This is a genomic window from Flavobacterium frigoris PS1 (genome assembly GCF_000252125.1).
GTDB lineage: Bacteria > Bacteroidota > Bacteroidia > Flavobacteriales > Flavobacteriaceae > Flavobacterium > Flavobacterium frigoris_A.
Genome location: NZ_AHKF01000023.1, coordinates 1 through 50213, shown reverse-complemented (window position 1 = coordinate 50213; position 50213 = coordinate 1). Strand labels below are relative to the sequence as shown.

Genomic DNA, 50213 nt, shown 5'->3' with positions numbered 1-50213 from the left:
TGTTTTTTATCATAGAATGCGGGTACTGAAGGAGCTAAGAAAGATTTAGGTTTCGAAGTCGCCTTAAATGGCAAAGAGTTTCTGAACTCGGATATTGATTATTCCAGTTTTTCTGCTGTGCAGTTCAAGGAGTTTCAAGATGATTACAGAAATTCACAACGTGATAATGCCGATTTGTCTAAGCTGGTAGCCGCTTTTAAAACACAAATTGGATATCATGAAAATATAATCTCGAAAATGGATTCACAAATGCAAAATGAACTAAATCTTAAAAAAAACATCCACAGTAAAAAGACCGTTCAAGATACTAAATCCATTACGAACTATATGGCAAGTTTGCGTGAGAAAAAAACCAAGGAGGAAATGGTGTTGCTGACCAAGGCGATTCGTATCTCGGCTATGGGACAACGTGAAATCATGAAAGCGATGCACCCCGGAATGTCAGAAACCGAAATTCAAGGTGTACATGAATTCGTTTATAAGAAATATGGAAGTGAGTTTGAAGGTTATCCTTCTATTGTGGGTGCTGGGAATAACGGTTGTGTATTGCATTATATTGAAAACAGTAAGACAAAAGTAGACAACGATTTAGTGTTAATGGATTTGGGTGCGGAATACCACGGTTATACTGCTGATGTGACCCGTACCATTCCAGCAAACGGAAAATTTTCTCCAGAACAAAAGTTGATTTATGATTTGGTTTATGAGGCCCAGGAGGCTGGAATAGCAGCAGCAAAAATCGGAAGTACTTTTAGATCCACTGATGTAATTGCTCGTAAAGTAATCTATGAAGGTTTAATAAAATTAGGAATAGCTGATTCTGACGAGAAAGCTGCAAAATTTTTTCCACATGGACTGGGACATCACATAGGATTAGACGTTCATGATCCAGGTTTATACAATTTGATAGAAAATAATATGGTCATAACTATAGAACCAGGAATTTACATTCCTAATGGCTCAGATTGCGATAAAAAATGGTGGGGAATTGCGGTGCGAATTGAAGATGATATTTTAATAACTCCTAACGGACCTATAAATCTGTCTGCAGAAGCACCGAGAAAGTCTCAAGATATAGAAGCGTTGATGGCAGAGAAAAGTGTTTTTGACGATTTTCATTTGCCAAAATTGGACTAAACTTTTATAGAATCTAAGGTTTATTACGGTTGTAAAATAAAAAGCTCCAAATCCAGCAGAATTCGGAGCTTTTTGCTGTGATCTACTTTTCAATTAGATCACAATACCAGAACCCATAATCAAAGGCATCTGAAGCGCTGGTATCGCAAGCAGTATCTAACGAATCTTCTTTCTCAGGTCTTTCATACTTTCGGTAAACCACTTCGCCAATTTCAAAAGCAATGGGTTTCGAGAAAATAGGACCATCAAAAGTAAAGGTGTGGAATTCTCCGTTTTCGCCACATACATCTACATTGGCAGGTAAATCATTGATAAAATCTTGGTCAATTACTCTGCCTACAAAGCTTTTGTCGAGAAAGCGCTCATTGACACAAACAACAATCGTTTTAAAGCCTAGATCGATGAATTCTTGTAAAAGCTCCGTAGTTGGTACTTTCCATAGTGGAAAAACGGCTTTAAAACCTATTTCGGCAAGTTTGTCTTCGCGATACTTGCGCAAATCTTCTAGGAAAATATCTCCAAAAATAGAATGTGTTACACCTTGTTCTTTCAGTTTCCCCAATGTTTTATTCATTACCTCTTCATAGGCTTCCATTGTAGGCATTTCGGGAATTTGCATAATTTCTAATGGTAGTCCAATGCTTTGAGCTTGCTGATGCAACAATTCGACCCGAACGCCATGCATCGAGATGCGTTGAAAATGTTGGTTGACACTCGTCAGCAAACAGCTGATTTCAAACTCGGGTTCTTGTAAAATTTTATATAAGGCTAAAGCAGAATCTTTTCCGCTGCTCCAGTTAAATAGGGCTTTCTTTTTCAATGTATTTGTGTTGTGGTTTTGGAAGTAAACTTACAAAATATGTTCTGTTTGTTTATGAAACCTTTGTAACTTTGGTCCCATTGACCCCTTATTGAATCGAATAATGAAATACCTACTTCTTTTTATCACCTCATTTGCATTCGCACAACAGACAAAATCTGTCGATTTCAAATCAGTTCATGGCCAAATAACAATTAATCCTACCGAAAAATCAGTTTCAGGTTCCGTTAGCTATTCGGTTGAGGTGTTGAATGCCATTGATACTATTAAAATTGATGCGCAAAACATGGAGTTTTCTAGGGTTGCTTTAAATGATAAATCATTAAAATTCATTAATGATGGCAAACAGCTTTTATTGATCTATCCTTTCAAAAAGGGAAAAAGCAACATTAGTTTCAATTATGTGGCATACCCGAAGCAGACCATGTATTTTGTGGGCTCAGAGGAAAAAGACAATTTGCAAATCTGGACACAGGGGCAAGGGAAATACACTAGCAATTGGTTCCCGAGTTTTGATGATGTCAATGAAAAGTTGGTTTTTAATTTGACTGTTTCTTTTGGCAGTGGCTATCAAGTGGTTTCGAATGGCATATTAAAAGAAAAAATAATAGCTGATGAGGTTACTCGGTGGAAATATGAAATGGAAAAACCAATGAGTTCCTACCTCCTGATGGTTGGCATTGGAAAATACGACATACACCTCCAAAAATCAAAATGTGGAACGCCTTTAGAATTGTATTTAGAAGGCAAAGATGCTGGTAAATTTGAACCTACCTACCGCTATTCTGCGCAAATGTTTGATTTCTTAGAAGACGAAATAGGGGTGAAGTATCCTTGGCAAATCTATAAACAAATTCCTGTTCGAGATTTCCTGTATGCGGGAATGGAAAATACTTCGGCAACATTATTTGCGAGTCGGTATATTGTGGACTCGATAGGTTTTGAGGATCGAAATTATACCAATGTAAATGCACATGAATTAGCGCACCAATGGTTTGGAAATTTAATCACAGCAGAGAGTGGAAAACATCATTGGTTGCAGGAAGGTTTTGCAACTTATTATGCCTTGTTAGCGGAACGCGATATATACGGTGATGATTACTTTTATTCCAAATTATACCAATCAGCACAGCAGATAAAATACGCTTCAAGAACAGATTCGATTCCGGTTTTGAATGCTAAAGCCAGTTCATTGAGTTTTTATCAAAAAGGCGCTTGGGCACTATTTGTGCTGCATGATGCTATCGGCGATCCGGCGTTTAAAAAAGCGGTACGAACTTATTTGAAAAAATATGCCTTTCAAAACGTCACCACAGAAAATTTCTTTGATGAGCTGAGAAAAGTGTCAGATTATGACTTGGATAAATTCAGTAAAGAATGGCTTGAGTCTTCAGTATTTAATGCTGAGTTAGCTAATGAGTTAATGAGTGAAAATAAAATGATACAGTTGTTGTTTGAAGTGGAGAAATTGAAAGGAAAACCGCTGAATGAAAAAGAAGATTTCTTTGCAAAAATAATGCAGTCAGATGTTTATTTCACGGTTAAAGAAGCTATTATAAGCCAACTGAAAAACGAAAAATTTGCAGCTAAGAAGCAGCTATTGCATTTGGCTTTGGCAACTGATGAGGTTCAAGTGCGTCAGGTTGTAGCAATTGAATTGCGCACTATTCCGGAAAGTTTTAGAGAAGAATATGAGACGCTATTAAATGACAAATCATATCAAACGCAAGAAATTGCTTTATATAATTTATGGAATAACTTTCCTGAATTTCGTGCTAAATATTTAAATGCGTCGAAGAGTTGGATAGGTTACAATGATTATAATCTAAGAACTTTATGGTTGTCGTTGGCTTTGTCAACCCCAGACTATTCAAATGATCAAGCTGCTTTAATAGGGGAACTGATCAATTATTCGTCCGTTAATTATGAGGCTATCACAAGACAAAATGCTTTGACTAAACTGATCGCTTTTAAGTTAATAGATGATACAGTTTTACAAAACTTGGTCAATGCCACAACGCATCATATGTGGCAGTTTTCTAAATTTGGAAGAGATAATATTCGGGTTCTATTGAAAAATAGCGAAATGAGAACTTCATTGGAAAGGATTTTACCTGAGCTAAATGAAAAGGAGCAATTTCAACTGAATCGTTTATTGAAAGAATAAGCGATTTACCACAATTGACCCACTTCGTTTTTGATAAAGGCTAAGGCCGCACTACTAGGAGATGGTTTTTCTAATAAATCACTTAGGATCGTTTCGCGTAGACTATTTGCATCGGTTACTTTTTCGTTTTTTGCAGCCAGACGAACGATCTGAATTGTAGCATTTTTGGCAGTTACAATAATGGACCAGCATTCATCTGATATGTATATCTGCTGTGTCAAATTGTGCTCGAATTCTTGCTCTATTTGGGCAATTACAAAATTCCGATAATCGTTTTTGTCATCAGAAAGAGGTGTAATTCTGACTAATAATTGCGACGGATTGATTCGTTCCATGAATAAAGTCATACGTTCGTATGCTTGTAATCTTAAAGGCAAGCTCGCTGCTTGATTGTCTTTTTGTAGCAACCATCGTCTCGTATTTTGTTGGTCTTTGAAATGGGCATTAAATAATGAGTACGCGACAACTCCAGTGATTAAAGAAGGTAAAGTATAGGCGATTATTTCTGTTAAAATAGTTGAATCCATTGTAATGTAAATTTTGATAAGCAAAAATATACTTTTTGATGAGAATTCCTCTTCAATTGTATTGTATAAATACAGGGAATAGTATTTTTGCAAATTAAATGTGGGAATGGTGCTAATTTTAGGCGCATCAGTTTAATTTTTTATTTGAGACCGTCAATGGAGTCGTATATCATTATTTTTCTTTGTGTCGCCGCTTTCGCAGCTGGATTTATTGACGCCATAGTAGGCGGTGGTGGTTTGATTCAAACTCCGGCAGGTCTGATTTTACTTCCTAATTTACCGGTTTCCACCGTTATTGGAACCTTGAAAATACCTGCTTTCAGCGGTACTTCCTTTGCTGCTTACCAATACTTAAAGAAGGTAAATATGAATTGGAAGCTACTTTTAACTATGATGGCTGTGGCCTTGCCTTCCGCTTTCATGGGTTCCACATTGTTGACTTACATGAGCAATGATTTCATGAAGCCGTTATTGCTTTTTATACTTTCTCTTTTGGCGATTTATACCTACGCCAAGAAAAATTTTGGACAACACGTAGAAAAAAATATTTCAGAAAAAACGCTGATTTTGAATGCGATCATGATCAGTTTTATTGTTGGTTTTTATGACGGATTTATCGGCCCGGGAACCGGAAGTTTTTTTGTGGTGGCATTTATTGCTTTGATGGGTTTTGATTTTTTGCATGCTTCCGCAAATGCTAAAATGGTGAATCTAGCGACCAATTTTGGTTCGATTTGTCTCTTTGCTATCAAAGGAAAAATTATTTGGGCAATTGCTTTACCTATGGCTGCAAGTAACGCAATGGGAGGATGGCTCGGTGCTAAATTGGCTATTAGTAAAGGAAATAGTTTTATCAGAATTTTCTTCTTAGTTGTTGTAGTGGGAACCTTGATTCGATTTGCCTACGATGTCTTTTTTATATAAATTACGCTGTCGCTGAAAGTTTTAATCTTAAACTTTATGAAGTAATAGGAATAGTATTTTGCGTTTGTCAATTTGCTTGGATCGAAAGTGAAAATGTGAGCAAGCAGTATCTATAGTTTTTTCTAATGGCTTAAGTCTTTAAAACTTTAGGAGTTCCAACTTTATTAACTCTTAAATTCTTATTTTTGCATAAATAGAAATTCTCCATGCAAAAATACATTGCCCAACTTAACGAAGCACAACGCGAACCAGTATTACAGAAAGACGGACCAATGATTATTATAGCTGGTGCCGGTTCAGGAAAAACACGTGTGTTGACAATACGTATTGCCTATTTGATGCACCAGGGAATAGATGCATTTAGTATTTTGTCGCTTACTTTTACCAATAAGGCAGCGCGTGAAATGAAAAAGCGTATTTCGGATATTGTTGGTTCCAGTGAAGCTAAAAATCTTTGGATGGGAACTTTTCACTCTGTTTTTGCTAGAATTCTACGTTCCGAAGCCTCTCTTTTAGGCTATCCGTCTAATTTTACTATTTATGATTCTCAGGATTCGCTTCGTGCTATTTCTGGAATTATCAAAGAAATGCAGTTGGATAGAGACGTCTATAAACCAAAACAGGTTTTGAGTAGAATTTCAAATTTTAAAAATAGTTTAATTACCGTAAAAGCGTATTTCAATGATCCCGATTTGCAGGAAGCGGACGCTATGTCCAAAAAACCGCGAATGGGTGAGTTGTACCAAAAATATGTAGAAAAATGCTTCAAGTCGGGTGCCATGGATTTTGATGATTTATTGTTGAAAACCAATGAATTGTTGACTCGTTTCCCTGAAGTGTTGGCGAAATACCAAAACCGTTTTCGATATATATTGGTTGATGAGTACCAAGATACCAATCACTCTCAATATTTGATTGTTAGGGCCTTATCTGATAAGTTCCAGAACATATGTGTGGTAGGGGATGATGCGCAAAGTATATACGCCTTTCGTGGTGCAAATATTAACAACATTCTGAATTTTCAAAAGGATTACGAAGGTGTCAAAACCTTTAGATTGGAACAGAATTACCGTTCGACAAAAAATATTGTTGAAGCGGCTAATACAATTATTGATAAAAATAAAGTCAAATTAGATAAAATTGTGTGGACAGCTAATGATTTTGGTCCAAAGATAAAAGTGCACCGCAGCATGACTGATGCCGAAGAAGGGCGTTTTGTTGCTAGTACAATATTCGAACAAAAGATGCAAAACCAAATGACTAATGGTCAATTTGCCATTTTGTATCGCACCAATGCACAGTCTCGTTCTATGGAGGATGCGTTGAGAAAGCGTGATATTCCGTATCGAATTTACGGAGGTCTGTCTTTTTACCAAAGAAAAGAAATTAAAGATGTGCTGTGTTATTTGCGATTGGTAATCAATCCGAAAGATGAAGAAGCATTAATGAGGGTAATTAATTATCCTGCGAGAGGAATTGGTAATACAACCATCGAAAAATTATTAGTGGCCGCTAATCATTACAAGCGTTCTATTTTTGAGGTGATGCAAAATATAGATAAAATTGACTTGAAATTGAATTCAGGAACAAAGCAAAAACTGCTTGATTTTGTTACTATGATTCAGAGTTTTCAGGTGATAAATGAAAATCAAGATGCCTTTTTTATCACCGACCACGTTTCTAAGAAAACAGGATTGGTACAGGAATTAAAGAAAGATGCTACTCCGGAAGGGATGGCTAAGGTTCAAAATATAGAAGAGTTATTAAACGGAATCAAGGATTTTACTGAAGGTCAAAAAGAAATTGACGGTGCGCGAGGTGCATTATCAGAATTCATGGAAGACGTGGCCTTGGCAACTGATTTAGACAAGGACACAAGTGATGAAGATCGTGTGGCTTTGATGACCATTCACCTGGCCAAAGGACTAGAATTTCCTCATGTTTTCGTGGTAGGTATGGAGGAAGATTTGTTTCCTAGTGCTATGAGTATGAGTACCAGAAGCGAATTAGAAGAGGAAAGAAGATTATTTTACGTGGCATTAACTCGTGCGGAGCATCAGGCTTATTTGACTTATGCGCAATCGCGATACCGCTGGGGTAAATTGACTGATAGCGAACCTTCTCGTTTTATTGAGGAGATTGATGCTCAGTATTTAGAGTACCTGACGCCTGCAGAAAATAATTACCGTTATAAGCCTATGATTGATAGTGATATTTTTGGTGATGTTGACAAATCAAAATTGCGTTTAGCAAAACCGGCGAATGGAACACCTCCAAAACCTAGTGCAAACGGTGAATCAAGATCTGATGTTAGCGTTAGGAAATTAAAGCCTTTATTAGATAAAGGACCATTAGGAACTGCAAACTTGTTTGATAATAAATTAGTGGCGGGAAATGTAGTAATGCATGAACGCTTTGGTAGAGGACAAGTGTTAAACATTGAAGGAGGAGGAGCTGATAAAAAAGCGGAAATCAAATTTGAAGTTGGAGGTATCAAAAAGTTATTATTGCGTTTTGCAAAATTAGATATAATCGGATAAAAAAAGTTTAAAGTTCAAGGTTGTTGGAAAGCAGCAAAACCTGAAGCTTTAAACCTAAAACTTTAAACAAAAATATAATGGCAGAATTTATTAAGATTTACCCAGATAAACCCAGTGAGGCTGCTATTGCGAAGGTAGTAAAGGTGCTGAAAGATGGTGGTTTAATTATTTACCCGACCGATACTGTTTATGGATTGGGATGTGACATCACAAATACCAAAGCTTTAGAACGAATCGCCAGGATAAAAGGAATAAAGCTGGATAAGGCTAATTTTTCGTTTGTTTGTCACGATTTAAGTAATTTGTCGGATTATGTGAAGCAAATTGACACGGCTACTTTTAAAATATTAAAAAGAGCATTGCCTGGGCCGTACACTTTTATTTTGCCAGGGAACAATAGTTTGCCTAAAGAATTTAAGAAAAAGACAACCGTGGGGATACGTGTGCCGGATAATTCTATTGCATTGGAGATTGTACGTCAATTAGGAAACCCAATTGTCTCAACTTCGATACATGATGACGATGACGTAATAGAATATACAACAGATCCGGAACTTATTTTTGAAAAGTGGCAGAATCTTGTTGACATGGTTATAGATGGAGGTTACGGAGATAATGTGGGTTCTACAATTATTGATTTGTCAGGAGATGAACCAGAAATTATCAGAGAAGGAAAAGGAAGTCTTGATATATTGTAACATCGCGATTTTTGGCTTAATTGTTGTTTACATTAAAATAATTATTATTTTTGTCTAAGATAAAATAAGAATTTATTCACGTATAGCATGCCATTCTTGATAAATATTTAATTGGTTATTAGAAAAGGATTAAGGATGCATAGAAGCAGGTCAATCGACCTGCTTTTTCTTTTTAAGTTATTTCACAGAATTAGATTGGAATGAAAAAATAGTTGACATAAAAAAAAACGTCTCGATATTCGAGACGTTTTTATTTATGTCAAATGAAATTAAAAACTATTGTTTTTGTTTTTTCATTTCTTTTTCAATCATATCATAAAATTGATCGATTTTAGGCAATACAACAATACGAGTTCTTCTGTTACGAGCTCTATTTTCTGCTGAATCGTTAGCAACTAATGGAATGTATGAGCTTCTTCCCGCAGCAATCAATTGCGCTGGATTTACTTTCAATTCATCTGTCAATACTCTGATGATAGAAGTAGAACGTTTCACACTTAAATCCCAGTTGTCAAGTAAAACACCGTTTCCAGTTAAAGGAACATTGTCAGTATGACCTTCAACCATACATTCAAAATCAGGTTTGTCGTTAACTACTTTTGCTACCTTAGATAAAACTGCTTTTGCTCTATCAGATACAACGTAGCTTCCAGTTTTGAATAATAATTTATCTGCAATTGAGATAAATACAACACCTTTTTCAACATTAATTTCAATATCTGGATCATTTAACCCTACTGAACTTTTCAAGCTAGTAACTAAAGCAAGTGTAACACTGTCTTTTTTAGTTAATGCATCTTGCATTCTAGTAATTTTCAAATCTTTCTCTTTGATTGATTCTAAAGCTTTTTCAATATTTTCTGCACCTTTGGTAGTCAATATAGTCATGTCCTTAGATGTACTGATAAGCGTTTGGTTGTGTTCTTTTAAACCTGCAACTGTTGCAGTAAGTCCAGCCTTCTCTTCTAAGCATGAGTTTAATTTCACAGTACAACTGTTTAACAGATCCTGTGTTTCTTTATTTCTAGTTTCTAAATCAGTGTATTTCTTTTTAGAAACACAAGAGCTTAAAAGTGCTAAAACTGATAATGCAATTACAATTTTTTTCATAGATTTTTTTGTTAGGTTCAAGTGCAAAGTTAGTTTTTAATGATTAAATATTTGATATAAATTACTGTTAAAATTACTTAACAAATACCTTGCCAGCCTTGAGGTAGTAGTTATAAACGATACTTTTGGTATTATAGTATTTTTTTGATTGAATAAGGCCTCTTTTTTTGTAAGTATTTGAAAATAAACTATAAAAAGACGCATGTGCTTTTAAAATAGCCGTAAAATGAGAAAAATTTCCTTTAAAAATAAATTGAATTCCTGCTAGACCGTCTAGTAGCATTCGGGAAATTAGAACAGAATATAACTTTTTCTTTGGTAAATTTTTGGTTAACATTAACAATGAGTTTCTGAAATTCAAAAAAGTCTTTTTAGGATTACCTTGTTGCAATGTTGCGCCCCCTACATGGTAGACTACGGACTTATGATTGTATTTTATGTTATGGCCTTTATTGGATGCGCGCCAACACAAATCGATCTCCTCTTGATGGGCAAAGAAATCGTCGTCAAAACCGTTGAGTTCCTTGTAAATGGAACTCCTTATGAAAAAACAGGCACCTGATGCCCAGAATATTTCACAATCATCATTATATTGGCCCTTGTCTTTTTCTACTATTTCAAAAACGCGTCCGCGACAGTATGGATATCCATATTTATCAATGAAACCCCCTGCAGCACCTGCGTATTCAAAATAATCTTTGTTTTTGAAATCCAGAATCTTAGGCTGGATGATTGCTGTTTGTGGTTCCTTTTCGAAAGTTGCTATGATGGGTAGTAACCAGTTTTCTGTTACCTCGATATCTGAATTGACTAAAGCATAGATTTCAGCATCAATATGTTTTAGGGCCTCGTTGTAGCCCTGCGCAAAGCCGAAATTAATATCGTTTTTTACGATTTGTACCGTAGGGAAATGAGTGGTCACATACGAAATAGAATTGTCTGTCGAAGCGTTGTCAGCTAAATACACAGTGGCTTCGGGTGAAAATTGTAGTATTGACGGTAAAAATTGCTCCAGTAAAGTAACTCCATTCCAATTCAGGATAACGACTGCTATTTTCATTTTATTTATTTAGGTAGTATAGTTTGGAAGATCAGCTAGAAACTGATATTTTTCATTTTCAAAATCCATTTGGCAAAAGTAATGGTTCAAGCCATTGGTTACCATCAAAAATTTAGCATCCATGGTCATGTTATAACGTGCAATTTGGTCAAAGGTGGCTTGTGCAATTTTTATTTCGGGTGCTTTACATTCGATTAGGATATAAATAGAACCGTCAGGATTATAAACCACTACATCATATCTTTTTCGCAATCCGTTGACTTTTAATACTTTTTCTACATTTATATGGGATTTAGGGTAGTTTTTTTCTTCCAATAAGAACTGGACAACATGTTGGCGAACCCATTCCTCTGGAGTTAGAACGATAAATTTTTTCCTGATTTCATCAAAAATAGACACTTTATTTTCGCTATTTTTGAGGCGAAAAGAATAAGAATAAAAATTCAGTTTTTGCATGAAGCAAAAATAGTTATTTAGTTTAAAGTTTAGCAAGTTGAGACCAACTTTAAACTTTAAGCTTTAAACCAAAAATATGGACGAGGTAATAAAGATTTTAAATGACATAAAAGGAGGAAACATCAAGCCGATCTATTTCCTAATGGGAGAAGAAGCCTATTACATCGATATCATATCAGATTATATTGAAAAAAATGTATTGTCCGAGGAGGAAAAAGGGTTCAACCAGACTGTATTGTATGGTAGGGATGTATCAATAGAAGACGTAGTTTCAACCGCCAAGCGATACCCTATGATGGCGGAACGTCAAGTGGTAATTGTCAAAGAGGCCCAAGATCTGAGCCGTACCATTGATAAACTAGAAAGTTATGCTGAAAATCCGATGCTAACTACGGTTTTGGTGATTTGTTATAAATACAAAACCTTAGACAAACGTAAAAAAGCGACCAAATCTCTGGCGAAGTCGGGATTGGTTTACGAAAGTAAAAAACTATATGAAAATCAGGTAGGTGACTGGATAAAACGCATATTGGCCAATAAAAAATATACTATCGAACCTAAGGCAAATGCCATGTTAGTTGAGTTTTTAGGAAACAATTTGGGAAAAATAAATAATGAGCTTGAAAAACTGCAAATTGTCCTGCCGAAAGGAAGTGTGATTACTCCGAAAGATATAGAGGAAAACATAGGATTCAGCAAGGATTTTAATGTTTTTGAACTAAGAAAGGCGATAGGCGAACGAAATCAACTGAAAGCCTATACCATTGCAGAGAATTTTGCAAACAATCCAAAAGAAAATCCAATGGTGGTTACCACGAGTTTGGTTTTTGGATTCTTTATCCAATTGCTTAAATACCATGGCCTGAAAGACAAAAACCCGAAGAATGTTGCTTCAGTTATAGGTGTTAATCCTTTTTTCATGAAAGAATATGATGTAGCGCTAAAGAATTACCCTATGAGAAAGGTAAGTCAAATAGTGGCCTCACTAAGGGATATTGACGTAAAAAGCAAAGGAGTTGGCGCAAATGCCATGTCAAATTCCGATTTGTTACGAGAAATGCTCTATAATATTTTCAATTAGCGGTTAAATTTCACGATATTTGCAATTAATAAAATACGTCATAATCATGGGAATGAATAAGAATACCGTCTTAGGATGGGCAACTTTTATAATGATTTTAATGGGGTTGCTTTTAATAGGGCTCGGTGCTTTCAAGTATAGCGATGTTTCTGGATGGGGATTCGCTGCTGTCGGTGTTGGATTCCTGGCAAATGCTTGGGTTTTTAGCTCACTTAAGGGTAGACTGTAGGTTGTATTTTAAATGTTGAATTATAATAATAAATAAAAAAAAATGTCAGACGATAAGAAAGTAATATTCTCAATGTCGAAATTGAGTAAAACCTACTCAAGTAGCGATAAACAAGTATTAAAAAACATCTATTTAAGCTTTTTCTACGGAGCTAAGATTGGTATTTTGGGTCTTAACGGATCTGGAAAATCTTCGTTGTTGAAAATTATTGCTGGAGTTGACAAAAACTACCAAGGTGATGTAGTTTTTGCGCCAGGATATACAGTAGGTTATTTAGAGCAAGAGCCAATTCTTGACGACAGCAAAACCGTTATCGAAATTGTTCGTGAAGGTGTTGCTGAAACAATGGCAGTATTGGAAGAATTTAATCAAATTAATGATAGTTTTGGTCTTCCTGAAGTGTATGAAGATGCCGATAAAATGGAAAAATTGATGGACCGTCAGGCGCTTTTGCAAGATAAAATCGATGCACTTGGAGCTTGGGAGATCGATACCAAATTAGAAATAGCGATGGATGCGTTACGTACTCCAGATGCAGATACTCCTATTAAGAACCTTTCTGGTGGTGAGCGTCGTCGTGTAGCTTTATGTCGTTTGTTATTGCAACAGCCTGATGTATTGCTTCTGGATGAGCCTACGAATCACTTGGATGCAGAAAGTGTACTTTGGTTAGAGCAACATTTAGCACAATATTCAGGAACGGTTATCGCTGTAACGCACGATAGATACTTCTTAGATAATGTGGCTGGTTGGATATTAGAGCTAGATAGAGGTGAAGGTATTCCGTGGAAAGGAAATTACTCTTCTTGGTTAGACCAAAAGTCAAGCCGTATGGCTTTAGAAGAAAAAGTAGCTTCAAAACGTAGAAAAAACTTGGAACGTGAGTTGGACTGGGTTCGTCAAGGAGCCAAAGGACGTCAAACGAAGCAAAAAGCGCGTTTACAGAACTACGATAAGTTATTAAACGAAGATCAAAAAGCATTAGATGAAAATCTAGAAATTTATATCCCGAACGGTCCCCGTTTAGGAACAAATGTTATTGAGGCAAAAGGTGTTGCTAAAGCATATGGTGATAAATTATTGTATGATAATTTAAATTTTACTTTGCCACAAGCCGGAATTGTTGGAATCATCGGACCCAATGGTGCTGGTAAATCGACTATTTTCAGGATGATAATGGGAGAAGAAAAACCGGATGCAGGGGAGTTTGTTATTGGAGAGACTGTAAAGATTGCTTATGTCGATCAAGCACACTCTAATATTGATCCTAATAAATCAATATGGGAAAACTTCTGTGATGGTCAGGAATTGATTATGATGGGTGGCCGCCAAGTGAATTCACGTGCTTACTTAAGCCGTTTCAATTTTGGAGGAAGTGATCAGAACAAAAAAGTGTCTACACTTTCAGGAGGGGAACGTAACCGTTTGCATCTTGCAATGACATTAAAAGAAGAAGGAAACGTATTGTTACTGGATGAACCTACCAATGATTTGGATATTAATACACTACGTGCATTAGAGGAAGGATTGGATAATTTTGCTGGTTGTGCAGTGGTAATTTCGCATGATAGATGGTTCTTGGATAGAATTTGTACACACATTCTAGCCTTTGAAGGGAACTCTGAGGTGTACTACTTTGAAGGTGGTTTCTCTGAATATGAAGAAAACAAGAAAAAACGTTTAGGTGGTGATTTAACTCCAAAACGATTGAAATACAGAAAATTAATCAGAAGCTAATTCTGAATTTTCAATTTATTAAAAAAGGATATCTAAATTTAGATATCCTTTTTTTTATTTCTTTTTCTTGTCGTTGTTCATTAGTAAAAATACGGTGGCCACTAGTGCCAGTATCACAAAACCAAAGACAAAAACAATAATAATGGAACCGCTATCCCAAGTGATAAGTGTTAAATTTTTCATGTATATTGATTTTAGGTACCAAAATTAAAAGTTTTGAACTTGACATAATATGATAAAAGTCAGGAAAATCATTTTAGTCCAAAAATTTTGATTTTAATTCAGGAGTAGGAATCATGCAGTTGTCCTTTTTTCCATACCATTTGTAGCGGTTTCTGGCGATGTAGTCGTATAAGCTGTCTTTTAGAGCGGTTGGTAGCACTTTAAAAATGGATAATAATGCTAGACCGCCGCTTAGATACTTTGCTATTTCTAATGCTGCTTCAGACTTAATATAATACGCAATTCCCGGTTCATAAAGAATAATGCTGTCCGTAGTTTTAGTGTCAATACCAATATGCTTTATAATACGTTGACCAAGATCAGATTGTAAAGCAACAAATCTAAAAAGGTCCTTTTTGTCGTTTTTAATCACAAATTGTACTGCTGTACTGCATAAATTGCACACTCCATCAAATAGAATTATTTTTTTATTATGAGGCAGGTCTATCATTTATGCGGTCTGTATTTGTTGTTAATTTATTGAAGTGACTGAAATAATGAATCAGTTTGAGTAAAATAGTTTGATGCATAACTGAGCACACTAAACCTGACACTTGATTTTTTACTTCTTCTTAACCGCTTCAACCAGCTCAAGCTCATCCAAACTCACTTTAGAGGTAAACATACCATAATTTACGGTTGCTTTGTTTTTTTCGATAGTGTCAATTGTTCCTACGGCTTTTCCATCTAGCATTCGGACGCGATCTCCTAACCGAATAATTGCTTTAGGTTTTTCTATAACGGGTTTTAGTTTCTTTTCTTTCTTTTCTTTCCTTATTTCTTCAACGTGAACGGTGACTTCCTCAATCACTTCTTTTTTCTTTGCTACGATGGCCTTCGCTTCTTTGGTTGTAGCTTTTTTACGCTTTGAATTTTCGATTTCGACGATTTTTAAAAACTCACCAATAAGATCTTTTTTACTTTTATTATTGAAATATTTCTCCGCTATATCTTCAATTTTCTGGCCTATATATATTGTTTTTTGGTTGCTATCATACAATTCCTGATAGCTTTCCAGTTTCTGCTTAATCTTTACATTAATGCTTTCCATTTTTTTTCCTTCTTCGCGCGCTTTGGTTTCTTCCTCTTTTAATGTTTGAGAGGTTTTTTCCATTTTAGAACGTTCTTTTTGAAGGGTGGCAATGGTCTTGTCAAAACGTACTTTTCCAACTTCAATTTTCTTTTTGGCTCGATTAATTAAGCTAAAAGGAATTCCGTTTTTCAAAGCTACCTCAAAAGTAAAAGAACTTCCTGCTTGGCCCAAGGCCAATTTGTACATGGGCTCTAATGACTTTTCGTCAAACATCATGTTGGCGTTGGTTGCAAATGGTAATTCGTTTGCTAATATTTTTAAGTTTGAATAATGTGTTGTTATAATCCCAAAGGCCTCCCGATGGTAAAACTCTTCGAGAAAAATTTCAGCTAAGGCACCGCCCAATTCCGGATCAGAGCCTGTACCAAATTCATCAATTAGGAACATCGTTTTGCTATTGCACTTCTTGAGAAAGTAGTTCATGTTCTTCAGTCGGTAGCTATATGTACTAAGATGATTTTCAATAGATTGGTTGTCTCCGATATCTGTTAGTATTCTGTCGAAAAGAAAAGTTTCAGAACGTTCATGAACTGGAATCAACATACCTGATTGTAACATCAATTGAAGTAAACCTACGGTTTTTAATGATATGGTTTTACCTCCAGCATTAGGTCCAGAAATTACTATTATTCTGTTTTCCTGTTGTAATTCAATAGTCTGCGGATGCGTAATTTCTTTTTTCTGTTTGTTATTCAGATATAAAATAGGGTGGTAGGCATCTCTAAAATAGAGTCTACGGTTATCTGTAATATGAGGTAAAATACCGTTAATTCGATTTGCGTATTTTGCTTTGGCGGCAATTACATCGATATCACTTAGAAAATCTTGATATTGTTTTAATAAGGGTAAAAAGGGACGGATATCATTCGATAATTGCTTTAAAATACGCATAATCTCTTCGGATTCTTCATATTCTAAATTGCTTAATTCCCGAGAATATTGTAAAGTAGCTTCTGGTTCGATATAAGCGATGCTTCCTGTTTTAGAGCTTCCCAATATAGATCCTTTTACTTTTCGACGATACATGGCCAAAACAGCTAAAACCCGACGGTTTTGAACGAAGCTTTCTTTGATGTCGTCAAGATAACCTAAACTGTTGTATTGTGTCAATGCCGAACCAAAGCTTTGATTTACTTTGCCTCGTACTGAGTTCATATTTCTTCGAACATCTAAAAGTACTGGTGATGCATTATCTTTTATCTCACCGTATTTATCAACGATTTGGTCAATATAAGAAATGATTTCCTTGGTTAGTTCAACTTCGTTGGCCCTGGTATTTAAACGAGGATAATAATCATCAAATTTTTTGAAATAATTCAATAAAAAATTAACGGTAGCCGAAAGGGTCGCAATTTTTCTAAAACTTCCTACCTCAAGAAAACTATCTTCTATTGCCAGAAACTTAATTTCATGAGTGATGGCATCAAAGCCATGATTGGGAATGGCATTGTTGTTTTGGAAAGAGGAAACATATTCAGATGTTTGCATTAAAGCCTGCATCAAACTTTCTTTGTCTTTAAAGGGAGTTATCTCTAAAGCTTTTTGTTTTCCAATGTCTGTATTACAGATTGTAGAAATCGTTTCTAGAACGGTTGGAAATTGTAAATCTTGTAATGTTTTTTCGGTGATGGATATCATTTTATAAGATAAGTTGCAAAGCAACAAAGTTACAAAGATTCAGAGTTAAAAAAGAGTATATTGTAGTGTAGATTACTAAAAACTTTGCAACTTTGTTATAAAATTTATTAAATGAAAATTTCTTTAAATCAGGAATGGAAAACTATTTTGTCTGGTGAAACTCAAAAAACCTATTTTGAGGAATTAATGTTGAATGTGGAGCAGGAATATGAGGAATATACTTGTTATCCTCCTGCCGATTTGATTTTTGCTGCTTTTGACAATTGTAGTTTTGACGATTTGAAAGTGGTTATCATTGGTCAAGATCCATATCATGGGGAAGGGGAGGCCAATGGCTTGTGTTTTTCGGTAAATGACGGAGTTCGAATTCCGCCTTCGTTACGAAATATTTTCAGGGAAATCAATGATGATCTTGGCAGTATTTTTTTGCCTACTTCAGGAAACTTAGAACATTGGGCGAAACAAGGCACTTTACTCTTGAATGCGTCACTAACGGTAAGAAAAGATATTCCTAATAGTCATAAACACTTGAAATGGAATGTTTTTACAGATGCTGTTATTCAGGAGATTTCTGATGAAAAAGAAGGGATTGTTTTCTTACTTTGGGGGGCTTTTGCGCATAAAAAAGGGCGTAAAATTGATAGAAGCAAACACTTAGTTTTAGAAGCGGGACATCCTTCTCCTATGAGCGCCAATCAGGGTAAATGGTTTGGAAATAAACATTTTAGTAAAACAAATGAGTATTTAAAAAAAGAGGGAAAAATGGATATTTCATGGTTTTAGAAAGACGTTGTAATTTCGCGTTATTCGCGTGAGGGATAGGAGCAGGCTACCGAAGTAGCGCGTATAGCCCGACGCCATTAAAAAAAGGGGCTAATTACCGAATTGATAATTAGCCCCTTTTTTTAATTCTGGCACGCCCAAATTATGAGAATGTTATTTTTTGATAATTTCTTCCAAGGTAGCTTTATCAGAGCCGTTGCTCACCTTTAGGATGATTTCAACGTTTTTTACTGTTTTTCCTTCAATGACGTACATTTTTGCTTTTTTGAATTCGGTGTTGCTTTTGTCAAAGTCAACATCTCCGTACTGTAAAGTATTTTTTATGTCAATGGTATCAATCCATTTTTCGGCCAAGACTTTAGAGGCTTTTTCAGAATAATGGAAAGGTTTGTTTCTTAAATCATTCAAAACTCTAGAATTCGGAAAATAATTACATCGGGTGTCTTTTCCACTAAAAACCATAGCCACAAAAAACAGCCCCATTACTAATCCTACTAAATAGTAGGCAAAACGTTGTGCAAACTTCATGAATTTTTTTTTGCAAAGGTAATTGAAAGTTTACTTAAAACACAATTAAATTGATGTCGTTATTTGGTAAATCGAACCAGTCGCCAATGACTTTGCTTGTTAATATTCCATGATAAAGATAAACCCCGTGTTTTAATCCGATGTCGCATCGAATGGCGCTTTCTATACCACCATCCTCTGCAATTTGCATTAAATAAGGACTAATGATATTGCTTATGGCAAGAGAGGCAGTTTTAGAATAACGAGAAGGAATATTAGGGACACAGTAGTGTACGACATTACTTTTTATGAATGTAGGTTTTTCATGTGAGGTTACTTCTGAGGTTTCAAAGCAACCGCCAGTATCAATACTCACGTCTACGATTACCGCACCTCTTTTCATGTGCTCGACCATTGTTTCTGTAACCACAACAGGGCAGCGCTCAATGCCGCTCATGGCGCCAATAGCAACGTCACAACGTCTTAAAGCTTTCAGTAAAGATTTTGGTTGAATGGTTGAAGTAAAAATCCGTTGATTTATATTGTTTTGTAAACGTCTTAATTTAGTGATAGAATTGTCGAAAACTTTTACGCTTGCTCCTAGACCTATTGCCGTTTTAGCTGCAAATTCACCAACAGTTCCGGCGCCTAATATTACAACATCAGTAGGAGGAACGCCTGTAATATTACCAAATAGTAGTCCTTTTCCGAATTCATTAGTAATCATCAGTTCGGCAGCAATTAGTACAGAAGCCGTACCTGCAATTTCGCTTGATGAGCGAACCGCTGGGTAGGTACCATCTTCATCTTTTATATATTCAAAAGCTAAAGCAGTAATTTTCTTTTTACTTAGGGCTTCAAAATAAGCTTTTCTGGTTGTTTTTAGTTGAATGGATGATATCAGGATCGTCTGACTGTTCATCATTTCGATTTCTGCAATCGTGGGAGGTCCGACTTTTAATATCATTGGACAACCAAATACTTTTTTAGTGTCGTTAGTTACTTCTGCGCCTGCATCGCTATATTCTTTGTCCGAGTAGCTGGAACTCTCTCCTGCGCCGGCTTCAATCATTACCCTATGTCCATTAAAAGTTAAGGAGTTTACAGCATCTGGAGTAAGACAAATACGGCGTTCTTGATAACTAGTCTCATTGGGAATACCGATGAAAAGATCGCTTTTTTTTCTAGCTACCTCTAGTTTTTCTTCTTGAGGCAATAACTGTTGTTTTGTAAAAGGCGTAAATGATATTGACATTGTTAATAGGATGATTTGAAGTAAAAATACGCAAAAAAGATTAGAAATAAAATGTTTTTAGTGCACAGAAATTGGTATTTGGAAGTAATATTAATTAGGAAATAATTTTTTCCATTTTAATATCCGCCCTTTCATAAACGCCATCCTCCAAAAGAACTTCTACAAAACCGAATCTTTCATACAAATGAATAGCTGGTTTTAAGCCTTTGTTAGAGTACAAGATGATTTTTTGGATACCTTGTTCTTGAGCAATATCAACGCAGTGTTGTAGCAGTTTCTTTCCTATTCCTAGTCCCTGTACGTCATCTGTAACTGCCATTTTACTTAGTTCAAACACAGTGTCGGTAACTTTTATCAAGGAAACGGTACCTACGATCTTGCCATTATATTTGGCATAAAAAATCATTCCACCTTTATCTATGATCTCCTCTTGTGGATTAGAAAGTACCTTTTCGTCTTTAGGCTCAATTTTAAAATATTTTTTGAGCCATTCGATATTCAGGGTTTTTATGGGTTCCGTCAGATCGGAGGAGAAGGGTATAATTGTAACAGTATTATCTATATTCATAAAATCAATAGTTATGATTTAACTTAATTTTAAAGTGCGTCTGCCGTCAGGAAGTTCCTTGATAGTGATAATCGAATGTATTTCTGGGACAAGATTTGGAATCTGTTCAGCCCATTCGATAAAACACCAGTTGCCTGAATATAAATACTCATCAACTCCCATGTCTAAGGCTTCGGTTTCATGTTTTAACCTGTAAAAGTCAAAATGGTAAACTAATTGATTATTAGTAGCTTCGTACTCATTAACTAATGAAAAGGTTGGGCTACTTGTAGCTTCCGTAACACCCAATTCCTTAGCCAGTTGTTTAATAAAAGTAGTTTTCCCCGCTCCCATTTCCCCATGAAAAAGGATTACTTTATTGGGGTTTTCGGCGACTACGCTACGCGCTACATTTTCGATTTCATCTAATGAAAAAATAAATTCCATTTTTTATTATTATTTTAAATTTTGAAATATGAGTTTCATGCCTTGATTTTTTTTGAAAAGACAAAATATGAAACTTTAAACTTGAAACAAAAAAATTACTTCGGATTAAATATTAAAAACGGAATAATCATCTCTTCCAGTGAGATTCCGCCGTGCTGGTAGGTATTCTTATAATAGCTCACATAATGGTTGTAATTATTGACATACGCCAGAAACAAATCGTTCTTTGCAAAAATATAAGAACTGCTCATATTTATGCTAGGTAAACCTATTTTTTTTGGGTCTTTTGCTGCATACACATCTTTGTATTCATAAGTGAGGCTTCGACCGGTTTTGTATCTCAAATTCAGACTGGTGTTTTTATCGCCCACCACTTTAGAAGGATTCTTTACATTGATAGTGCCGTGATCTGTAGTTAATATTAATTTGAAACCCAGTTTTTGTGCCTGTTGGATAATTTCCAAAAGAGGAGAATTCTTAAACCAGCTCAAAGTTAGCGAACGATACGCTTTGTCATCTGATGCTAATTCTTTTACCACATCCATTTCGGTTTTGGCGTGTGAGAGCATATCAACAAAGTTGTACACTACAGTTACCAAGTCGTTTTCTTTTAATCCCTTGAAGTTTTCTACCAGTTTTTTTCCTGATGCTAAATTGGTGATTTTAAAATAATCTTCTTTTATATTTAGTCCCAATCGTTTTAATTGCGCTGACAAAAATTCTGCTTCGTAAAGGTTTTTCCCTCCTTCTTCGGGATCGTTTTTCCAATATTGGGGAAACTGCTTCTCCATTTCAAGAGGTGTCAAACCAGAGAAAATAGCGTTTCGGGCATATTGTGTAGCCGTAGGCAAAATAGAGTAGTATGGCACTTCCTTTTCTAGCTTATAATAGTTAGAAACTTCGCTTTCAAAAACTTTCCATTGGTCGTAGCGCAAATTGTCAATCACCACAAATAGAATGGGTTTGTCTTTTTTTACTATTTCAGGAACTACTAATTCTCTAAATAGGGTATGCGATTGTACAGGTTTGTCCGCTTTCGGCAAAAACCAATCTTCGTAATTACGTTCGATGAATTTTCCAAACTGGGAGTTGGCCTCCGCTTTTTGGGATTCTAATATTTCAATCATTCCATGGTCATTGATGTTTTCCAGATTAAGTTCCCAAAATATCAATTTCTTGTATAGTTCAACCCAATCTTCATAGGAATTCACCATCGCCATTTCCATGGAAATTTTCCTGAACTCTTTTTGGTAATCCAAAGTCGTTTTTTGCGAAATCAAACGAGAGTGGTCCAAGTTCTTTTTTAAACTCAATAGAATCTGGTTTGGATTGACCGGTTTGATCAAATAATCGGCAATTTTAGAGCCTATGGCTTCTTCCATGATATATTCTTCCTCACTTTTAGTGATCATAATCATAGGAATGGCTGATTTTTTTTCTTTCATTTCAGATAGGGTTTCTAGGCCGCTCATGCCGGGCATATTCTCGTCTAGAAATACTATGTCAAAATTTTCGTTTTCAAATATATCAATTGCGTCACGACCGTTATTGCAGGTGGTGACACTGTAGTTTTTTTTCTCTAAGAATAGAATGTGCGGTTTCAGATAATCGATTTCATCATCAACCCAAAGTATTTTTATTTTGTCCATAAGTATGTATCAAAAGGAATGTATAGTACTAAATCAATCTGCCAATTTACAGCTTTTTCAAGCGCTTAGTTATTAATATTATTATAAAATTTAAGACTAAAACTAGTGATGCAAACTATCGAACATTTTTTTGGGCGTGCCCTCCGCAAAAGCTCCGGTCGGGCAGTCCACTGCAAGTCCTCGTCCGGCCAAAAAGCCTGAACTGTGGGCTTTCCGTTTCCGTCCCTCACGCGGGATTTGGGATTTGATTGTGCTTTGTATTTATAATTACAGAAAAAGTGAGGGAAACCTTAAAGAGATTGCTTTGCGTATTGTTATATTTGGGACAGGAACGATTTAGTAGAATAAATCTTATATTTGGGAAGCTGAAAAATATAATTGAGAGTAAGTAAAGAAATAAATCCCCACCCCGACCTAAAGAAGGGAATTTAACAATTAAAATTAAAGATAGCTTTATGTATTTGAAACATTGTGTTTTTAAATAGAAGTCTAAGTGTGTTTTAGATTTTATTTGAGAGATTTATGACTGTTACTTTCAAATTGAACAGATAAAAAAATAAGTTGTTGGATAATAGTTTCATAGGTATACGAGAAAGGAGAGAAAGCCTAGGAAACCTCGTTTTGAAATTCCCCTCCAAGAGAGGTGAATTAGGGAGCGAAAATAGGAATATGAATTGAGAATTGAATAGTTAAAGGTAATTAAGGAGGCATTATAATGTCTAACTTTTAAGTTTTAAATTATGCTTGGGTTTTACGAACCAGATGAGTACTATTATAAAAACACTACTTTTGATAGCTCAATTTAATATCAGTAATACCGCCGAAATAAAATTGGAAAGCTATATTTCCATCGAAAGAAATCATTAAAATAAATACACAATTCTTTATGAAAATGCACAAAAATGTTTATCTCGTATTTGCCATCGTATTTTTAATTTCCTTTATCGACTCGTTATTCGATATTGAAATGACTCACGAATTATTCTTTTGGGAAGTTAATATTTGGGTGTATCGATTTTTTAGATTGGGGATAGCAGTGCTCTTTATGAAATCGTATCTCGATATAAGAAATGCTGAAAAGATGACTGAGGAACAAGACCGGAGTTAAGGCAGTTGTACTATCAAAGTAGTATTAACTCAAAATGAGAGAAAATGAATAATGATTTAGTCTACAGAAAAAATTGGTGGGAAAGTTACTGGAAATGGTTCATTGCGGCTGCTGTGTTTGTAATAGGGATTGGACTATTTTTAATTTCTAACATGAATAGTGAAGGTCTTGATTTAGTACAAGCCTATTCAGAAAAGGCACTTTATGAAAATGCTTTGGAAAAAGTAAAAGCAAATCAAAAAGTAATAGCTATTCTTGGTGATTTACAACCTTTGGACCAATTAGCCATATTAGAGGGAAGTACAAAATATTCAACTGATAAGCAGCGCATAGAAACTACAGTACGAATTAAGGGGAGTAAGACAAATGCAAAAATGGATATTTTGGCCTTCAAAAAGGGGAGTAATTGGGAATATGAAAAAATTAATATTAGGATAAAATCCAAGAATGAAATTATAGAAATTATATAGTAGAAGGAACTAGTACGTATAAATGATGATTTTGTAAAGTAAAAAAAGAGGGTTTATTGAGATAAAACAGTAATTGATAACTGTTTATTCTTTCTAATGTTGTTATTATTTAATTTGCTTTTTTCGGAGCCTTCAATTATTTGAGGTTAGTTAAAAAGCCTCCCAATTTATAAGGAGGCTCTTACTATATTTTAATTTTAAATTGAATGAACTTTAACTCTATCCTACTCTTTTCATAAATCTTGAAACTAATGTTGATATGATTTTTATAGTTAATGTTGATTTTTATAAAGTATCGAAAACAGCTTTTAGATCTGCTTTCAAATCATCTATATCCTCAAGTCCTACTGACAAACGAATCAAATCTTTAGTCACTCCGGAGGTCAATTGTTGCTCGTCAGAAAGCTGTTGGTGTGTTGTGCTAGCAGGATGTATCACTAATGATTTTGTGTCTCCAATATTTGCCAAAAGCGAAAACAACTTCGTTTCATCAGCCACTTTTTTAGCGGCTTCAAATCCTCCTTTTAAACCAAAAGTCAACAATCCATTTTGACCTTTAGGCAAATAGTGTTGTGCCAAGTCGTAATATTTACTTGATTTCAAACCTGGGTAGTTTACCCAAGCCACTTGTTCTTGACCTTCTAACCATTGTGCTAAAGCCAAGCCATTTTCACTGTGTTTCTGAACACGAACTGCTAATGTTTCAAGTCCTTGAATAATTTGAAAAGCATTAAAGGGACTTAAAGCTGCACCAAAATCACGTAAACCTTCGATTCTAACTTTAGCAATAAAAGCAGCTGCACCTAATGCATCGTGATATACCAATCCATGATATCCTTCATTTGGCTCTGTAAATTCAGGAAACTTTCCGCTACTCCAGTCAAAAGTTCCAGCATCAATAACCGCTCCACCCAATGAAGTTCCGTTTCCAGCGATATATTTGGTCAAGGAGTGAATTACAATGTTTGCTCCATGCTCAATAGGATTTAACAAATAAGGGGAAGCTACAGTATTATCAACCATGAATGGAACTTTGAAAGCTTTGGACTCAGCTGCAATCGCTTTTAAATCCAAAACATCTAATTTAGGGTTCCCTAAGCTTTCAGCAAAAAACACTTTTGTATTTTCTTTAGCCGCTTTTGTGAAATTTGTTGGGTCAGAAGGATCTACAAAAGTGGTAGTAATCCCTAACCTTGGCAAAGTTGTATTTAATAAGTTGAAAGTTCCTCCATATAAACTGCTAGAGGCCACAATGTGATCTCCAGTTTTTAATAGTACCAATAGAGAAGTTGCAATGGCCGCAGTTCCAGAAGCTGTAACAACTGCTGCAATACCACCTTCAAGTGCAGCAAGCCGTTGTTCTAAAATATCATTAGTTGGATTGTTTAATCGGGTGTAAATGTAACCCGCTTCAGCAAGTCCAAATAAGTTGGCCGCATGCTCAGAGTTATCGAAAACGTATGAAGACGTTTGGTAAATAGGAACTGCTCTTGTCCCTCCATGTTTTGTAGTGTCGTGACCTGCATGTAATGCGTTTGTTGCAAATTTTGGTGTACTCATGTTTATTTAGATATTTAGTAAGCTGTTGATTCTAATTAAATTAATTTATTTTTAATTGTGTTGATTAGGCTATCAAAGATAATTGTCTTGATTTACAGAATCCGATTTTAATATTAAATTTTGTTGAAACATCTGATTTATAACAAAATATATTAAAAACCATTAAATAAAAAGTAATCAAGAAGTACTATTTAGTAATGGAATCTAGGCTATAAAAAACTAGTTGAAAACATCGTTATTCTGTGTACATATACAAAATTGATTTACAATACATCATTTTCTAAAAGCGTATGGTTTAAGTAAATGCTTTTACAAAACTATGTTTTTGATTTTAGCTTGTAAGATGTAAATTGTTTTTAAAGAGGTAGTGGAATTGAATAAAATAGAGATGTAATTTGGTGATTTAAATAATGCTTAGTAGCAATAATAAAGGAATATCTGTTTGAAAAAATTAAAAATAATATCGTGTTTTTTCAGATTTAGTGTAAAAACAGAGTGGTTTTATTATATTTTTATCTTTTATTAAATTAAGTAGTTATGAAATCAAGAAAAATAAGTCGTTATTTTGGAATAGTAGTTTTGTTTTCGAGTACAGCTCTAATGGCGCAGCATACGGTAATTGATACCCCACCAGAAGTATCACCAATGCCAATGAAACCAGAAATGACTGAAATTTGGGAACCAGAAGTAAAAACAGTTACACCAGGAAAACAGCAAGGAGAAGCACCTTCGGATGCCATTATTTTATTTGACGGTAAAAATATGGGTCAATGGGTAAGTCAAAGAGACAATAGTAAAGCTGCTGCTTGGAAAATTGTTAACAACGATTATATGGAAGTTGTCCCTGATGCAGGAGGAATTCAAACTAAAATGCAGTTTGGCGACTGTCAGCTGCATATGGAGTGGAGTGCCCCAGATGTCGTTGTAGATGGTGGGCAATGGAGAGGGAATAGCGGTGTTTTTTTTCAAAACAGGTACGAGCTACAAGTATTGGATTCCTATAACAATAGAACGTATAGTAATGGGCAGGCAGGAAGCATCTACAAAGATCATCCGCCCTTAGTTAATGCAATGAAAACACCTTTAGAATGGAATAGTTATGATGTTGTTTACACCGCACCGCGTTTTAAAGCGAATGGATTGATTGATGCTCCAGCAAGAATAACTGTTTTTCATAATGGTGTTTTGGTACAAAATAATGCAACTATCAATGGATTGACCCTTTATTCAGGTTTGCATAATTATCCTTCCTCGCACGGAGAAGATGTGATTTCGTTACAAGAACATGGTTGCAAAACACAATTTAGAAATATCTGGATAAGAAGATTATAAATAGCATATTTTTTTTTCATAAAAAAGCCACTAAGTACAATGCTTAGTGGCTTTTTTCGAATTAATTAACCTGTTATAATCTTATCAAGGTGTGTGTTATTGCCATCCACCACCAAGGGCTCTGTACAATTGGATTACAGCTTTATATTGTTGAAATTTATTATCTACTAAACTTAAATCAGCATTTAAAGCGGCGTCCTTAGCAGTCAATACTTCTAAATAATTTGCTAAACCATAAGTTAATAATTCGTCAGAGAACATGCTTGCTTTTGACAGTGCATCAGCCTGTTTTTCGCGAATAGAAATCTTATAGGTTTCATTGTTGTATTGCGCTAAAGCATCTGAAACCTCTTTACCTGCCGTTAGCAATGATTGCTCAAATTGCAAATAAGCTTTTTGTTGATTAGCTTGCGCTACCTCATACTTTGTTTTTACTTGTCTTTGATTGAAAATAGGTTGTGTTAAGCCTGTGATTACATTGGCGAAAAGCGAATTAGCACTAAACCATTCTTTTAAATCGATACTTTGAAGACCTCCAGTAGCGGTGATTTTTAAACTTGGATAAAAACCACTTTTTGCAACGTTAGTCATCTCAAAGTTGGTAATCAAGTTGTATTCGGCAGCAATTACGTCCGGCCTGTTTCTCAATAAATTAGCAGGTACACCTAATGTGATTGCAGGTGGTTTACTTTGAGAGTTGAAAGTAGAACGTTCAATTTTAGCTGAAGCTTCTCCTAAAAGTGCACTCATTGTGTTTTCTAAAATAAGAACGCTGTTCTTCAAGTCGGCAATAATGATCTCCGTAGCGTATTTTTGCGCTTCAGTTTGTTTTACACCAACTTCAGTTACACTACCTGATTTTTTTAATGCTAAAATAGTTTCGATACTTTTATCACGATTGATTAAGGTTTCTTCGGCTACTTTAATTTGTGCATCAACTGAAAGTAATTGGTAATAAGTGGTAGCTATATTAGCAATCAATTGCGTTTTTATCGCTTGATTTACAGCTGTTGTTTGCAGATAAGCAGCGTTAGTGGCACGTTTGTTACTTCTTATTTTTCCCCAAATATCAGCTTCCCAAGAAAGGCTTCCTGCCAATTGGTATTGGTCAACATCAAGAGTTTGCAAGAATGTACCTGATTGGCTATTTTTTGAGATGGATTGATGTGTCCAGTCAGCACCGACAGATAGGCTAGGGAAGTAGCCCGATTTTCCTTGTTTCATCGTAGCTTGTGCAGCAACAATGTTTTGCATGGCAATGCGAACATCCAAGTTGTTTTTCAATCCTTTTGAAATATATCCTTGCAAAAGTGGGTCGGTAAAAACTTTGTCCCAAGAAACATTTGCTAATGAAGTAGTGTCTGTTGACACCACTTCATTTCGGTATAGATTCTCCGTTTTTAATTCCGGACGTTCATATTCTTTTGCAACAAAACACGATTGCATTACTGTTGCAGTTACTCCTAAGAGCGCGATTCTATATATTTTATTCTTCATTTTTTTCATCTAAAAGTGAAACATCTGAATCCTGATTTGAAACAGGAAGTGGTTTTGTACTAACTCGTTCTTGTAATGTTTGGAAAACAATAAACAAAACCGGAATTACAAATACTCCTAAAAGAGTTCCTATTAACATTCCACCAATAGCTCCAGTTCCAATTGCCTTGTTTCCTACAGCTCCAGCTCCTTGAGCCAACATAAGCGGCAATAACCCGAAGATAAACGCAAATGAGGTCATCAAAATAGGACGTAAACGTGCTACGGCACCTTGAATGGCAGCTTGTGAAATACTCAATCCTTTTTTTCTTGCATCTACAGAAAACTCAACTATCAAAATGGCATTTTTGGCGAGTAAACCAATAAGCATGATCAGCGTAATTTGTAGGTAAATATTATTACTTACATTAAATATGTAAGCAAAAATGTACGCTCCTGCTAATCCAATAGGTAATGATATTAATACAGCAAATGGTAACATATAACTTTCGTATTGAGCTGCCAATAAGAAGTAAACAAAAACCAAACACAATAAGAAAATATATAGGGTTTGCCCACCTGCACTAATTTCCTCACGGGTCATTCCTGAGAATTCATAACCATAACCAACAGGTAGTTTTTGACTAGCTACTTCTTCAACGGCTTTAATAGCGTCACCAGAACTAAATCCATCATTAGGAGCTCCTGTAACTTTAACTGATGTGAACAAGTTAAAACGATCAATTGCTTGCGGACCGAATACTTTTTCTAAAGTAATATATTGAGAAATAGGAGCCATTTGCCCTTTGTCATTTCGTACTAAAACTTTGTTTAAAGATTCTGGATTCGCTCTGAATTCAGGTTCTGATTGATATACTACACGAAATTGCTTTCCAAACTTATTAAAGTTAGAAGCGTAAACACCTCCATAATAACCTTGCATAGTTCCCAAAACATCAGAAACGCTTAAGCCTGATCTTTTAATGGCCGCTACATTCAAGTCGATTCTATATTGTGGGTAATTTGGAGAGAATGAAGTAGCAGCATATTTAATTTCTGGACGGCTGTTTAAGGCTGCCAAAAAGTTATTATTAACCTCGCTTAACTCTTTAATAGTTCCTCCTTTTTGATCCTGCAATTGGAATTCAAATCCATTGGTAAAACCAAAACCAACAAGCGTAGGGCGAGCAAAATATAGAACTTTAGCATTTTTTACCGCAGCAGTTCGTTTAAACAATTCTTGCACAATCATCGATATTTCTTGATTGGCATCCTTACGTTCTGCCCAAGTTTTCAATTTTACAATTACCATTCCGTAATTACTACCTGTACCACTAATCAAACTTCGACCCGATATACGGAGTATTTCTTTTATCTCAGGAATGTCTTTAATCTTATTTTCAATTTCTAATAATACTTTTTCAGTATTTTCAAGTGATGTTCCTGGTGGAAGAGAAACATCCGAAAGTATTGCTCCAGTATCTTCTCCAGGTACAAAAGCTTTAGGGGTAATATTTAATAACAATACAAAAAGCCCTGCGAAAATAGCAATTCCTAAAAACGCTAACCATTTGCGTTTTATGAAAAACTCTACTGATCTTTTGTATTTTTTAGTAGTAGTTTCAAATCCAACATTAAATGCAGTATAAAATCGGTCTAAGAAGCCTGTTTTCTTTTCGTTCTCATGTGGTTTCAAGAAAATAGCACACAATGCGGGAGAAAGTGTAAGGGCATTAATAGCTGATAATACAATAGAAACCGCTAGGGTTAAACCAAATTGTTTGTAGAAAACTCCAGCCGAACCGCTAATGAATGAAACAGGAATAAATACAGCCGACATCACTAAAGTAATCGAAATAATGGCACTACTGATATCGCCCATGGCACTATGAGCTGCTTTTTTGGGGTCGGATTCTCCAGCTTCCATTTTAGCATGAACGGCTTCCACAACCACAATGGCATCATCGACTACAATTCCGACGGCGAGTACAAGTGCAAATAGCGTCAACAAGTTGATCGTAAAGCCAAATAAGCTTAGGAAAAAGAATGTTCCTAAAATGGCAACGGGAACTGAAATAGCTGGAATAAGTGTAGATCTCCAATCTTGTAAGAAGATGAAAACAACAATAAATACTAATATAAAGGCTTCAATTAGCGTATGAATCACTTTTGTGATTGATTCATCTAAGAAATCATTAGCATTAATTAAGGTCGTATAATGAACTCCTTTAGGGAAGCTAACTGCTGATTGATCTAAAACTTTTAAGGATCCTTCAATAACTTCTTGAGCATTAGAACCTGCCGTTTGAGCTATCGCAATAGCAACTGACTGATTACCATTAGTCAACGTATTACTGGCGTAGTTAACAGCACCTAATTCAATTCTGGCTACATCACCTAATTTAAGGATTTCACCGTTTTCTGTGGAGCGAACAATAATTTCTTCAAACTCTTTAGTGTCTTGTAGACGACCTTTGTACTTTAAATTATATTGGAAAGATTGGCCACTATTTTCACCCAATTGTCCTGGTGCAGCTTCTATATTTTGTTCTGCCAATAATGCAGAAATATCAGAAGGAACTAGGCCATATGCACCCATTACATCAGGCTTAAGCCAAATACGCATAGCGTAGTCCTTTTGACCAAAGATCACTGCTTCTCCAACACCTGCAACCCTTTTAATTTTTGGTAAAATATTGATATTGGCATAATTCTGCAGGAAAGTCATGTCATAATCAGGGTTTTCACTATACAAAGAGAAAATCAAAATATTATCACTTTGTCTTTTTGATGTTGTAACCCCTGCCTTCGTAACTTCTTGTGGTAATAAAGGTGTGGCACGTGAGACACGATTTTGCACATTTACGGCTGCTAGATCAGGATTCGTACCTAATTTAAAATAAATACTTATTGAAGCTGAACCGTCATTATTTGATGTTGAAGTCATGTAAGACATGTCTTCAACACCGTTAATTTGTTCCTCTAACGGAATAACTACGGAGTTCATTACTACTTCAGCACTTGCTCCTTGATAATTCGCGGTTACTGTTACTGTTGGTGGTGCTATTTCAGGATATTGTGAAACGGGAAGGGAAAGTAGCCCTATAACCCCTAAGATTACGATGATAATGGATATCACTGTTGACAATACTGGTCTGTCAATGAATTTTGAAAACATATTTTGTTATTTATTCAATAGTTAGTTTGTCAATTATTTTTTTGTAGACTCAATGGTCGTACTAAAATCTACTACTACAGGTTTGATAGGAGTTCCTTCAGTAACAATACCTATACCTTCAATAAGCATTTTGTCGGAAGTTGTAAGTCCACTATCAACGACAAAATAGCGACCTCCAGGTACAGGGCGAACTACAATAGGTACTGCTTTCACTTTATTATCCTTATCAACAACAAGAGCAATGCGCTTATCTTGCATTTCTAGAGTTGCATTTTGAGGAATAATAATGACATCTTGTAAAGCAGTAGGAATTTGGATTGTTCCGCTTCCACCTGAGCGTAATAGTTTATTTGGATTAGGAAAACTAGCTCTTACATTAAAGGAACCAGTTTGCATATTGGCTTGACCACTAAAAGTTTCAATCTTACCTTTTTGCTCATAAGGAATACCATTACTTAAAACTAAATTCACAGCAGGCATTTTATTAATTTTATCTTGAAATGTTTTTCCTTCTGAATTCATCATGATATCCAATTGTTGTTTTTCATTCACAGAAAAATAAGCAAAAACAGTGCTCACATCAGAAATACGAGTCAAAGGCTCTACTGTTTGACTACTGACATAACTTCCTAAGCGTAAAGGTAAACTCCCTACAATTCCGTTAACAGGGCTTTTTATAGTAGCGTAATTAATTCGAGCAACAATACTTTGGTAGCTACTTTTTACTCCAGCAAGATTAGCTTTGGCAGTTTCTAGTTGTACATCACTAATAATGTTACGTTCAACTAACGGTTTTAGTCGATTTACTTCTACTTGAGCAGCAGTTATTTTAGCTTTTGCAGCAGCAGCCTCTTGTGTAGCTGTTTGAGTTTCTAGTTTAAAAAGTATTTGTCCTTTTTTAACCTGTTGACCTTCTTGAACGTATATTTTTTCGATATAGCCATCTACTTTTGCACGAATATCAATGTCTGTGATTCCTTCTAAACTTGCAGGATATTCAGCTAAAAGGGTAGTATTTGATGTCTCAATTTGTACCACTTTGTAAGGTTGTACAGGAGGAGCTGTTTGAGTTGTTTCTTTTTTGCAGGAGAGGAAGCTTATTGATAATAATACTGCTCCTATAAAGTATTTCTTTTTCATTATTGTATTTACTAGAATTAATTAATTATTGATTGTTTTTATTTTTGATTTCTGTTTCTTGAAACTTTTGTATTGTATTTAGGAATATTTTCTCAACTTCATTAACGTGTTCTTTATACGCTTTTACGTTTTCGAGATTGCATTTCTCCTCAGGACAAGAAGCGGTATGTTCTCTATAAACAATCATTCGGTTGATAATTGCCATTTCAGAAGCAAGTAACTGCAAGTAGCTGTCCAATCTTTTACTTAAATCGGCTGCTTTAAAATATTTCTTACGATCACCACAGATTGTGAAATAGGTGATTTTTTCCATTTTTAAGAGTAAATTCAAATTGGTCGAAATTGAACTTTTACTTGCGCCCATAGTTTCAACTAATGACTCAAACGTAAGTCCTGATTTACAAGCATCAATTATTAGAACTCCTATTATTCTGGCAGCTAAAGGAGGAATGTTATAAAGTTTCTCAAAATGATCACCAAACATTTCTCTTATCTCATTTTTTTCTTTTTGAATGTCCACGGTATTAAATTTTGTGCAAATATAGTCTTGGTTCGCAAAACACCGAACCAATCGAACTTAATATTATGTTAAAATTTTTTAGAATTACTGTATTCTAATTTTATACTTAAAAAACTGCGGTTCTCGTAGAATATAGGGTTCCCAAAAACACTTTAAGTAATAAGATCTAATTTGACTATATTTGTTGACCTAAAAAGAAAGTTATAGTGAGTGAAATCAATAAACTAAAAATATTCAACGATCCCATTTATGGTTTCATAAGCATTCCGAATGCCTTAATTTACGACCTAATACAACACCCTTATTTCCAGCGTTTAAGGCGTATTTCTCAAATGGGTTTGTCTTATTTAGTGTATCCAGGTGCTAATCATACTCGTTTTCATCACGCGTTGGGCTGCATGCATTTGATGCAAAAGGCAGTTGACGTGCTTCGTTTTAAAGCAGTGTCAATAAGCAGGGAAGAAGAAAATGCCCTATATATAGCGATTTTATTGCACGATATTGGTCACGGACCATTTTCTCATGCCATGGAAAGAAGCATCGTGGAAGACGTACACCATGAAGAAATCTCTTTGTTGTTCATGCATCAATTGAATGTGGAATTTGATGGACAATTGGATTTGGCAATTCAGGTGTTTGAAGGGGATTATCATAGAAAGTTCATGTTGCAGCTTATTTCAAGCCAATTAGATATGGATCGAATGGATTATTTAAAACGGGATAGCTTTTATTCAGGTGTTGCAGAAGGGAATGTCAATTCGGAGCGATTAATCCAAATGATGAATGTGGTAGACGATGTTTTGGTAATCGAAGAAAAAGGAATTTATTCAGTAGAGAAATTCTTGATGTCTAGAAGGCTGATGTACTGGCAAGCCTATTTACATAAAACTAGTTTGGTGGCAGAGTTGATTTTGACTAGAATATTAAAACGCGCCAAAGAACTTACTTTAAAAGGAACGGTTTTACCATGTAGTGAGCCGCTCAAGTTTTTTTTACAAAACAAAATTACCTTAGATACATTCGATACAGATACGTTGGATTTGTTTTCTCAATTAGATGATTTTGATATTATAAGCGCTTTGAAATCATGGCAACGTCAGGATGATTTTATTTTATCTTCTTTAAGCAAAATGATTATTAATAGGGATTTATTGAAAATAAAATTGACTAGTGAAAAATTACCAGTGGAAGATTTGCAGCCTATGAAGGAACGTTTTGCACTGGATAATAACATAAGTATAGCAGAAACTACTTATTTTATATTTAAAGGTAAAATAAAAAACCAAGCGTATAGTAAGGAACAGGAACCGATACGAATTTTGAAAAAAGACAAGACAGTCGAGGATGTAATTGAATCTTCTGACCAGCTGAATTTAAAATCATTATCAAAATCGGTTACCAAATATTACATCTGTTTCCCAAAACAACTTGTGGAAATGAACATTTAAAATCTATTTTTTTATATTTTTGTCGGAATGAAATTTACAGCAGAACAAATAGCGGGGATTTTGGAAGGTGAGGTTGTTGGGAATCCCAATGCTGAAGTGCACGAGTTATCTAAAATTGAAGAAGGAAAAGACGGTTCACTGACTTTTTTATCGAATCCTAAATACAATAGCTTCATTTATACTACAGAAGCTAGTATTACGATTGTAAACAAAAGCTTTGTGCCAGAATCAGCACTAAAAACAACATTAATTAAAGTGGAAGATGCCTATATGGCTTTTTCAAAATTATTAGAGTTTTATGATCAGGCCAAAGGAAATAAAAGTGGAATAGAACAGCCATCTGTTATTTCGGAAAATACTAAATATGGCAAAAATTTATATTTAGGGAGTTTTAGTTATATAGGTTTAAAGGTTATTATTGGTGATAATGTCAAGATTTATCCAAATTGTTTTATTGGAGATAATGTTGTCATTGGAGATAATGTGACTATTTTTGCAGGTGCCAAAATATATTCGGAAACGGTGATTGGTAGCAATTGCGCGATACATTCCGGTGCTATTATTGGTGCAGATGGTTTTGGCTTTGCGCCAAATCCCGATGGAACATTTAAAAAAATACCCCAAATAGGGAACGTTATTATAGAGGACAATGTTGACATAGGTTCTTGTACTACGATAGATAGAGCCACAATGGGCTCTACGATTATAAGAAAAGGGGTAAAGCTTGACAATCAAATTCAGATTGCCCATAACGTTGAAATAGGAGAGAATACAGTAATTGCCGCACAAACGGGTATTGCCGGTTCTACAAAAATTGGCAAAAACGGCATGATCGGTGGACAGGTAGGAATTGCAGGTCATTTAACCATTGGAAATAATGTTAGAATTCAAGCCCAGTCGGGTGTAGGAAGGAATATTAAAGACGATGAAATCTTGCAGGGAAGTCCAACGTTTGGATACAATGATTTTAGCAAATCATATGTTTATTTCAAGAATTTACCAAAAATTGTTGCAGAATTAGAAGAATTAAAAAAACAAATAATAAACCAAAAAAACGGGAATAATGGTTAAACAGAAGACTATCAAGACAGAAATCTCGCTTACCGGAGTAGGATTACACACCGGGAAAGAGGTTCAAATGACTTTTAAGCCGGCTCCAATAAATAATGGATTCACTTTTGTCAGAGTAGATCTAGAGGGACAACCTGTTGTTGAAGCTGACGCGAATTATGTCGTAAACACACAAAGAGGAACCAATTTAGAGAAACTTGGAGTAAAAATCCAAACACCAGAACATGTTCTGGCAGCATTAGTTGGTTGCGATTTAGACAATGTGATTATTGAATTAAACGCTTCTGAACTACCTATAATGGATGGTTCGTCTAAGTATTTTGTTGAAGCGATTGAAAAAGCCGAAATTGAAGAGCAAAATGCGAAACGCAAAGTATACGTAGTAAAAGAGGTTATTTCTTTTACTGATGAAGCTTCGGGAAGTGAAATATTGATTATGCCAAGTGACCATTATTGTGTTACTGCTATGGTAGATTTTGGAACTAAGATATTAGGTACCCAAAATGCTAACATGAAAAGTATAGCTGATTTTAAAACAGAAATTTCTGAATCAAGAACGTTTAGTTTTTTACATGAATTAGAAGAACTGCTAGACAATGGTCTAATTAAGGGAGGCGACTTAAATAATGCTATTGTATATGTTGATAAGGAAATATCTGAGTCTACAATGGAGAATTTGAAAGTAGCTTTTGGCAAAGAAACTATCAATGTAAAACCGAATGGGATTTTAGATAACTTGACATTGCATTACCCTAATGAGGCTGCCAGACACAAACTTCTTGATGTGGTTGGGGATTTAGCTTTGATAGGTACTAAAATACAAGGAAAAGTTATCGCTAATAAACCAGGGCATTTTGTAAATACTCAATTCGCCAAAAAAATGGCTAAAATTATCAAAATAGAACAAAGAAATTATGTTCCAGTTTATGATTTAAATTTGGAGCCCTTGATGGATATTCATAAAATCATGGCGGTTCTACCTCACAGACCTCCATTTTTATTGATTGACAGAATTATTGAAATGTCTGAAAGTCATGTAGTGGGTATGAAAAATGTAACAATGAATGAAAATTTCTTCGTTGGGCATTTTCCAGAAGCTCCAGTTATGCCGGGTGTACTAATTGTTGAGGCCATGGCTCAAACCGGAGGAATATTAGTGTTAAGCACGGTTCCAGACCCTGAAAATTATTTAACCTATTTCATGAAAATTGATAATGTTAAATTCAAGCACAAGGTATTGCCTGGTGATACTTTAATATTTAAATGTGATTTAATTACGCCTATCAGACGTGGAATCTGTCATATGCAAGCCAACGCTTACGCAAATGGAAAACTTGTTGCAGAAGCAGAATTAATGGCTCAAATTGCCAAAAAGCAATAAATTTAAGATTAGGGTAAAAAATTCGAAATTAGATTTTCAAAATTTTTATCATGAATATAAAAAACATAAAAATAAGTAGATGAATCAACCCTTAGCATATGTTCATCCTGGCGCGAAAATAGCCAAAAATGTTGTTATTGAGCCTTTCACAACCATTCACAATAACGTAGTTATCGGTGATGGAACTTGGATAGGTTCTAATGTAACCATTATGGAAGGCGCAAGAATTGGAAAAAATTGTAATATATTTCCTGGTGCAGTAATTTCTGCTGTTCCTCAGGATTTAAAGTTTGGTGGAGAGGAATCACTGGCTATTATTGGTGATAATTGTACCATTAGAGAATGTGTCACGATCAACCGCGGTACAATAGCATCAGGTCAAACAACACTTGGAAACAATTGTTTAGTTATGGCAACCGCGCATATTGCTCATGATTGTCATATTGGTGACAATGCTATTATTGTAAACGGTGTAGCATTAGCAGGACATGTAACAGTTGGTAAATTTGCCGTTATTGGTGGTTTAGCAGCAGTACACCAGTTTATTCATATTGGGGACCATGCAATGATTTCTGGCGGTTCATTAGTTAGAAAAGATGTTCCTCCTTTTACAAAAGCTGCAAAAGAGCCTTTGTCTTATGTTGGGATTAACTCTGTAGGATTGAGAAGAAGAGGTTTTACAACTGAAAAAATCAAAGAGATTCAAGATATTTATAGAATCTTGTACCAAAAAAACTATAATACCACACAGGCAATAGGAATTATTGAAGCAGAGATGGAAGCAACTCCGGAGCGTGACGAAATTCTTGATTTTATCAGAAATTCTTCTAGGGGAGTTATGAAAGGTTACACAGGGAACTATTAGAAATTAAGTCAGTCCTTCAAAAGGATCAAGATGAGTTTATTAGTTGGATAAAAATTAAAATAATACTATAAATAATAAGTAACACACTTCCATTCTGTTTTATTACCCTTCGGGGAGAGCTTGAGTGGGGAAAAAACAAATAATATCATGGCATCTACATCAGACATCAAAAACGGATTGTGTATTAAATATAACAATGACATTTATAAAATCATTGAATTTCTTCACGTTAAACCAGGAAAAGGACCTGCATTTGTTAGAACTAAACTGAGAAGTTTAAGTAATGGAAAAGTATTGGACAATACCTTTTCAGCTGGTCATAAGATTGAAGAAGTAAGAGTTGAAAATCACAAGTTCCAGTATTTATATCCAGAAGGAGATGATTTTCATTTCATGAACACGGAGACTTTCGAACAAATCTCTTTGAATAAAAACATTTTGGATTCACCAGATTTGTTGAAAGAAGGAGAAACTGTAATGGTAAGTATCAATACAGAAACTGATTTGCCATTATCAGTAGATATGCCATCTTCAGTAATTCTTGAAGTTACTTACGCAGAACCGGGAATAAAAGGAAATACAGCTACTAATGCAACAAAATCAGCAACTGTTGAAACTGGAGCTAGCGTAAATGTACCTTTGTTTATCAATGAAGGAGATAAGATTAAAATAGACACCACAACAGGTTCTTACATGGAGCGTGTTAAAGAATAGTTTGAAGTAGGTGGTATTCAGTTTATATGCAAACTGAATACCGGCTATTGATCATTGAATACTAAATTTATGAAATTTAATAAAGTACATTCTTTACAAGAAATTGCAAATTTACTTAAGTGTGAATCTGTAGGTGATAAAAATTTTGAAATTTTAGGCATGAACGAAATTCATGTCGTGGAAGAAGGCGATATCGTTTTTGTGGATCATCCCAAATATTATGATAAAGCTTTAAAATCAGCGGCAACGATTATTCTTATTAATAAAAAAGTCGATTGTCCTGAAGGAAAAGCACTTTTAATTTCTGACGATCCATTCAGGGACTTCAATAAATTAACGACTCATTTTAAACCTTTTCAGTCTTCTAATGCTTCAATTTCTGCTTCAGCAAATATTGGTCAAGGTACGGTGATACAGCCAAATGCTTTCGTGGGAAACCACGTTGTAATTGGCAGAAACTGTGTAATACATTCAAACGTTTCCATTTATGATCACACGGTAATTGGAGACAATGTAATCATTCATGCTGGCTCTGTTTTAGGAGCTGATGCTTTTTATTATAAAAAACGTGAGGATGGATTTGATCAACTACTTTCGGGTGGTCGAGTGGTTATAAAAGACAATGTTGGCATTGGTGCACTTTGTACTATTGATAAAGGTGTTAGCGGTGACACGATCATAGGAGAAGGAACAAAACTCGACAATCAGGTGCATGTAGGACATGACACAGTGATTGGAAAAAAATGTCTGATAGCTTCGCAAACAGGTATTGCAGGTTGTGTAATTATAGAAGATGAAGTTACAATCTGGGGACAAGTGGGTACCACAAGCGGAATAACAATTGGAAAAAAAGCAATCATTCTTGGTCAAACGGGAGTGACGAAATCAGTAGAAGGAGGGAAATCCTATTTTGGAACCCCAATCGAAGAGTCCAGAGAAAAGTTAAAGCAACTGGCCAATATTAAAAAAATCCCCGAGATTTTAAACAAATTAAAATAATATGACAGCAAAAGAAATCGTTCAAAAATTCTACAAATCAGATGCCCTTTTAGACAGTAGCGTCATGAAGGAATATTTGCACCCTGATGTTATTGTAGATTGGAATAGCAGTAAAGGATTCGTACAGTTGGATTTTGATTCTTTGGTAGAATTATCTGACGAATTAGCAAAGGCTTATGTTCGTTCAAAAATAAGAATAAGCCACGTTATCGCAGAAAATGATATGATCACGGTTCGTTATTCACATTTTGTAAAGACAATAGAGAATCCAAGAGAAGAGATGCTGTTGGCACATTTTATATCAATTTGGCAAATAAAAGACAATAAATTACATAGAGGTTATCAAATGAGTCAAATATCGTAATTTATTTTGTCAGGAAAGGTCTCAAATAATTTTCAAAACCTTACTTTTGCATGACAATTTTTAAAAATCACATAAAATATATATCATGAGTGTTTTAGTTAATAAAGATTCCAAAATTATTGTTCAAGGATTTACAGGAAGCGAAGGAACTTTCCATGCTTCTCAAATGATTGAGTACGGAACTAACGTTGTTGGTGGTGTTACTCCAGGAAAAGGGGGAACTAGTCACCTAGATCGTCCAGTTTTCAACACTGTAAAAGATGCCGTTGAACGAGCGGGTGCTGACACAACTATTATTTTTGTACCACCTGCTTTTGCTGCTGATGCAATAATGGAAGCTGCTGATGCTGGAATAAAAGTGATTATCGCAATTACGGAAGGAATTCCTGTTGCAGATATGATTAAAGCAAATGCTTACGTTAAAGAAAGAAATGCAAGACTAATTGGTCCAAACTGTCCGGGAGTTATTACTCCAGGTGAAGCTAAAGTTGGTATCATGCCAGGTTTCGTTTTCAAAAAAGGAACTGTAGGGATTGTATCTAAATCAGGAACTTTAACTTATGAAGCGGCTGACCAAGTAGTAAAACAAGGATTAGGAATCACTACTGCTATTGGTATTGGTGGAGACCCAATTATTGGTACTACTACAAAAGAAGCAGTTGAATTGTTGATGAATGACCCTGAAACTGAATGTATCGTAATGATAGGTGAAATTGGTGGTCAATTAGAAGCTGATGCTGCACATTGGATTAAAGCTGATGGTAACCGTAAACCAGTTGTAGGTTTCATCGCAGGAGTTACCGCTCCAGCCGGAAGAACAATGGGTCATGCAGGTGCTATTGTAGGTGGATCTGACGATACAGCTGAAGCTAAAAAACAAATTATGAGAGAATGTGGAATACACGTTGTGGATTCTCCAGCTGAGATTGGTAAAAAAGTAAAAGAAGTTATTGGATAATTGAAAAATTATTAATGATTTCAAGTCATTATAAAAATGCCTCACTGTTTCTGTGAGGCATTTTATTTAATATTAACAGAAAAGAAAGATGTATAAAGAATTGAAAAATTTTAAAGTAAGCGATAGCTTTACTTTTACAGCAGATGATAACTTAGAGCAGGTATGCAACGCTTCTGAAGGAAGTGGTGTGTTTTTGGTTTATGCAGTTGGAGATGAAAAAGAGTTAATCATGGTTGGTTCTACTGGAACTGTGCAAAATGACGGGTCTTTGAAAATCAAAAATGGTGGTTTGAAAGAAAAGATCGTTGAAGGGCACCAGTTTGCGAAAACGGGAAGAAAATATTCTTGGCCAGCACAAATGGCTAAAGAGGATATCAGGACTTTAGAAGTAGTGTGGTACGAAACATTCAATGATACATCTAAAGGAATTCCAACGGCTGTAGAAGGACAAGTTTTACAAAACTTCATGGACGAAAATGGAAGATTACCAAAATGGAATGTGGCTTTCTAGTCAATTTCAAAAATCATATATTTTATAAAAAAAGCTTTACTTCGGTAAGGCTTTTTTTGTAGGAAAATAATTTATTACTAATTGATTTCTATATATTTGATTACTTTAATTTATGAAATGAAAAAACTTTACTTTTTACTTATTGGATTTTGTTTATTTGGAAGTCTTAACGCTCAGCTTATTGATATACCAGATGCCAATTTTAAGAAAAAATTACTAGAAGCAAGTGCAGACAGTTATATTGCGACCAATGGTGATGGTAAAGGAATTAAAATTGATAGCAATAATGATAATGAAATTCAAAGAGACGAAGCATTAGCAGTGCAAGGACTAAGACTCGATGGTGCTGGTATTTCTAATTTTGATGGTTTAGAATATTTTACTAATATTAGAATATTAGAATTTAGTTGGAATAAAGTAACAAGCTTTGATGCCAGTAAATTTACTTTTCTAAAAGAGCTCAATTGTTTTGGAAACGAATTAAATAATTTGAATTTGAACAGTTTACAAAATCTTGAAACTTTGAATTGCTATGCAAATAAATTAGAAACATTAGACCTATCTGGATTAAGTACTTTAAAGTTTTTAGATTGTAATAATAATAGTATTACTCAGTTAGTATTTGTAGATAATCCTAATATTGGATATATAAATTGTAGTGTAAATCCAATTAAGTCTTTAGATGTATCAGGACATACCAAATTAGTATCTTTGTTGTGTACTATGAATGATCTAAGTGCAATTGACGTCTCAAACTGTACTAAATTGTCCGAATTAGACTGTTCTTCAAATAAAATAACAACCTTAGATCTTTCAAGTTGTCATAATTTATTTCAATTTAACTGTAATTTTAATCTCCTTGAATCCCTATTTATTAAAAATAATTTCACAACAAACTATAATTATTATATTAGTTTCAATCCAACATTAAAATATATTTGTGTAGATGAAGATGAATTATTAGACATACAATCTAAAGTTAATAATTTGCTGTATACGAATTGCGTTGTTAATTCCTACTGTTCTTTTACACCTGGCGGAATTTTTTATACGATAAAAGGAAAATCTAAATTAGATATCGATAATAATGGTTGTACTGTAAATGATGCTGTTTATAAAAGTTTGAAGTTTAAAATAACTATCGGGACCAATACAGGGAATTTTATTTCAGATACATCTGGAAATTATTCGATGCCTGTTCAAGGTGGAACACATACTATAACTCCAATTATTGAAAACCCAAATTATTTTAACATTTCTCCAACTTCTCTAAATGTTGCTTTTCCAGCACAAACTAGTCCTTATAGTCAAGATTTTTGTGTCACTCCAAACGGTATTCATAATGATCTGGAAGTGGTGATTTTACCGTTAATTCCAGCTAGACCAGGATTTGATACAACTTATAAAATTATTTATAAGAACAAGGGAAATACAAGTCAATCAGGTTCGGTTTCTTTGACGTTTAACGATGCCGTTTTAGATTACGTTTCTGCGACACCAGTCTTTGATAATCAAATTACAAACAAACTCAGTTGGGATTATATGAATTTGCAACCTTTTGAAACACGTGAAATAACTGTAACTCTAAATGTAAATTCACCAATGCAAACCCCTGCAGTGAATAATGGAGATCGTTTGAGTTTTAATGCCTTAATAACACCTGTAACTGGGGATGAAAAACCAGTAGATAATTCATTTGCTTTGCGCCAAATTGTGGTGGGGTCTTTTGATCCAAATGATAAAACTTGTTTAGAAGGAGATGTTATTACTCCAGAATTGATAGGGGAGTATGTACATTATTTAATCCGATTTGAAAACACAGGAAGCTATGCTGCCGAAAATATTGTAGTGAAAGATCTCATCGATTTATCTAAATTTGATATTTCAACCTTGGTTCCAACAAAAGCCAGTCATGAGTTTGTGACTAAAATATCTGATGGGAATAAAGTAGAATTCATTTTCGAAAACATCAACTTACCTTTTGACGATGCTACAAATGATGGTTATATTACTTTCAAGATTAAAACTTTGCCAACACTGGCAACTGGGGATTCTTTTGCTAACGAAGCCAATATTTATTTTGATTATAATTTCCCGATTATTACAAATAAAGCCACTTCTACTTTTAAAACATTAGCAATTGCAGACTTTGAGTTTTTAGATTATTTTAGTGTATATCCAAATCCAGTAACTGACATTTTAAATATTGAAACTAGAAAGACCATTGAATTAAAATCAATTTCAATTTATGATATGTTAGGACAAATAGTTATTGGGGTTCCAAATGCTCAGAATATTTCAAAAGTGGGTGTTTCAAAATTGTCAACTGGCAATTATTTCTTAAAAATAAACACTGATAAAGGGAGTTCAAGTTTTAAATTTATCAAACACTAAAAATACTATTTATGAAGATAGTCTACTTTTTACTTGTTACAATTTGTTTTTACAGTAGTGTTAATGCTCAGGTTATAAATATTCCAGATGCAAAATTTAAAGCCAAATTACTGGCCGCAAATGAAACTAATACCATTGCTAAAGATGTAGGAGGCTCTTTTTTTAAAATAGATGTAAATAATAATGGCGAGATTGAAGTTTCTGAAGCTTTACAAGTAAGTCAGTTAAATGTTACTAATGCCTCCATTACTTCATTAGTAGGGATTACTAATTTCATCAATCTTAATATATTCTACTGCTCTGAAAATTCACTATCATCAATTAATTTAAGTGGATTAGTAAATTTATATTTTTTGGATTGTTCAAATAATACGATTTCAACACTAGATGTCAGTAGTTTAAGAAGTTTTCAATCATTAATTTGTAGTAATAATAATCTCTCAGGATTAGATTTAAGAGGGTTAGCTAATTTTCAGGAATTAGACTGTAAATATAATGTTCTGAGCTCGTTGAATGTAAGTGGATTAACAAAATTAAAATATATAGATTGCAGTAGTAATCAGCTAACATCATTAAATGTGACTGGTTTAACAAATCTAATAAGTTTGCATTTTAACTTTAATCAAGTTACGACATTTGACTGTAGTACGCTTATAAACCTTCAAAGTTTAGGTTGTAATAACAATAAAATTGCTTCCTTAAATGTAATTGATTTAGTAAAACTAAGCTCTTTATTTTGTGAATATAATCAGATTTCATTAGTAGATGTTGGTAATTTAATTAATCTTGAATGGTTAGCTTGTTCTTCGAATAATATTTCAACATTGGATGTGAGTAATTTAAAAAAACTCACGAATTTATATTGTAATGCAAATCCTAATTTAACGACATTGTTTTTAAAGAATGGTACTAAAGAAAATATTTTAAGTTTTGCTAATAATACAGCTTTAAAATATATTTGTGCTGATGATAATCAATTAGATGAAATACAAAATCAAATTTCCAATTCTAGCAATCCGAATTGCGTTGTAAGTTCCTATTGTTCTTTTATTCCAGGCGGTACTTTTTATGACATTCATGGAAGCTTACGTTTTGATAGTGATAAAAATGGTTGTGACCCTTTGGATTTATCTCTATCTAACATTAAATTTTTAATTACAAATGGAACGACAACAGGTAATTTAATTTCTGATGGGACGGGAAATTACTCAATTCCTGTTGAGGAAGGAACTTATGAAATAACTCCAATAGTTGAGGATTCTAACTATATGACTATTTCTCCTGCAAAACTAACCGTTACTTTCCCAACGCAATCAAGTCCTTTTAATCAAGATTTTTGTATCACAGCCAATGGTGTACATAATGATTTAGAAATTACAATTTTACCACTAATTCCAGCAAGACCAGGATTTGATGCGGTATATAAATTAATTTATAAAAATAATGGTAATTCAGTACTGTCAGGAACAGTTTCCTTACTTTTTAATGATGCCGTTTTGGATTTTGTTTCTGCTATGCCCAATGTGGATAGTCAAGCTATAAATAATTTAATTTGGAATTATTCTACTTTGAAACCATTTGAAAGACGGGAGATAGAGATAACTCTAAACGTAAATTCTCCTATGGAAACTCCTGCTGTAAATATTGGAGATCGTTTGAGTTTTAATGCTATTATTAATCCTGTCACAGGAGACGAAAAACCGGTAGATAATTCATTTGCTTTGCGCCAAAGTGTGGTAGGTTCATTCGATCCTAATGATAAAACCTGTTTAGAAGGCGATGTTCTTACTCCAGAATTGATAGGGGAGTACGTTCATTATTTAATCCGTTTTGAAAATACAGGAACCTATCCTGCTCAAAATATTGTGGTAAAAGACCTCATCGATTTATCCAAATTTGATATTTCGACATTAGTTCCAACAAAAGCCAGCCACGAATTTGTAACCAATATTTCGAATGGAAATAAAGTCGAATTCATATTTGAAAACATTAATTTACCTTTTGACGATGCTACAAATGATGGTTATATTGCTTTCAAAATCAAAACTTTGCCAACACTGGCAACTGGGGATTCTTTTACTAATGAAGCCAATATTTATTTTGATTATAATTTCCCCATTCTCACTAATAAAGCGACTTCTACTTTCAAAACATTAGGAACTCCAGATTTTGCGTTTGCGGATTATTTTAATGTATATCCAAATCCAGTTCATGATATTTTGAATATTGGAATTAAAAATACTATTCCTCTAAAGACGATGGCGATTTATGATATGTTGGGACAAATAATTATTGCTGTTCCAAATGCTCAGAATATTTCAAAAGTGGATGTTTCAAAATTAACCATTGGAAATTATTTCTTAAAAATGAACACAGATAAGGGAAGTTCAAGCTTTAAATTTATTAAACAGTAAAAATTATTTTGATGAAAAAACTATACTTTCTACTATTGTGTTTGTTATTTTTCACTACTGCAAAAGCACAAATTGTTGCTATTCCTGACGCTACTTTTAAAGAGAAATTAGTGTTATCTGGAAAAGGTCAATATTTATATGTTGCTAAAAATCTAAGTGGTGTTTATTTTGAAGTTGATGCAAATAAAGATGGCGAAATCCAAACTACTGAAGCTTTACAAGTCAGTTATTTGAATGTAATTGGTTCGACAATAATTGATTTAACAGGTATTTTGAGTTTTAAAAATCTTGAAACTTTGTATTGTAATAATAATAAAATAACAGCATTAGACGTCAGAGGTTTAATAGGTCTGAAAGATATAATTTGCAGTAATAATCAGCTAAAATCATTAAATATTAATGGATTGATTAATCTAACACATATTGATTGTTCTTATAATCAAATTGTCTCCTTGAATTTAGATAATTTACCAAGTATGTATGAGTTAAATTGTGGTAAAAACAACATTACTACACTAAACACAAGTGATTTAGTAAATCTATGGGGATTAAATTGTTGGGGAAATCAACTAGAGTCTTTGTTTCTGAAAAATGGGAAAGAACAAGGAAGTGTGCAATTTAATGAAAACCCAAATCTTAAATTCGTTTGTGCAGATGAATCCGAGTTAGGTTGGTTACAAAACAATGTAGTTTCCTTAGGATATAACAATTGTGTGGTAAATTCGTATTGCTCATTTAATCCAGGTGGTACTTTTTATACGATTCAAGGAAATCAAAAAATAGATTTAAATAATAATGGATGTGAGGAATCGGATTCGTCTTTAGCTAACCAAAGGTTTAATATTTTTGACGGTTTAAATTCAAAAGAAATAATTTCTAATAGTTCAGGGAGTTTCAGAATTGCTGTTAAGCAAGGGAATTATACAATTACACCAATTTTAGAAAATCTATCTTATTTCAATATTTCACCTTCTTCAATAAATGTAAATTTTCCAACACAAACGAGCCCTTATAATCAAGATTTTTGTATATCACCTAAAGGATTACATAACGATCTTGAAATAACCATTTTACCAACAGTTCCTGCAAGACCAGGTTTTGATGCTACATATAAAATCATTTATAAAAACAAGGGAAATAGTACCTTGTCAGGCTTGGTTACTTTAACGTTTAATGATGCGGTTTTAGATTATGTATCTTCAGTTCCAGTAGTTAATAATCAAGTTGTGGATAAACTCAGCTGGAATTATACTAATCTGCAACCATTCGAAAAACGTGAAATCACAGTAACTCTAAATGTCAATTCTCCAATGGAAACTCCCGCAGTGAATCTTGGAGACCGTTTGAGTTTTAATGCCTTAATAACTCCTGTAACTGGAGATGAGAAACCGGTAGACAATTCATTTGCTTTCCGCCAGATTGTGGTGGGGTCTTTTGATCCTAACGATAAGACCTGTTTAGAAGGAGATGCAATCACTCCAGAATTGATTGGCGAATATGTGCATTATTTGATTCGGTTTGAAAATACGGGAACTTATCCTGCTCAAAACATTGTTGTAAAGGATCTAATTGATTTATCCAAATTTGATATTTCAACCTTGGTTCCGACAAAAGGGAGTCATGAGTTTATAACCAATATTTCGAATGGAAATAAAGTCGAATTTATATTCGAAAGTATTAACCTGCCTTTTGACGACGCTACAAACGATGGTTATATTGCTTTTAAAATTAAAACCTTGCCAACACTTGTAACGGGTGATTCTTTTACCAATGAAGCCAGTATTTATTTTGATTATAATTTTCCAATTCTAACCAATAAAGCGACTTCAACATTTAAAACTTTAGGGATTACGGATTTTGCGTTTTCGGATTACTTTAGTGTGTATCCGAATCCTGTAAATGATATACTGAATATTAACGTTAAAACCGCTATTGAATTACAATCAATTGCGGTTCTGGATGTTTTAGGACAATTAGTTATTGCAGTTCCTAATGCTCAAAGTATTTCTAAAGTGGATGTTTCTAAATTAGCGACTGGAAAGTATTTCTTGAAAATGAATACTGATAAAGGAACATCAAATATGAAGTTTATAAAAAACTAAAAAAGAAATAATTTTCAAATAGCTAAACTGCTTGGTCAATTCGAGCAGTTTTTTTTTGTTTTGAAATCAAAATATCCTCTTTAGCCCTGATTGAGGCAAGTATCCTTTTGTGACGCTTTTCGACACAAAAGATACTGTGGAAAGCAGGAGGGAAGTGGAATTAAAATAAAATGTTGTGCTCCTAAAAAAACAGATACTATCTTTTTAATGAAAAATGAGATTTGAATTCTTTATTGATTCCGTCCTCGAGATAGATTACTCTAAACCAATAATCAGTGGCAGGCATTGCTTGTCCATTAAAGGTGCCGTCCCAACCGAAATCACTCGAGTTTATTTGTTTTAATAATTTCCCGTAGCGGTCAAAAATAGTGATGGAAGGACTGTATTGACTGTTGAAGCCAATGATTTTCCAAGTGTCGTTATGGCCATCTCCGTTTGGTGTAAAGAATTTTGGATAGCCTATTACGATGACTTGGTAGCTTAAATCAGTACAAGCTTCAGTATCTACAACTCGTAACATATGTGTGCCTGGAGAAACTTCTGAAAAAACATTTGACAATTGAAAAGGACTTTGGTCCAGCTGATATTCGTAGTTTGCAGTTCCTTCAACAACTGAAATAGTTAGAGTAGCATCATCGCTAAAGGCATTCGTTTGTGTTATTTTAAATATTGTGCTGTTAGACAAAGTTTCAGTAACTATTGCTTCAACAAGTGTTGCACTACAATTAGTAGACTTATTTGTAGCCTTAACAGAGTAGGTTCCTTTTTGAGTAGCTTCAAAAGTACTTTGCGAGGCATTGTAGATAGTAATCCCATCTAAAAACCATTCAAAATTATGAGTTGCGTTATTTAGTTTGCTGTCCAAAAGATAAGACTGGATTACTTTATTTGAATTCTTATCGACACATATTTTACCATCTGTCAAAAGCGGAATTGGTTTTGGTTTTACTGAGATCGTCAATTTAGTTTGATTAGCGCATTGTCCCGTATTTGGTGTAAATGTATATTCAGTAGTTGCAGTATTGTTTAAAGCAGGCGACCAGGTTCCATTGATGCTGTTGTTTGATTGTAGTGGAAGTGCGGCAAGTGTTTCGCCTTCACAAATAGCAGCAACGGCTGTAAATGTAGGAGTTGTTTTTTGATTTACAGTTATCGTTAGTTTGGCTGAGTTTGCACATTCTCCTGCATTTGGAGAAAATGTATAGTCAGTAGTTGTAGTATTGTTTAGAGCAGGCGACCAGGTTCCATTGATATTGTTGTTTGATTGTAGTGCAAGTGGGGCAAGTGTTTCTCCTTCGCAAATAGGAGCAACTGCTGTAAATGTTGGAGTTGTTTTTTGATTTACAACAATCGTTAATTTGGCCGTATTAGCACATTGTCCCGCATTTGGAGTAAATGTATATTCTGTTGTTGTAGTATCGTTTAAAGAAGGTGACCAAGTTCCAATGATGTTGTTGATTGATTGTAATGGAAGAGAAGCAAGTGTTTCTCCTTCACAAATAGGAGCAACAGCTGTAAATATTGGAGTTGTTTTTTGGTTTACAACAATCGTTAATTTGGTTGGATTCGCACATTGTCCCG

At 34.5% G+C, this 50213-nt stretch carries 41 protein-coding genes and 1 pseudogene; 23 read left to right on the top strand and 19 right to left on the bottom strand.

The genetic code is table 11. From position 1 onward, the window contains the following. Positions 1–21: 21 nt before the first annotated feature. Positions 22–1137, top strand: a pseudogene (locus HJ01_RS14950) (M24B family metallopeptidase); the annotation flags it as partial. 82 nt (positions 1138–1219) lie between these two features. Here HJ01_RS14950 and HJ01_RS14945 read toward each other — a convergent pair. Then, a complete protein-coding gene (locus tag HJ01_RS14945; protein ID WP_007139320.1) occupies positions 1220–1957 on the bottom strand; it encodes a diphthine--ammonia ligase in 738 nt (245 codons plus the stop codon). Between the two features lie 103 nt (positions 1958–2060). Here HJ01_RS14945 and HJ01_RS14940 point away from each other — a divergent pair, with 103 nt between their 5' ends. Further along, positions 2061–4124, top strand: coding sequence for a M1 family metallopeptidase (locus HJ01_RS14940; protein WP_007139319.1), 2064 nt, complete (start codon positions 2061–2063; stop codon positions 4122–4124). Between the two features lie 5 nt (positions 4125–4129). On the opposite strand, the gene HJ01_RS14935 is transcribed toward HJ01_RS14940, so the two are convergent. Next, positions 4130–4651 carry a hypothetical protein gene (locus tag HJ01_RS14935; RefSeq protein ID WP_007139318.1) on the bottom strand — a complete coding sequence of 174 codons (522 nt, stop codon included), beginning with the start codon at positions 4649–4651 and terminating at the stop codon, positions 4130–4132. Positions 4652–4807: 156 nt separating this feature from the next. Here HJ01_RS14935 and HJ01_RS14930 point away from each other — a divergent pair, with 156 nt between their 5' ends. The 3 genes from HJ01_RS14930 (at position 4808) to HJ01_RS14920 (ending at position 8813) form a co-directional block, all read left to right on the top strand. Beyond that, positions 4808–5575 (top strand): sulfite exporter TauE/SafE family protein, encoded by a 768-nt coding sequence (locus HJ01_RS14930; RefSeq protein WP_007139317.1) that lies wholly within the window; start codon positions 4808–4810, stop codon positions 5573–5575. Positions 5576–5781: 206 nt separating this feature from the next. After that, positions 5782–8115: an ATP-dependent helicase gene (locus HJ01_RS14925; protein WP_007139316.1), complete on the top strand. Its 2334-nt coding sequence runs from the start codon at positions 5782–5784 to the stop codon at positions 8113–8115. Positions 8116–8192: 77 nt separating this feature from the next. After that, the gene (locus HJ01_RS14920) at positions 8193–8813 is read left to right on the top strand and encodes an L-threonylcarbamoyladenylate synthase (protein ID WP_007139315.1); all 621 of its coding nucleotides are present in this window, start codon (positions 8193–8195) and stop codon (positions 8811–8813) included. Positions 8814–9089: 276 nt separating this feature from the next. Here the strand turns inward: HJ01_RS14920 and HJ01_RS14915 are convergent, their stop codons facing one another. The 3 genes from HJ01_RS14915 to HJ01_RS14905 all read right to left on the bottom strand — a co-directional run bounded on the left by HJ01_RS14915 (position 9090) and on the right by HJ01_RS14905 (position 11439). Then, positions 9090–9923: a flagellar motor protein MotB gene (locus HJ01_RS14915; protein WP_007139314.1), complete on the bottom strand. Its 834-nt coding sequence runs from the start codon at positions 9921–9923 to the stop codon at positions 9090–9092. A 73-nt stretch (positions 9924–9996) separates the two neighbouring features. Further along, positions 9997–10983 (bottom strand): glycosyltransferase family 2 protein, encoded by a 987-nt coding sequence (locus HJ01_RS14910; protein ID WP_007139313.1) that lies wholly within the window; start codon positions 10981–10983, stop codon positions 9997–9999. Positions 10984–10992: 9 nt separating this feature from the next. Further along, a complete protein-coding gene (locus tag HJ01_RS14905) occupies positions 10993–11439 on the bottom strand; it encodes a type I restriction enzyme HsdR N-terminal domain-containing protein (protein ID WP_007139312.1) in 447 nt (148 codons plus the stop codon). Positions 11440–11515: 76 nt separating this feature from the next. On the opposite strand from HJ01_RS14905, the gene holA reads away from it, so the two are divergent. From holA to ettA, 3 genes are read left to right on the top strand one after another with little or no spacing between them, the layout of a single operon-like run. Then, positions 11516–12520: a DNA polymerase III subunit delta gene (gene holA / locus HJ01_RS14900; protein WP_007139311.1), complete on the top strand. Its 1005-nt coding sequence runs from the start codon at positions 11516–11518 to the stop codon at positions 12518–12520. Between the two features lie 46 nt (positions 12521–12566). Then, positions 12567–12749 carry a CAL67264 family membrane protein gene (locus HJ01_RS14895; RefSeq protein WP_007139310.1) on the top strand — a complete coding sequence of 61 codons (183 nt, stop codon included), beginning with the start codon at positions 12567–12569 and terminating at the stop codon, positions 12747–12749. Between the two features lie 42 nt (positions 12750–12791). Continuing rightward, positions 12792–14486, top strand: coding sequence for an energy-dependent translational throttle protein EttA (gene ettA, locus HJ01_RS14890; RefSeq protein ID WP_007139309.1), 1695 nt, complete (start codon positions 12792–12794; stop codon positions 14484–14486). A gap of 54 nt (positions 14487–14540) precedes the next feature. On the opposite strand, the gene HJ01_RS17990 is transcribed toward ettA, so the two are convergent. From HJ01_RS17990 to HJ01_RS14880, 3 genes are all read right to left on the bottom strand, one after another. Continuing rightward, a complete protein-coding gene (locus tag HJ01_RS17990) occupies positions 14541–14669 on the bottom strand; it encodes a hypothetical protein (protein WP_007139308.1) in 129 nt (42 codons plus the stop codon). 73 nt (positions 14670–14742) lie between these two features. After that, the gene (locus tag HJ01_RS14885; protein WP_007139307.1) at positions 14743–15159 is read right to left on the bottom strand and encodes a thiol-disulfide oxidoreductase DCC family protein; all 417 of its coding nucleotides are present in this window, start codon (positions 15157–15159) and stop codon (positions 14743–14745) included. A 111-nt stretch (positions 15160–15270) separates the two neighbouring features. Then, positions 15271–17439, bottom strand: coding sequence for an endonuclease MutS2 (locus tag HJ01_RS14880; RefSeq protein WP_007139306.1), 2169 nt, complete (start codon positions 17437–17439; stop codon positions 15271–15273). Between the two features lie 111 nt (positions 17440–17550). On the opposite strand from HJ01_RS14880, the gene ung reads away from it, so the two are divergent. Continuing rightward, positions 17551–18222, top strand: a complete 672-nt coding sequence (gene ung / locus HJ01_RS14875; RefSeq protein ID WP_007139305.1) for a uracil-DNA glycosylase — start codon at positions 17551–17553, stop codon at positions 18220–18222. Positions 18223–18375: 153 nt separating this feature from the next. Here ung and HJ01_RS14870 read toward each other — a convergent pair whose 3' ends face one another. From HJ01_RS14870 to HJ01_RS14850, 5 genes are all read right to left on the bottom strand, one after another. Then, entirely contained in the window at positions 18376–18750 is a 375-nt protein-coding gene (locus tag HJ01_RS14870) for a DUF4258 domain-containing protein (RefSeq protein ID WP_007139304.1), read from the bottom strand. Positions 18751–18784: 34 nt separating this feature from the next. Next, positions 18785–19984 carry an alanine dehydrogenase gene (locus tag HJ01_RS14865; RefSeq protein WP_007139303.1) on the bottom strand — a complete coding sequence of 400 codons (1200 nt, stop codon included), beginning with the start codon at positions 19982–19984 and terminating at the stop codon, positions 18785–18787. A gap of 94 nt (positions 19985–20078) precedes the next feature. Then, entirely contained in the window at positions 20079–20552 is a 474-nt protein-coding gene (locus tag HJ01_RS14860) for a GNAT family N-acetyltransferase (RefSeq protein ID WP_007139302.1), read from the bottom strand. Positions 20553–20570: 18 nt separating this feature from the next. Next, positions 20571–20978, bottom strand: a complete 408-nt coding sequence (gene tsaE / locus HJ01_RS14855) for a tRNA (adenosine(37)-N6)-threonylcarbamoyltransferase complex ATPase subunit type 1 TsaE (protein WP_007139301.1) — start codon at positions 20976–20978, stop codon at positions 20571–20573. 95 nt (positions 20979–21073) lie between these two features. Continuing rightward, complete coding sequence (locus tag HJ01_RS14850) at positions 21074–22627, bottom strand: bifunctional response regulator/alkaline phosphatase family protein (protein WP_007139300.1); 1554 nt, start codon at positions 22625–22627, stop codon at positions 21074–21076. A gap of 1152 nt (positions 22628–23779) precedes the next feature. On the opposite strand from HJ01_RS14850, the gene HJ01_RS14835 reads away from it, so the two are divergent. Next, positions 23780–24205 carry a cytochrome c oxidase assembly factor Coa1 family protein gene (locus HJ01_RS14835; protein ID WP_007139297.1) on the top strand — a complete coding sequence of 142 codons (426 nt, stop codon included), beginning with the start codon at positions 23780–23782 and terminating at the stop codon, positions 24203–24205. 285 nt (positions 24206–24490) lie between these two features. Here the strand turns inward: HJ01_RS14835 and HJ01_RS14830 are convergent, their stop codons facing one another. Beyond that, complete coding sequence (locus HJ01_RS14830) at positions 24491–25765, bottom strand: O-acetylhomoserine aminocarboxypropyltransferase/cysteine synthase family protein (RefSeq protein WP_007139296.1); 1275 nt, start codon at positions 25763–25765, stop codon at positions 24491–24493. Between the two features lie 537 nt (positions 25766–26302). On the opposite strand from HJ01_RS14830, the gene HJ01_RS14825 reads away from it, so the two are divergent. Then, positions 26303–27097 carry a DUF1080 domain-containing protein gene (locus HJ01_RS14825; protein ID WP_007139295.1) on the top strand — a complete coding sequence of 265 codons (795 nt, stop codon included), beginning with the start codon at positions 26303–26305 and terminating at the stop codon, positions 27095–27097. Positions 27098–27193: 96 nt separating this feature from the next. Here HJ01_RS14825 and HJ01_RS14820 read toward each other — a convergent pair whose 3' ends face one another. From HJ01_RS14820 to HJ01_RS14805, 4 genes are read right to left on the bottom strand one after another with little or no spacing between them, the layout of a single operon-like run. Beyond that, a complete protein-coding gene (locus HJ01_RS14820; RefSeq protein WP_007139294.1) occupies positions 27194–28594 on the bottom strand; it encodes an efflux transporter outer membrane subunit in 1401 nt (466 codons plus the stop codon). Further along, complete coding sequence (locus tag HJ01_RS14815) at positions 28584–31751, bottom strand: efflux RND transporter permease subunit (protein ID WP_007139293.1); 3168 nt, start codon at positions 31749–31751, stop codon at positions 28584–28586. The genes HJ01_RS14820 and HJ01_RS14815 overlap by 11 nt, the downstream gene beginning before the upstream one ends. 33 nt (positions 31752–31784) lie before the next feature. After that, entirely contained in the window at positions 31785–32891 is a 1107-nt protein-coding gene (locus tag HJ01_RS14810) for an efflux RND transporter periplasmic adaptor subunit (protein WP_007139292.1), read from the bottom strand. Positions 32892–32916: 25 nt separating this feature from the next. Continuing rightward, positions 32917–33411 carry a GbsR/MarR family transcriptional regulator gene (locus tag HJ01_RS14805; protein ID WP_007139291.1) on the bottom strand — a complete coding sequence of 165 codons (495 nt, stop codon included), beginning with the start codon at positions 33409–33411 and terminating at the stop codon, positions 32917–32919. Between the two features lie 206 nt (positions 33412–33617). Between HJ01_RS14805 and HJ01_RS14800 the strand changes: the two genes are divergently transcribed. The 12 genes from HJ01_RS14800 to HJ01_RS14745 all read left to right on the top strand — a co-directional run bounded on the left by HJ01_RS14800 (position 33618) and on the right by HJ01_RS14745 (position 48632). Continuing rightward, on the top strand, positions 33618–34859 hold the full coding sequence (locus HJ01_RS14800) for an HD domain-containing protein (RefSeq protein ID WP_040474023.1): 1242 nt from the start codon (positions 33618–33620) through the stop codon (positions 34857–34859). A 27-nt stretch (positions 34860–34886) separates the two neighbouring features. Beyond that, entirely contained in the window at positions 34887–35930 is a 1044-nt protein-coding gene (gene lpxD, locus HJ01_RS14795) for a UDP-3-O-(3-hydroxymyristoyl)glucosamine N-acyltransferase (protein ID WP_007139289.1), read from the top strand. Next, positions 35923–37311, top strand: coding sequence for a bifunctional UDP-3-O-[3-hydroxymyristoyl] N-acetylglucosamine deacetylase/3-hydroxyacyl-ACP dehydratase (locus HJ01_RS14790; RefSeq protein WP_007139288.1), 1389 nt, complete (start codon positions 35923–35925; stop codon positions 37309–37311). Before lpxD ends, HJ01_RS14790 begins: the two co-directional genes overlap by 8 nt. A 79-nt stretch (positions 37312–37390) precedes the next feature. Beyond that, the gene (gene lpxA / locus HJ01_RS14785; RefSeq protein WP_007139287.1) at positions 37391–38176 is read left to right on the top strand and encodes an acyl-ACP--UDP-N-acetylglucosamine O-acyltransferase; all 786 of its coding nucleotides are present in this window, start codon (positions 37391–37393) and stop codon (positions 38174–38176) included. Positions 38177–38323: 147 nt separating this feature from the next. Further along, positions 38324–38890 (top strand): elongation factor P, encoded by a 567-nt coding sequence (gene efp / locus HJ01_RS14780; RefSeq protein ID WP_007139286.1) that lies wholly within the window; start codon positions 38324–38326, stop codon positions 38888–38890. Between the two features lie 69 nt (positions 38891–38959). Next, entirely contained in the window at positions 38960–39889 is a 930-nt protein-coding gene (locus HJ01_RS14775; RefSeq protein WP_007139285.1) for a UDP-3-O-(3-hydroxymyristoyl)glucosamine N-acyltransferase, read from the top strand. A gap of 1 nt (position 39890) precedes the next feature. Next, positions 39891–40253 carry a nuclear transport factor 2 family protein gene (locus HJ01_RS14770; RefSeq protein ID WP_007139284.1) on the top strand — a complete coding sequence of 121 codons (363 nt, stop codon included), beginning with the start codon at positions 39891–39893 and terminating at the stop codon, positions 40251–40253. Positions 40254–40338: 85 nt separating this feature from the next. Further along, positions 40339–41211, top strand: a complete 873-nt coding sequence (gene sucD, locus HJ01_RS14765) for a succinate--CoA ligase subunit alpha (protein ID WP_007139283.1) — start codon at positions 40339–40341, stop codon at positions 41209–41211. Positions 41212–41299: 88 nt separating this feature from the next. Continuing rightward, on the top strand, positions 41300–41722 hold the full coding sequence (locus HJ01_RS14760; protein ID WP_007139282.1) for a hypothetical protein: 423 nt from the start codon (positions 41300–41302) through the stop codon (positions 41720–41722). 117 nt (positions 41723–41839) lie between these two features. Continuing rightward, positions 41840–44116, top strand: a complete 2277-nt coding sequence (locus tag HJ01_RS14755; RefSeq protein ID WP_040474022.1) for a T9SS type A sorting domain-containing protein — start codon at positions 41840–41842, stop codon at positions 44114–44116. Positions 44117–44127: 11 nt separating this feature from the next. Further along, positions 44128–46530 carry a T9SS type A sorting domain-containing protein gene (locus tag HJ01_RS14750; RefSeq protein WP_007139280.1) on the top strand — a complete coding sequence of 801 codons (2403 nt, stop codon included), beginning with the start codon at positions 44128–44130 and terminating at the stop codon, positions 46528–46530. 11 nt (positions 46531–46541) lie between these two features. Next, positions 46542–48632 carry a T9SS type A sorting domain-containing protein gene (locus HJ01_RS14745; protein ID WP_007139279.1) on the top strand — a complete coding sequence of 697 codons (2091 nt, stop codon included), beginning with the start codon at positions 46542–46544 and terminating at the stop codon, positions 48630–48632. A gap of 196 nt (positions 48633–48828) precedes the next feature. Here the strand turns inward: HJ01_RS14745 and HJ01_RS17680 are convergent. Next, a partial coding sequence (locus HJ01_RS17680; protein WP_157999925.1) for a T9SS type B sorting domain-containing protein occupies positions 48829–50213 on the bottom strand: 1385 nt, incomplete at its 5' end.

What these genes read in the sequence shown, in the direction of transcription:
- HJ01_RS14910 (WP_007139313.1), bottom strand. Translation starts at nt 10,983, where the DNA reads ATGAAAATAGCAGTCGTTATCCTGAATTGGAATGGAGTTACTTTACTG.
- HJ01_RS14820 (WP_007139294.1), bottom strand. Translation starts at nt 28,594, where the DNA reads ATGAAGAATAAAATATATAGAATCGCGCTCTTAGGAGTAACTGCAACA.
- HJ01_RS14935 (WP_007139318.1), bottom strand. Translation starts at nt 4,651, where the DNA reads ATGGATTCAACTATTTTAACAGAAATAATCGCCTATACTTTACCTTCT.
- HJ01_RS14940 (WP_007139319.1), top strand. Translation starts at nt 2,061, where the DNA reads ATGAAATACCTACTTCTTTTTATCACCTCATTTGCATTCGCACAACAG.
- HJ01_RS14925 (WP_007139316.1), top strand. Translation starts at nt 5,782, where the DNA reads ATGCAAAAATACATTGCCCAACTTAACGAAGCACAACGCGAACCAGTA.
- HJ01_RS14755 (WP_040474022.1), top strand. Translation starts at nt 41,840, where the DNA reads ATGAAAAAACTTTACTTTTTACTTATTGGATTTTGTTTATTTGGAAGT.
- HJ01_RS14775 (WP_007139285.1), top strand. Translation starts at nt 38,960, where the DNA reads ATGAAATTTAATAAAGTACATTCTTTACAAGAAATTGCAAATTTACTT.
- HJ01_RS14895 (WP_007139310.1), top strand. Translation starts at nt 12,567, where the DNA reads ATGGGAATGAATAAGAATACCGTCTTAGGATGGGCAACTTTTATAATG.
- HJ01_RS14770 (WP_007139284.1), top strand. Translation starts at nt 39,891, where the DNA reads ATGACAGCAAAAGAAATCGTTCAAAAATTCTACAAATCAGATGCCCTT.
- holA (WP_007139311.1), top strand. Translation starts at nt 11,516, where the DNA reads ATGGACGAGGTAATAAAGATTTTAAATGACATAAAAGGAGGAAACATC.
- HJ01_RS14860 (WP_007139302.1), bottom strand. Translation starts at nt 20,552, where the DNA reads ATGAATATAGATAATACTGTTACAATTATACCCTTCTCCTCCGATCTG.
- HJ01_RS14915 (WP_007139314.1), bottom strand. Translation starts at nt 9,923, where the DNA reads ATGAAAAAAATTGTAATTGCATTATCAGTTTTAGCACTTTTAAGCTCT.
- HJ01_RS14930 (WP_007139317.1), top strand. Translation starts at nt 4,808, where the DNA reads ATGGAGTCGTATATCATTATTTTTCTTTGTGTCGCCGCTTTCGCAGCT.
- HJ01_RS14835 (WP_007139297.1), top strand. Translation starts at nt 23,780, where the DNA reads ATGAATAATGATTTAGTCTACAGAAAAAATTGGTGGGAAAGTTACTGG.
- HJ01_RS14750 (WP_007139280.1), top strand. Translation starts at nt 44,128, where the DNA reads ATGAAGATAGTCTACTTTTTACTTGTTACAATTTGTTTTTACAGTAGT.
- HJ01_RS17990 (WP_007139308.1), bottom strand. Translation starts at nt 14,669, where the DNA reads ATGAAAAATTTAACACTTATCACTTGGGATAGCGGTTCCATTATTATT.
- HJ01_RS14810 (WP_007139292.1), bottom strand. Translation starts at nt 32,891, where the DNA reads ATGAAAAAGAAATACTTTATAGGAGCAGTATTATTATCAATAAGCTTC.
- HJ01_RS14760 (WP_007139282.1), top strand. Translation starts at nt 41,300, where the DNA reads ATGTATAAAGAATTGAAAAATTTTAAAGTAAGCGATAGCTTTACTTTT.
- HJ01_RS14880 (WP_007139306.1), bottom strand. Translation starts at nt 17,439, where the DNA reads ATGATATCCATCACCGAAAAAACATTACAAGATTTACAATTTCCAACC.
- HJ01_RS14920 (WP_007139315.1), top strand. Translation starts at nt 8,193, where the DNA reads ATGGCAGAATTTATTAAGATTTACCCAGATAAACCCAGTGAGGCTGCT.
- lpxD (WP_007139289.1), top strand. Translation starts at nt 34,887, where the DNA reads ATGAAATTTACAGCAGAACAAATAGCGGGGATTTTGGAAGGTGAGGTT.
- HJ01_RS14815 (WP_007139293.1), bottom strand. Translation starts at nt 31,751, where the DNA reads ATGTTTTCAAAATTCATTGACAGACCAGTATTGTCAACAGTGATATCC.
- HJ01_RS14830 (WP_007139296.1), bottom strand. Translation starts at nt 25,765, where the DNA reads ATGAGTACACCAAAATTTGCAACAAACGCATTACATGCAGGTCACGAC.
- HJ01_RS14850 (WP_007139300.1), bottom strand. Translation starts at nt 22,627, where the DNA reads ATGGACAAAATAAAAATACTTTGGGTTGATGATGAAATCGATTATCTG.
- ettA (WP_007139309.1), top strand. Translation starts at nt 12,792, where the DNA reads ATGTCAGACGATAAGAAAGTAATATTCTCAATGTCGAAATTGAGTAAA.
- tsaE (WP_007139301.1), bottom strand. Translation starts at nt 20,978, where the DNA reads ATGGAATTTATTTTTTCATTAGATGAAATCGAAAATGTAGCGCGTAGC.
- lpxA (WP_007139287.1), top strand. Translation starts at nt 37,391, where the DNA reads ATGAATCAACCCTTAGCATATGTTCATCCTGGCGCGAAAATAGCCAAA.
- sucD (WP_007139283.1), top strand. Translation starts at nt 40,339, where the DNA reads ATGAGTGTTTTAGTTAATAAAGATTCCAAAATTATTGTTCAAGGATTT.
- HJ01_RS14825 (WP_007139295.1), top strand. Translation starts at nt 26,303, where the DNA reads ATGAAATCAAGAAAAATAAGTCGTTATTTTGGAATAGTAGTTTTGTTT.
- HJ01_RS14905 (WP_007139312.1), bottom strand. Translation starts at nt 11,439, where the DNA reads ATGCAAAAACTGAATTTTTATTCTTATTCTTTTCGCCTCAAAAATAGC.
- efp (WP_007139286.1), top strand. Translation starts at nt 38,324, where the DNA reads ATGGCATCTACATCAGACATCAAAAACGGATTGTGTATTAAATATAAC.
- HJ01_RS14790 (WP_007139288.1), top strand. Translation starts at nt 35,923, where the DNA reads ATGGTTAAACAGAAGACTATCAAGACAGAAATCTCGCTTACCGGAGTA.
- HJ01_RS14865 (WP_007139303.1), bottom strand. Translation starts at nt 19,984, where the DNA reads ATGTCAATATCATTTACGCCTTTTACAAAACAACAGTTATTGCCTCAA.
- ung (WP_007139305.1), top strand. Translation starts at nt 17,551, where the DNA reads ATGAAAATTTCTTTAAATCAGGAATGGAAAACTATTTTGTCTGGTGAA.
- HJ01_RS14885 (WP_007139307.1), bottom strand. Translation starts at nt 15,159, where the DNA reads ATGATAGACCTGCCTCATAATAAAAAAATAATTCTATTTGATGGAGTG.
- HJ01_RS14870 (WP_007139304.1), bottom strand. Translation starts at nt 18,750, where the DNA reads ATGAAGTTTGCACAACGTTTTGCCTACTATTTAGTAGGATTAGTAATG.
- HJ01_RS14745 (WP_007139279.1), top strand. Translation starts at nt 46,542, where the DNA reads ATGAAAAAACTATACTTTCTACTATTGTGTTTGTTATTTTTCACTACT.